The sequence below is a fragment of the Mycobacterium sp. PDNC021 genome (assembly GCF_048282635.1).
Taxonomy (GTDB): Bacteria; Actinomycetota; Actinomycetes; order Mycobacteriales; family Mycobacteriaceae; genus Mycobacterium; species Mycobacterium llatzerense.
Genome location: NZ_CP182502.1, coordinates 2,339,724 through 2,395,789, shown reverse-complemented (window position 1 = coordinate 2,395,789; position 56,066 = coordinate 2,339,724). Strand labels below are relative to the sequence as shown.

Here is a 56,066-nt window from a genome sequence, read left to right as displayed (position 1 = left end):
CCACGTCGATGTCGGCGTGGCCCTTGGTCGGCTGGAACATGATGTCGATGACGTCGCCGAGCCGGCACGCGGCGGAGAGCGCCTTGTTCGTCCAGTCCGGCAGCAGCAGCGTGTCCTGACCCCCGTACAGCACCAGCATCGGCGCGGAAGTCGGGTCCTTGGGCAGGCTCCGCTTGGCCAGCAGTTCCTGCAGGGTCGCTTCGGCCTGCGGGCTCGCGGGCCGCAGGTCCTCGGGCGTGATCTTGTCGATCGCCGCGGCCCGGGCGGTGGCGTCCTCGGTGCGGCACGACGCGAGGACGTTCCAGTGCTCGGCGACGTCGCCGCGGCGATAGTCCTGCAGGTTCAGCGACGGATTCTCTTTGGCCAGGGCGGCGAGGATCAGCTGCAGGATGGCACCCTGCTCTTTCGACAGGCTGCCGGCCGCGGCCCCGGCGGCCAGGCCGGTGAGATCAGTGGCCGGCGACAGGCTGACGGTGCCGACGAGCGTCAGTCCGGTGCCGTAGCGGGCGGCGAGTTCGTTTGCGGCCCAGGTGGCTTGGCCGCCCTGGGACACCCCGACGGCCAGCCAGCGGTCCGCCGATTCCGGCACCAGCCGGTGCGCCGCCCGCGCGGAGTCGATGACGTTGTAGCCCACCGTGGTGGCGTCGGCGTACGGATGGCCGGCGGTGCCCGGCCCGAGGCCCTGATAGTCCGGCAGGCTCACCAGGTAGCCGGCCTTGACCAACGCGGTGACCGTCGGCGAGAGACCGAGCAGCGTCGACGACCCGGACGGCCCGCACTCCGGTTGCATGCCGGACGTGGCGTGGCCGAAGACGACGATCGGCCAGCCGCCCGGCGGCGGCGTCCCGTTCGGCACGAACACCGAACCCGACACCTCGGTGTGTTCACCGGTGATGCCCGACGTCGACGTGTAGGCGATGCGGGCCGCCAGCGACACCGCCGATTTCAGCCGCAGGTCCAGCGTGGGGAACGTCGACGCCGATACCAGTGCGCCGGGTACCTGACCGGCGCCCTTGGTGTCCGGTTTGAGATCGATCCCCGGAACCGTAACGGGCCCGGCCTTTTTCGGGGGTGAGTCACTCTGGCAGGCCGGTGCGGTCAGGCACACCGCGGCGAGCAGACCCGCCGAGACCGCGCGCCGCAGCCGCCGCGAGTTCATCCCGGCGTCCCGGCGCTCGCGTCACCGACCACCCGTTCGAGGTGCCGGCGACTCTGTACCCGGTCCAGGATCAGCGCCCGCGCGATCACCGCGATGACACACAGCGCGAAACCGAGCACGGTCCCGGTCATCACGTAGGACCACACCCCGCCCACCCGCTCCGCGGGACTGGCGTCGTCGATGACGACGAGCGTCGCACTGGTACCGGCGACCAGGGCCAGCCGGGTCCCCACCGCGACCATGTCGTTCACGACCTCGTGCGCGATCTGCGTGGTCTGATCGGCGTCACCGCCGGTGACCGTGACGTTCAACATCGCTGTGGCACTGGGCAATATGACGATCCGGGCGGCGAGTTCCTTGTCGGACTCGATCAGGCCCAGCTTCTGGATGATCGGCGCGGTGATCTGCGAGCTGGTGGCCAACTGCCGATAGGTCTCCATCAGGCCGAGCATGTCGGCGTCGCCGTAGTAGGCGTCCAGCGGCGAGGCACTGCCCTCGGTCCTGACGAACACCGATGCGGTCGACTGGTATTCGGGCTTGGCGTTGTCCCAGCCCACCCAGCCCACCAGCGCGCTCGCGATGGTGGTGATCAGCACGAGCACCCAACTGTTCTTGACGAACAGCACGTAGTCGCGGACCCGCGGCACTGCGGCCGGGGTGATCATGTCGCCCCCACGCAGACGTCGGCCAGGCGCTCGCCGTCGAACCGCGCCTGCAGCCAGGCCAGCGCGTTCTGCATCGTCTGGTCGTTGATCTGACCGGTGTCGCCGACGCCGCGCATCACCACGATCTGCTGGCCGCGCGCGCAGGCGGCCGCGGTGGCCGTCAGTACCCCGGCCGGCGGATTGACGGTGTCGGCGGTGCCGAAGGCCACCAACACCGGCGGATCATTCGGTCCCGCCGCGGAACTCGGCAGCGCGACCGCACCCAGACGGCGCTTGAGATCCGCCGCTGCGGCCGCGTCCTTGGCCTGGAAGTCGTTGGGAGTCAACTGATTCAGCGCCAGTTGGGCGGCCGCCACGTCGCGCGGGGCGCAATCGACCAACAGGTCCCACTGGTCCTTGAGTTTCGCCGAGCGGTGCGCGTCGAGGTCGAAGTCGGGCTGCATGGTTTCCAGGCTCTGCAGCATCCGAATCTGCAGCCGATACTGGTCGGCCGTCGCCAGCGCGGCGGTCCGGTCCGGGTCGGCGAGCGGCGCCAGATCGGCGATCGGGTTGACGGCCACCGCGCCCACCATGTTCATGCCCGCGCCGTAGGCCCCGTTGCGTTCTGCCGCGGCCCACGCGGCCAGGCCGCCTTCGCCGGCGCCGAGGGCACCCCAGTTGGTGCTGGTGGACGGTACGGCGCGATGGATCGCGCGGGCGGCGTCGATGATGCTGTTCCCGAGGCTGGCCGTATCCAGGATGGAGTGCTGGCGGGCGCCCGAACCCGGGTCGATGCCCAGCCCCTGATAGTCGGACAGGGCGATGGCGAAGCCGCGCCGCAGATAGACCGACATCCCGGTCGAATAGCCCCAGAACTGCGGGGCGAGGGTCGGCGCGCACTTGGGGAGCAGCCCGGTGGTGTCGTGTCCGAACGAGATGATCGGCCAGCCACCCTTCGGCGCCGGGCCCGCGGGCACCGCGATCAGGGCGCTGACCTGGATGGGACGGCCGTCCACGCCGCTGGTCGAGCGGTAGACGATGCGCGCCGCGGTGGCGCCGGCCTCGTCGAAGCTCCGGTCACCTTTGACGGGCTTCAACTCGACCAGCGAGCCCGGGCCATCGTCGGTCAGGTCAGGAGCCGGGAGGGCCTCGGCACCCGGGAACATCGGCGTCAGTTCCCGGGTGGGGCGCACGTCGTCACCCGATCGGGGCGGCACCGGGCCCGACTGGCCGCACGCAGCCGCGGTGACCAGCACCGCAGCCAGTGCCAGTACGGTGCGCCGCAGCTCAACCCGACGTCGCATCACGGCTTCTGATGCGCCGCCGTCTTGGCCTCGGACTGCGGTGCGGCCTTGGGGGCGGCCTTGGCTGCCGCCTTCTTGCCGCCACCGGATTTCGGGCCGTCGGACCCGCCGATGTTGATCTTGAACTCGACCGGTTCATCGGTGGCCACCGAGCCGATCAGCACCGCATTGGCGGACTTCAGGGTCTGCACGGCACGCGTGAGCGCGCTGCTCGTGGTGTGCCGGATGCGGCCGACCAGCAGCGCACCGTCGGACAGCGCGGCGGCCACGGCACCGTCGTTGTACTTGCCCAGGGGCGGGGTATCGACGACGACGTAGTCGAACTGGGCAGACAGTTCGGCGAACAGGTTCGAGGTGTGGTCGCCCGCCCACAGCTCCCCCGGACGGGTGGTAGCGGGGCCGGCCGGCAACACCGCGATCCGGTGCTGACCGACGGGAACCTCGGGGATCAGGCCTTCGGCGAGAGTGTTCTCGCCGACCAGCACGGTGGTCAGGCCGCGATCGGCTGCGCCTTGACGGGCCGCAGGCGTCAGCTCCAATCGCTGCGCCACTGCCGGGTTGCGCAGGTCACCGTCCACCAGCACGACGCGTTTGCCGGTCTCGGCGAGTACCGCGGCCAGGTCGATCGCCACGGTCGTGCGTCCGTCGGACGGCGACGGGCTGGCCACCGCGATCACCCGAGCGGCTTCATCACGGTTTGCCGGCACGGTGAACCGCAAATTGTTCCGGAGCTCGCGCAGCGCCTCGGGGTAGGCCCCGTCGGCGGTCAGGTCGACCACCGGAGCCTTGCTGCGGGCCGAGTCCGCGGGCAGCGCACCCATGAGCAGCGAACCGCTGACGTCGGCCACCCGCTCGCGTCCGCGCACCCGGCGGTCGATGACACCGAGCACGATCGCCGCCAGGAGACCGAGGACGGTGCCGCCGGCGACGCCCATGCCGATACGGGTGATCATCGAGTATCCGAGGGGCTTGGTCGGATAGCCGGCCTCGTCCACCACGATGGCGCCGGCGGCGGGGCTGCCTCCGCGACGCGAGGTCTCCAGTTCCCCGACCAGTCCGGCGAGCTGGTCGGCTACCGCGCTGGCATAGGTCTGCGCCTGGCCGGGGTCCTTGTCCGTGACCGCGACCTGTAGCAACACCGTTTTCGGCAGCGGGACGGCGGTGACCTTCGCGCGCAGTTCGTTGGCGGAGATGGTGGCCTTGAGCTGATCCACCGCACGGGCCGCCACCTGCTCGCTCATGGCAAGCGTGGCGTAGGAGTTCACGCGGTCCTGGGAGAACAGGTTGTTCTGGTAGGCCTCGGTGACCGACGTGCCGTTCTGGGTCGCCACGAACAGCGTCGCGCTGGACTGGTACTCGCGATCGCCGAACTCCCACCACGACCAGCCCGCGGCACCTCCGACAACCGCCAGCGCCACGATCGCCCACCAGTACCGGCCGAATATCCGCAGGTACTCTTTGATCTCCAAGGTCGTGCCCCTTATTTCAGCAATGCGACAGCTCACAGATTAACGGCTGGGAACCGGACCGACCATTCAGACGCGCCACGGGTCCGGGCAACCTGCTTGAGCTTAGCTGGTCGAGCTGAGAACATAGTCGGCATGAACGCCCGTGTGGGTCAACTTCGCAATCTTAAATCATCGGCCGTGATTCTGGCCGGGATCGTGGGGTTGGTCTGGTTGGCGACGTCTTTCGGCCAGCTCACTTTGTTGGGCATTGTCGCTATTGCCGCGGTGGTTGCCGGCATCTATGTCGGTTTGCGGCATCCCCTGTGGTTCTTGTACGTATTGGCGGTGGTCACGGGCGCGCTGCCATTCGGGTATTTCCCCGGCGTTCACGTCCCCTTATATCTACCGTTCGCATTCGGTGCGGTGGTTGCGCTGTTCGTGCATCCCCGACTGGCCCGCCCCATTCACCCGCTGGAATGGTCGATCATCGCGCTCGTGGTGACGTCCATCGCGTCAGTCGCGGTAACCGGCGTCGGCGTGGGCGACGTCATCCAGATCGTCCGGTGGTCGGTCGTGACCCTCGTCGCGATCGCGCTGAGCAGCCTGTCCGGTGAACATCTGGAGAAATTCGGCCGCATATTCGTCTACTCGACGTTGGCGAACGCCGTATTCGGCTTGTACATCGTGGCTTTCGACCCCAACCAGACCTCATTCAAATATCTGCGGGTCTTCGGCTATGCCGCGGAGTACACCGCCACCCGCTTCGCCTTCGCCGAAGGCGGCGCCGAGCGATCAATGCGACTGGGCGGCACGTCAGTCGACCCCAATGCCGAAGGTATCGCGCTGGTCGTGGCCATCGCGATCGGCATGGTCGTGCTGGCCGGCTGGCAGCGCATCGTGGTCGAGGGCGTTTTCCTCGTCGCGCTGCTGCTGACCCTGAGCCGGGCCGGCATGTTCACCATCGTCGCGGGCGTGCTGTTGGTGCTGACCTTCCACACCATGCGGTCGCGGGACCGCGGGTGGGCCCTCGCCGCGATGGTCGCCGCCGTCGGAACCGCGGCGGCGATACCGGAAGTGCGCACCAGGTTCGCGCATTCGTTCAGCAGTGACGACGTCGGTTCCACCTCCCGAATTGATGCGATCCGCGAATTCCCCGACACCATGGCTGGTTACTGGTTGTTCGGAAAAGGGTGGAACCGCCTCGAATTCCGGGACGGCAACTACGCGTTTGTGCTGAACCACGTCTCCAACGCACCATTGCTGACGATTTACCGTGGCGGCATCTTCACCGGCCTGGCGTTCTTTGCGATCATGCTGATCGGTTGCATCATGAGCTACCGGGCCATCCGCTCCAATTCATTTCCGTGGGCGGTGTATGGCGGCATCTTCATCGGATTCTGCGTTGTCGCGCTCCAACTCGACCACCCGGTGGTCGGTATCCCGCCCGCTACCCTCAAATTCTCGATTTTGCTGGCATTCCTGGTGCATATAGATCGAGAACGCCGAGATCAGAAACGGCTGCGACACGCCCAAGCAGATTCACAGCAAATGCCCATCGCTGCTGCACACTGAGTGCGCGTTTGCTCCCTGCGACGCACTTCATAGGTGAAGGGCGGTTGCATGATGCCCGGGAAGCGCCCCACAGGATCTGCCCGCCGCTTCACCAGCGTGGCATCGACGATCGCCGGCACCATGGTGTGCACCCTCATCGCCCTGACCGGCATCCCGGGCGATGCCCCTGAACGGGTCGCCATCGCCGAGCGGGCCAATGTCGTCTCCCTGCCGACGACGATCGGATTCGCCGACTCCGACATCTACGGCCTGTCGCAGGACGACGTGAATCGAACGTTGACCCTGATGGCCAACAACCGGGTGAACACCATCAGGTTGATGATTCCGTGGGCCGGGGTCGAGCCGCTGCTCGGCCAACTCGACTGGAGCCTGGTCGACAAGACGGTGAACGCCGCTGCCGCCATGAACATGTCGATCATCGCGTTCATCAACGCCACCCCGCCGTGGGCCATGTCGCAGGGCGGTCTGCCGCTGAGCAGCCGGCCCAAGGATCCGGACATGTACGGCGCGTTCGCCGCGAAGGTGGCCACCCGCTACAAGGGGAAGATCTCCGCATACGAGATCTGGAACGAGCCGAACGCGGTGTTCTTCTACAGCCCCGCACCGGATCCCGCCGGCTACACCGATCTGCTGAAGTCGGCCTACCCACGGATCAAGGCCGTCGATCCGGATGCGACGGTGATCGGCGGGGTCGTCGGCGCGGTGGTGGATTTCGGCTCGTGGGCGATCAACCCCGTGCGCTTCATCGCCGGGATGTACGCCGCAGGCGCCAAGGGGAACTTCGACGCGCTGTCGTTTCACCCGTACAACTACAACCTGAAGTTCTCCGACGGCATGCTGATCGCGAATTCGCCTGTCCTGCAATTGGTTCAGATGCGCCAGGTGATGATCGACAACGGCGACGAGGAAAAGCGGATCTGGGCCACCGAGTACGGCGAGCCCACCTCGGTGGTCAACGAAACCACCCAGGCCGCCTACCTGAAGGACATCTACACCAAGTGGCAGGAAATGCCGTACACCGGCCCGCTGATGGTGTACACCACGCGTGACCGGAAGACCGGAAGCAATCAGGCGGACGCCACCGTCGGCCTCTACCGCAGCGACTGGACGCCGAAGCCCGCGGCGGCTGAGCTGGCGGCGACCATCGCCGCCGGCGTGCCGAAATCACCGGAATTCCAGCGCTTTTCGCAGATCACCGATCCCGCACACGGTTCGATCCTCAGCCCGGTGTTCAAAGCCACCAAGACGGTGTGGGCGCAGGTGCGCACGATCAACACCATCTACGAGATGCCGAGCGGCTACGTGTCGTCGCCGCGCCCGGTGGCCGACGTTGCGATGGCGCGCAACTCAGTGCCCGCGAGCCTGTTCGCCAACGGCCAACAGGACTTCTCCGGGGGCAGCCAGTTCCGGGTGTGGTGGTCGCCCGAGACCGGTGCACACTGGGCCTCTAGCGCGTTCGCGCAGGCCTGGAAGCCGCAACTGGGGCTCGCCACCATCGACGAGCGCTACGTCAACGGCACCAACCGCGTCGACTTCCAGCACGGCTACATGGTCTGGGCGCCGTGGGTGGGCGTGAAGGTCTACTACACCTGATTCTCGCCGCGCAGCAGGTCGGCCACCGCCCGGTGCGGCAATCGGTCCTGCCACCGCTGACGATTGATCTCGTACAACTGGTTCCCGAGGTCGACCGCGGCCGGCACCTCGGTGAGCAGGCGGCGGCATTCGGCGATGAACGCGGCGTCGTCGTCCAACGGGCGCAGCCCGAAGATCGGCCCGAGTGATCCGATGGCGGCGGTGGTCGCCACCGCGGGCAGCCCGATCCGGATGGTGTCCAGCAGCTTGACGCGGACTCCCCCGCCGGTGCTGATCGGTGCGACCAGGGCGCGGCAGGTGCCGAGGAACGCCCCGAGGTCGTCGACGAATCCGAGGTCGCGGACCCCGTCGGGGTAGACGGGGTCGGCCGCACCGGGCTTCTTCGCCCCGATGATGCACAGTTCGGCGCCGGCGATGCCCGCCGAAATCCGCGGCCACAGTTCGAGGGCCCGCAGGAACCCCTCCTGGTTGGGTGGCCAGTCGCGGGTGCCCATGAACACCAGCCGGGGCGGGGACGCCGCGACGTCGACCTGCGTGCCCGGCGGCATCGTGATGTCCATGAAGCGGGCGTCGCGGACACCGTTGTCGCGGTAGTACCCGGCTTCCTCGGCGTCGTAGGTGCTGACGCCGTCGGCCGCGCGCGCGACGCGCAGTTCGTCACGGATCAGCCGAGGTTCCTCGATGCGCCCGAGCGCGCCGCGGGAGGCCCGCCAGACCAGCGACTCACTCACGTTGGTGTTGACGACGAGTCGCCTCTTGCCGAAATGCTTGCTGCGGAAGAAGGATTCGGCCATGTAGCTGTGTTCGGCGACGAACACGTCGGCGTCGCTGCGGTCGATGGCGCGGACCAGCTCGTCGGTGTCGAAGCGGACATGCACCAGGCTGCGCCGGCGCCGCAGGGAGTCGATGAGCAGCCGGTGCGGGCGCACGGCCGGCTTGTGCACCCGCTGCAGCGGCAGGCCGCCGGGAATCAGGTCGGCGGTGACGGTGCCGGGTTCGGGCGACAGGGCGATGGCCGACACCTCGAACGAGTCGGCAGCCAGCCGCATGAGCATGCGGGCCAGCGCGACGTCACCGGTGTGTTCGAGCACCGGGTCTTTCGACAGGATGAACGCGGCCTTCGGTGTGGTCATGATTCCCGGGTGTGATCGGACGGCTCGGCGGTCGGTACTGCTTCGCGCGGCCGGTACACCGCCCAGGTGAACCCGGCCAGCATGATCGCGTCGGCGACGGTGGCCGCGATGGCGGCGCCCACCGCGCCGAGCGGCGTCAACGTCGCCAGGGCAGCGACCATACCGAGCTTCACCGGCACCAGTCCGACCGCGATGGTGAGCCGGAAGACGTCGCGACGCTGGGTGTACAGGATCACCTGGAGCACGAAGATGCAGATGCGCAGGGCGGCGAAGCCACCCATGATCATCATGGTCGTGGCCAGCTGGGTCGGCGCCCCGAAGGCGAACAGGCAGGCGCCGATGATCAGCAGCAGCGAACCCCCGAGCGCCGCCATCCGCAGGATGTTGCGCAGCGGTGGGGCCGCGGACAGGTCACCGCCACTCTCGCGCAGCGGCTCGTGGTAGGTCATGCCGAAGGACTGGCCGGCGGCTGCCACGGCGGCCGCCACCACCCACGCCAGCTGGTAATAGCCGGCTGCCTTGGTGTCCACGAGGGTGCCGAGCATCAGCACGTCGCCGCCCAGATACAGGGTGGTGCCGAGCATTTCGCCGGTGAGCGCCGCGATCAACCGAGGCGGGCCGGGCGGTGCCGGCCGGTGACCGATGGCCAACTTGGCCCCGACCAACAGCGCCAGCACATAGGGCGTGCAGTACAGCAGCGACGCGTGGGTGAGCGTCGGGTGCGCCGCCGTGTACAGGTACACCGCGCCGATGCCGGCGCTGGTGAACTGCCGCGCCGTGTCGAGGCGATACACCTTGTCCGGGTGGCCATCTCGCGCAGACTGGCTCTTCACCACGTTCATGGCGATCTCACCGCCGGCGACCATCAGGCCGAAGCCGATGACGTAGTTGAGGTCGAAGGTGGCCGCGCCGGCGGTGACCAGCCCCAGCGCGAGCAGGTAGCGCATGGTGCGTTCGCGAAGGAAGTGCTCTTCGGATTCCCGGATGGCCCGGACCGCGAAGGCGTTGTCGATGGTGTTGCCGACGATGCCGTTGAGGACCGTCGCCATGGCGTACAAACCGTATTCGGAGACGCCGAGGCGCTGGACGATGATCAGCGTCCACAGCAGGCCCACCCCGCGACCGCCGTAGATCCAGATCAGGGAGATGAGCGTCTTCGCCACATTACGGCCGGGCGCTTCGGTGGCAGTCAGGTCACACGCTCACAGATGATCGGGACAGCAGGTCGGTCCACACCCGGCCGAAAGCCTCGGCGGTGCGCGGCCCGGAACAGGCTGCACGGTAGGCCTCGACGTGCCGGCCGAACTCGGCCAGCCGCTGATCGTCGTCGACGAGGGACACGATGGCCTGGGCCAATGAGGCCGCGATCTGCTCGGCGTCCTTGTCGCCGATAGGGACCACCAGGGCACCGGTGCGCTCGTCGAGTTCTGCCAGTGCGCCGTAGTCGGTGCACACCACGGGCGTGCGGTACGCCATCGAGTGGGCCACCGAGCCGGACGCCGGATAGGTCTCGGCGTAGAAGTGCCGCTTGCCGTACGGAATCACCACGGCCCGCACCGAATCGAAGAACGCATCCTCGGCCGCACCGTCGACCGGGCCCACGATCTCCACCCCGGGGCCACCCGGCAACGCCTCGGTCCCCCGGCCCGCCACCCGGATCACGATGTCATCGGGCAACTGCCGGCGAATCCGGGCGATCTGCTCAAAACCCTTGCCCCGATACACATGCCCGAAGAAACCGACCGCCTTCGGCCGCTCGGTCAGCGGACGCAACTGCGGCCGTTCGGAGATGATGTGCGGCACGGCGGCGACGTGGGAATCGGGGTAGGTGGCCTTGATGGAGTCCGCGCCGATCTGACTCAACGCGACCATCGTCCGATCACCGTTGACGACACCCTCGACCATCCGCGACACCGGACGCAACGGGTAGTGCAAGCCGTGCATGACGAGCCGGTGCTCGGCCACGAACCGCGTCCGCGCCGGCCACCAGATGCCCTGCGGCGGATCATGAACCGTCGCCGTCACCGGCACCCCACGCAACCCGGCAATGGACCAGAACGCCGACACCGCACCGGCCGCCAGCTCCGCGTGCACCAACACCCGCCCCGGCTTCCCGCCGGCCACCATTTCGGCGACCGCGCGCCGGTGCCCCCGCACCTGGGCTACCGTCTCGGCGCCGGGTCCCAGGGTGCGACGTTGCATGACCTCGCCGAACAGTGGCTGCACCGCGTTGACGAAATTCTCGGCGTAGTCACCCACCGCCGTCTGGCCTTCGGCCGGCCCTATGTAGACCAACCGGTACTCGCGTAGATCGACCGGCATCAGCAGAACAGCGGCCGGTACTTTGCGCTGTAGCCCAAGGCATCCGGATTTCGCTTGGCGAACACTTTGGCGGGGTTGCCGCCGACCACGTCGAGCGGGGCCACATCTTTGACCACCAGCGCCTGTGCGGCGACGACGGCGCCGCGGCCGATCAGCGCGGGCAGCACCATGGCCCGGCTGGCGATCCAGACGTAGTCCTCGATCACCGTCGGGATCGGGATCGGCAGGAAGTCCGGGTGATTGATGTCGTGACCACCGCCGAGCAGGTGCACGTCGCTCGCGATGGTGACGTTGTCGCCGATCCACAGGCCGGCGCGCGCGTCGAGCAGACACCGGAACCCGATGGTGGTGCCGTTGCCGATCGTCAAGAATTCGATGTCGAGGATGGTGGTACCGCGCATGATGGTCGACCACTCACCGATGGTGGCGCCGAACAGCCGCAGGAAGCCCTGGCGGATGGCGTGCGACGGGATGTGCGTGATGAACATGTTGAACAGCAGTTCACCAATTCGGTTGCGCGCCTTGCGGCGAACGTCCATGGCCTGCATCTTGTAGTAAGTGACGCGACCGTCCTCGCCGAGCTCCCATTCCGGCTCGGGTGGCAATTTCAAAGTAGGCGCGGCCGCTTTCTTGCGTGCCACATCTGCCGGGTCTGCCGTTGCCGGCTCGCCAATCACGTTGTTCGCTCCCGTCGTCCCGGATTCCGAGTTAACCACAGTGTTTCGGCCTCGTCAGTGCAGTCGGCCCTGGCGCGCCAGCATCTCCGACCACTTTGCGGCGTAGGCGGCGGCGACGTTCTCCGGCGAGCGTTCGCGACGGGTCCGGTCGGCGTTCACCTCCAGTTGCTTGAGCCGGATTTCGTCATTGAGCAGCGATTCGATGGCCGCGGAGAAGCCGGCCGGCAGCGCCTTCGGGTCGTCGGAGTCCATGGGCACGACGACCGCGCCGGTCTCGGTGCCGAATTCGGCCAGCGAGCCGTAGTCGGTGCACACCACCGGTGTGCGGTAGGCCATGGCGTGCGCCGCGACAGAGGACGCGGGGTAGGTCTCGGCGTAGAAATGCCGCTTGCCGTACGGAATCACCACGGCCCGCACCGAATCGAAGAACGCATCCTCGGCCGCACCGTCCACCGCGCCCACGATCTCCACCCCGGGCCCGCTCGGCAACGCCTCGGTCCCCCGGCCCGCCACCCGGATCACGATGTCATCGGGCAATTCCCGGCGAATCCGGGCGATCTGCTCGAAACCCTTGCCCCGGTACACATGCCCGAAGAAACCCACCGCCTTCGGCCGCTCGATCACCGGGCGGACCTTGGGCCGCTCGCAGACGAGATAGGGGACGTACGCCACGTCGGTGTTCGGATAGGTGTCGCGAATGGACTGTGCGCCGATCTGGCTCAGCGCGAACAACGTCCGATCGCCGTTGACCATACCCTCGAGCATCCGCGACACCGGACGCAACGGGTAGTGCAACCCATGCATCACCAGCTTGTGCCGTGCCACGAACTTCGTGCGACCCGGCCACCAGATGCCCTGCGGCGGATCATGAACCGTCGCCGTCACCGGCACCCCACGCAACCCCGCGATCGACCAGAACGCCGACACCGCACCGGCCGCCAGCTCCGCGTGTACCAGCACCCGCCCCGGCTTGCCGGCCGCAACCAGGCCCGCCACCGCGCGCCGGTGCTCCAGGACTTCCCGCGCGCTGTCCGACCCCGGACCCAAGGTGCGGTGCTCGACCAACTCGCCGACATGTGGCCGCAGCGCGCGGGTCAGGTTCTCCGCGTAGTCGCCGACCGCCGTTTCGTGGTCCGCCGGCCCGATGTACACCAGGCGGTAGTCCTTCAGCGTGGCGACCGGGGTCGCGTCTGGTGCCATCAGTACCCGGCCAGCTTGTCGACGGCTTCGTGCAGTCGAGCGCTGAACGTGTCCTCGGTGAACTGGGAGACGTGGTGCTTGATCTTCTCCTGGTCCCACGTCGCCGACTCGAATCGGTCCAGCGCCTCGCGAACCGAATCCGGTTGCGGTTCATCGAAATACAGGCCCGTGACGCCCTCGTCGATGGTGTCGAGGAAGCCGCCGAAGCGCAGGGCGACGCTCGGCCGGCCCCACACCCCCGCCTCGATCGGGGTCAGGCCGTAGTCCTCGAAACTCGACGACATCAGCGCCCGGCAGTTCTTGTAGAGCCAGGCCATCTGACCGTCGGTGAGGTTGTGGAGCATGGTGACGTTGTCGGTCTTCATCGACCGCAGGCGCTCGGCCTCCGGCCCGTTGCCGACGACCACCAGCTGCCGGTCGCTGCCCGCGAACGCCCGCACGATGACGTCGACGTTCTTGTACGGCAGCAGTCGGCACACCACCAGGTAGAAGCTGCCGTCCGGATCGCTCAGATCGACCTTGTCCTCGAGCTCTTCGACGGGCTCGACGGCGTACGACCTCGACATCGCCACCGGAGCGAACATCACCTCGGCATCGATGTCGTAGGCCTTCTTGACGTACCCGCTGATCATGGTCGAGATCGCGAGGTACTTGTCGGCGGCGAGCGCCTGCCGGCGGTCCCAGTCCAGCAACCGCTTCTTGGTGAGTTTGAGGCCGAGACTCTTGATCGGGTTCGCGTGGTCCCCGAGGTAGGCCTCGGTCTGGTACAGCCAGCGCGCCGGGTTGTAGCAGTAGACGAGCTTCTTGCCGTTGGTGCGGAAACCGTGCGACCAGCCGCTGCAGCTCGCCAGCACGACGTCGGCGTCGATGTACATCGACTCGGCGACTCGCGGGTAGATCGGCAGGGCCGCCCGGTGGTATTTGCGGGCCAGACCCACCTTGTTCAGCGCGGAAACCCGGATATCCAGATCGGCAAACTCCGGATAGGTCAGCTCGGGGTCGTACAGCATCGTGTACAGCGGGGCGTCCGGGAACGCCTTGGTCATCGACAGGACAACTTTCTCCGCACCGCCGAACTGGGTCAGATAGTCGTGGGCGAGCGCAACCTTCGGCCCGTCCACTCCGTCGTACTTGCGCGTCGAATGCACTGTTGAATATCCCCTTGCGCCGATCGGGCGGATCATTTCGCGGTCGTGAAGTCAGCTACCCGAAAACAGCGGGCACGCATATCGAACCGCAAACTTACGCAAATGACAAGCTAAATGCATCGGACCTGCACAGGACCCACCCCAGACGTCGCGCACCTGCCGCCTCAGCTAAGCGTCAGCCGGTACCGCGGGTCCGCCCGTGACGGCCGGACGCCGCGGCCGGAATGCCCAGACACGGCGGACCCGACCAGGCATTACCCCGCGCCGGCCCGGCGCGCGCACCCGGCCGCGCCGAGGACCCGCTCAGCAAATGCCACAGCCTGAACGGTGTTCAACTCAAGCCACGGGCGGGACACGCGCGCGGAGTGTATATTGACCTACCAGCAAACTGCTGACGCAGGACGCGCCAGCCACGGGGGCGGAACAATCTATGAACGGTGCGCAGATGAGCGGTACACACGTGGACGTCGACTACAAGGACCTGGACACCCTGTGGCAGGGCTACGACGAGTCCGTCCGCACGCTGGCCGAGCGCGAAGGCGTCAAGGCCGTCGCCGAACTCGGTGGCGGGGCCAACCCGATCATCGGCGGCGACGACTGGAACTTCGCCGACGAGCGCGTCGTCATCGACATCTCGGCCACCGAGCTGGCCAAGGCCAACAGCCGCGTGCACACCCGCGTCGCCGATCTCTGCAAACCGATCGACAACGAGTTGAATGCATACGACCTGGTGTTCTCCAAGATGCTCTGCGAGCACCTGCCCGATGCCCGGACGTTCCATGAGAACTGCTTCAAACTCCTTCGCCCAGGCGGACTTTCGGTGCATTTCTTCCCGACGCTGTTCGCGTTCCCGTTCGTGGTCAACCTGCTGATCCCGGAGCAGGCGGCACGCACGGTCATCAGCAAGCTGCAGCCGGGGCGCCTGCAGAACCCGCACCACGAGAAGTTCCCGGCCTACTACCGCTGGACCACCGGCCCCACCCAGAAGGCCATCAAGCGCTACGAAAGCGTGGGCTTCGAGGTCGAATCCTGGTCCGGCGCCTACGGCCACGGCTACTACCGCGTGCTCCCGCCGCTCGACGCCCTCGAGCGCGCGAAGAGCCGTTTCCTTCTTAAGCACCCGGTCCCGGCGCTCACCAGTTTCGCAGCAGTGGTCCTGCGCAAACCGGCGTGACCCGCCGAGTGAGCACCCCAACTTCACAACTTTCTTAGAGAACCGTTAACATCGTCGCCATGACGAGCGTGACCGAGCCAACGGTGGACAAGGCGATCGACATCCACACCACCGCAGGCAAGCTGGAAGACCTGCGTAGGCGTACCGAAGAGACCCTGCATCCCGTCGGCGAGGCCGCCGTGGAGAAGGTCCACCAGAAGGGCAAGCTCACCGCCCGCGAGCGCATCCTGGCGCTGCTGGACGAGGGTTCGTTCGTCGAACTCGACGCGCTGGCCAAGCACCGGAGCACCAACTTCGGCCTGGGTGACAAGCACCCGCTCGGCGACGGCGTGGTGACCGGCTACGGCACCATCGACGGCCGCGAGGTCTGCATCTTCAGCCAGGACGCCACCGTCTTCGGCGGCAGCCTCGGCGAGGTCTACGGCGAGAAGATCGTCAAGGTCCAGGAGCTGGCCATCAAGACCGGCCGCCCGCTGATCGGCATCAACGACGGCGCCGGCGCCCGCATCCAGGAGGGTGTGGTCTCGCTCGGCCTGTACAGCCGCATCTTCCGCAACAACATCCTCGCCTCGGGTGTCATCCCCCAGATTTCGCTCATCATGGGTGCCGCGGCCGGTGGCCACGTCTACTCCCCCGCGCTCACCGACTTCATCATCATGGTCGACCAGACCAGCCAGATGTTCATCACCGGACCGGACGTCATCAAGACCGTCACCGGCGAAGAGGTCACCATGGAGGAGCTGGGCGGCGCCCACACCCATGAGGCCAAGTCCGGCACCGTGCACTACGTCGCCTCCGGCGAGCAGGACGCCCTGGACTACGTCCGTGACCTGCTGAGCTACCTGCCGCCGAACAACTACGCCGAGCCGCCGCGCTTCCCCGCGCCGCCGCACCCGGGCGCCATCGAGGACAACCTCACCGACGAGGACCTCGAGCTCGACACGCTGATCCCGGATTCGCCGAACCAGCCGTACGACATGCACGAGGTCATCTCGCGCATCCTCGACGACGACGAGTTCCTCGAGATCCAGCAGGGCTACGCGCAGAACATTGTCATCGGCTTCGGCCGCATCGACGGCCGCCCCGTCGGCATCGTGGCCAACCAGCCGACGCAGTTCGCCGGCTGCCTGGACATCAACGCCTCGGAGAAGGCCGCGCGGTTCATCCGCACCTGCGATGCCTTCAACATCCCGATCATCATGCTGGTGGACGTCCCGGGCTTCCTACCGGGCACCGAGCAGGAGTTCAACGGCATCATCCGCCGCGGCGCCAAGCTGCTGTACGCCTACGGTGAGGCCACCGTCGCCAAGATCACCGTCATCACCCGCAAGGCCTACGGCGGCGCGTACTGCGTCATGGGCTCCAAGGACATGGGTTGCGACGTCAACCTGGCGTGGCCGACGGCCCAGATCGCCGTCATGGGTGCCTCGGGTGCGGTCGGCTTCGTCTACCGCTCCGAGCTCAAGGCCGCCGCGGCCAACGGCGACGACGTCGACGCCCTCCGCCTCCAGCTGCAGCAGGAGTACGAAGACACCCTGGTGAACCCGTACGTCGCCGCCGAGCGTGGCTACGTCGACGCGGTCATCCCGCCGTCGCACACCCGCGGCTACATCGCCAACTCGCTGCGGCTGCTGGAGCGCAAGATCGTCCAGACGCCGCCGAAGAAGCACGGGAACATTCCGCTGTGAGCGGGGCGAACGATTTGGCAGACGTGGGCGCCGACAGCGTGTCCGAAACCGATGCCACCGCAGAAGCGCCCGTGGCCCCGCTGTTCCAGGTGGTCAAGGGCAACCCGTCCGACGAGGAGCTCGCTGCTCTGGTGACGGTGCTGGCCTCGGCCTCCGGCGGCGGCGCCGCCGAGGCAGGCGACCGCAACGACTGGGGTCACCCGGTCTCCAAGCTGCGGTACGCGTACACCAGCTGGCAGCTGGTGACCCTGGTGGAGCGCACCTTCATCCGTCGCTGATGAGCGCTTGCGCGAAGAAGATTCGGCACTGATGCGGCTCGTGCTCGGCTCGGCCTCGTCCGGCCGGCTCAGCGTGCTGCGCAAGGCCGGTGTCGAACCGGTCGTGCTGGTGTCCGATGTCGACGAGGACGCGATCATCGCGTCTCTCGGCGACGCCGGCCCCGGCGACGTCGTGCGTGCCCTGGCGACAGCCAAGGCACAGCGGGTCGCCGAATCACTCTACCCGGATCTGTTGTCGGATTGCGTTGTGATCGGCTGCGATTCGATGCTCGAGTTCGACGGCCGACTGACCGGCAAGCCGGGCTCCCCCGATGTGGCACGGCAGCAATGGAATTCGATGGCCGGACGCAGCGCTGTCCTGCATACCGGGCACTGCGTGCTGCGCCTGCACGACGGCAACGTCACCGCCGCGGTCAGTGAACTCGGTTCCACCACAGTGCATTTCGGCGAGCCGAGCCCCGCCGATCTGGAGGCCTACATCGGCACCGGTGAACCCCTGTGGGTGGCGGGCGCGTTCACTCTCGACGGCCTCGGCAGCTGGTTCATCGACGGGATCGACGGCGACCCCTCCAACGTCATCGGGCTGAGCCTGCCGCTGCTGCGCCGGATGCTGGCACAGCTCGGGGTGTCCGTCGCCGAATTGTGGGCCGCGAACAGTCCCGGACCGTCCGAATAGATTTTTCCCGAAATCCACCTATCCGCACTGCAGCCCGCTCCGAATTCCTGGTGACCAACCAGGAGGGACGGCACAGTGCGGCGGATTGCAGTGATCGGGAGCGGCATATCGGGGCTCACCGCGGCCTGGGTGCTCGCGCGAGACGCGGAAGTCACACTGTTCGAAGCACAACCACGATGCGGCGGCCACGCACACACCCATGAATTGGCCGCTCGTCACGGCAGCAGCGGCACCGTCGGCGTCGACTCCGGCTTCATCGTGCACAACGACCGGACCTACCCGACCCTGCTTCGACTCTTCTCCGAACTCGGCGTCCGCACCCAGGAGTCCGACATGTCGATGTCGGTCTGCTGCGAAGGATGCGGCCTGGAGTACGCCGGGGCAAAAGGGCTGACCGGTCTCTTCGCCGCGCCGGGCTCGCTGTTCACCCCGCGCTATCTGCGCATGCTGGCGGAGGTGACGCGCTTCCACCGCCTCGCGCGCGCCGAACTCGCGCTCGGGGTGGCCGCCAGCCAGACCCTCGGTGAATTCCTCACGGCAGCAGGGTTTTCCAGCTATTTCATCGCGCATTTCATGGTGCCGTTGGTCGCCGCGGTCTGGTCGTGCCCACCGGACGTCGCACTCGACTATCCGGTCGGCTACCTGCTGGCGTTTCTCGACCACCACGGGATGTTGACGGTGTTCGGTTCGCCGACCTGGCGGACGGTCACCGGAGGGTCGGCGCGCTACGTCGAGGCGATCACCGCCAGGCTACCGTCGGTGCGCTCCGGGGTGCCCGTGCGCACCGTCACCCGCACCGCGAACGGAGTGACTGTGCGTGACGACACGGACCGAGTCGAGCAATTCGACGCGGCAGTGATCGCGACGCATCCGAATCAGGCCCTCTCGATCCTGGATCAGCCGGCGCCGGACGAGATCGAGATTCTCGGCGCCTTGCGGTACTCGATCAATCACACTGTGCTGCACACTGATACGTCACTGCTACCGCGCCGCATCGGGGCCCGCGCGTCGTGGAACTACCGGATGCCGTCCTGCGATGTGACCGCAGACCAGGTCCTGGTCAGCTACGACCTGACCCGCCTGCAGCGACTCGACGGGATCGCCGATCGCCGCTTCGTGGTGACGCTGGGCGGCGGCAGTCGGGTCGACCCGAGCCAGGTCATCGCCACCATGCTGTACGACCACCCGCAGTACTCCCCCGAGTTCCGCGCGGCGCAACAGCGCCTGCACACGCTCGGCGATCACCGGTTGGCATTCGCCGGCGCCTATCACGGCTGGGGTTTTCACGAGGACGGCGCGGTGTCCGGCGTCGTCGCGGCGGAGCGACTCGGCGGCAGGTGGAGCGGTCCGGTGCCGCCGCTGCTCCGTCCGGCGGGGAGCGTGGCATGAACCCACCACAGATCGTGCGGACCAGCATCCACCACGCTCGCACCGTCCCCGTGCGCCACGCGTTCACCTATCGCAGCTACAGCTGGCTGGTCGATCTCGACGCCGTGCCCCAACTCCCCCGGCTGCTGCGGCCGCTCGCCGGGTTTCATGCCGCCGACCACGTCGGCGATCCGCACCGGACGCTGCGCGAGAACGTCGATTCCTATCTGGACGCACACGGGATCGAACTCGGCGGTGGTCGTGTCCGAATGCTGGCCAACGCCAGGGTCTTCGGCTTCGTGTTCAATCCGCTGACCCTCTACTGGTGCCACGATGCCGCCGGCGCGCTGGTCTGTGTCGTCGCCGAGGTCCACAACACGTACGGCGGGCGGCACCGGTACCTGCTACGCGTCGATCATCGCGGCGAGGCGAGCGTGCCAAAGGCGTTCTACGTCTCGCCGTTCAACCCGGCGGGTGGCCGGTACGTGCTCCGGGTGCCTGCGCCTTCGCATGACCGGCTCAGCGTCGCGATCACGCTGCGCGACGCGTCCGGCGCGGTCGTCCTCACCGCCAGCTGGGCAGGGTCGATCCACCCCGCCCGCCCAGCAACCGTTTTGACCACCGCACTGGCAGCGCCGCTGGCGCCGCTGCTGGTCGCAGCACGCATCCGCTGGCAAGGCCTGCGCCTCTGGGCGCGCGGCCTGCCCCTGTATCCCCGCCCCCAGGAGGCCGCCCTATGACGAATCAGCTCCACGACGGTGCCGCGTACGATCCGTTCCTGCCGGCCAGGTGGACCGAAATCGCCCAGGTGCCAAGCGGTCTGCGCACCAGGCTGGGTGCCCCCGTCGCTCGCGCGTTGTTCAGGGGCGCCGTACGGGACCTGCCAGTGCGGGTGGAGTACCCGGATGGCACCGTACAGGGTGCAGCGGGAGCGGCAGACCCGGCTGCACCGCGAATGTTGTTGCACCGCCCCGATGATTTCTTCGGCCGGATCGCGAACAGTGGTCTGATCGGCTTCGGCGAGGCGTACATGGTCGGCGACTGGTCGGCGCCCGAGCTCACCGCCGTACTGACCGCGCTGGCGTCGCGCATCGACACGGTCGTACCAGCCATGTTCCAGGGACTGCGTACCGTTCTGCTGCCCCGGACACCCCGCAACCACCGCGGGGCGCGCGCGGACACCCGCGCGAACATCGCGCATCATTACGACCTGTCCAACGAGTTCTTCAGCATGTTCCTCGATCCGACGCTGACCTACTCGTGCGCGCTGTTCGGCACGCTCGACCCACCGCCGGCCTGGCGCGATCTGAACTGCGCACAGCAACGCAAGATCGACCGACTGCTCGATGCCACCGGCGTCGGGTTCGGCACGCGCCTGCTCGAAATCGGCACCGGCTGGGGCGAATTGGCGATCCGCGCCGCGCGGCGTGGAGCACACGTGCATACCGTGACACTGTCGCGCGAGCAGCAACTGCTGGCCCGGGAGCGCATCGCCGCCGCAGGGCTGTCGGACCGGATCACCGTCGAGATGTGCGATTACCGCGACATCACCGGCACCTATGACGCGATCATCTCCATCGAGATGATCGAGGCTGTCGGGTATCGCTACCTACCCGCCTACCTGCGCACGCTCGACAGCCTCCTCGATGTCGACGGACGCATCGGCCTACAGCTGATCACCATGCCGCACAAGCGCATGCTGGCTTCCCGCGACACCTACACCTGGGTGCACAAGTACATTTTCCCGGGCGGGTTCCTGCCGTCGGTGAAGCTCATCGAACGCTCGATCGCGGCGCACACCGAACTCCGGATCACCGACCGCCATTCGTTCGGGCCGCATTACGCCCACACCCTGAGACTGTGGCTGCAGCGATTCACGGCCAACAGCGCCGGCGCCGACGCACTGGGGTTCGACCGGGTTTTCCGGCGGATGTGGCGCTTCTACCTCGCCTACTCCGAAGCCGGCTTCGCTTCCGGTTACCTGGACCTGCACCAGCTGGTGCTGCAGCCGGAGGCACGCTCGTGAGCACGCCGTCCGGATCCGACGGGTTGTGCAGGACCGACACGGTTCCCGCCCGGCTGTGCGACGATTCCCGAATGGAGGCCGAGCCGGACCGCGCCGCACTCCTGGCCGCGATCGCCGACGGCGACGGCACAGCTTTCACCGAGTTCTACGACCTGACCTCCGCGCGGGTGTACGGCCTGGCCTACCGCGTCGTACGCAACCAGGTGCTGGCCGAGGACGTGGCACAGGAGGTGTTCCTCCAGGTGTGGACGTCGGCCGCGCGGCAATACGACCCGGCGCTGGCCAGCCCGATGGGCTGGCTGATGACACTGACCCATCGGCGAAGTGTCGATCGGGTTCGCTCCGAACAGTCGGCCGCGGACCGCAACCATGCCTACGGTGCATCGCAGCTCGGCAGAGAGCGCGACACCGTCGCCGACGAGGTGGGACAGCGACTCGACGAGCAAGAGGTCACCGACTGCCTCGGCGGCTTGACCCCCGTCCAGCGTGAGGCCATCGGCCTGGCGTACTACAGCGGCCACACCTACCGGGAAGTCGCCGAACACCTCGACGTCGCGCTCCCCACGATCAAGGCCCGCATCCGCGACGGACTGATCCGCCTGAAGAACTGCTTGGGGGTGGGCACCGATGCCTGACAGCTACACCGAAGACGAACAGCAACTGCTCGAGCTGGCGTACGTGTACGCGCTCGATGCCGTGTCCGAGGCCGAACGATCGGACATCGCCGGTCGCCTCGGCGTCTCCGCGCCGCACACCGCGCAGGAATTCGCCCGGATCGTCGGCGACGCTCAGGAGACCATGGCATTGGTCACCGCCGGCGACGCCCTGCCGCCATCCCCCGAGCTGCGCACGCGCATCCTGCAGGCAATCGGTATCCAGTCGGCAGACGACGGTTCAGATGAACTGGCGCTCAGGCGCGTTCGACAACGGCGGCTGATCCTCCGGGTGGTGGCAGCCGCCGCTGCGGTCTGCGCGATCGTCATCGGCACGACGGTGGTCGCCGAGCGATTCACGAATCACCCGGCGCAGCAGACGGTTTCGCAGGTGCTGGCCAACCCCGACATCCGCACGTTCTCTGCTGCGGTCGCCGGCGGCACCATCACGCTCAGCGCCTCACAACAGGCGAACGCCGTCGTTGTGGCCATGTCCAATGTGCCTGCGCCACCGGCAGGCCACGTCTATCAGATGTGGTTCATCCCGGCGTCCGGAGCACCGCGGTCCGCCGGCACCATGAGCGCGGACACCATGCCGCCGCCCGGCGGCGAGGTGATACCGGCGCTGAACTCGGCCGCCAAGGTGGCCGTGACCGTCGAGCCCGGAACCGGATCGAGCCAACCGACGAGCACACCGGTGGTCGTCGTCTCGCTGACCTGATCATGACTGCCGATGGATTGTTCGACCAGCTGCTGGACCGTACCGTGGTGCTCGGGTATTCGCGTGTGGGTTTGGCCCTGCGGCAACGGTTCTGGCCGGCGTCCGGCCTGCCGTCAGACGCACTCTCCGGCCGCACGGTGATGGTCACCGGCGCGAATTCGGGCATCGGCAAAGCCATTGCCACCCAACTCGCGGGGCTCGGCGCAACAGTGTTGATGACGGTGCGCGACCGGGCCCGCGGGGAGGCAGCGCGACGCGACGTGCTCGCCGCTGTGCCGGACGCCGACATCGTGGTCGAGGTGTGCGACGTATCGCACCTGGCCGCGGTCCGCACGTTCGCCGGCGACCTGTTACGCCGGCGTCCACGCCTGGACACGGTGATCCACAACGCCGGGGTGATGCCCCAACACCGGACCGAAAGCGCTGAAGGGCATGAGCTTTCGTTGGCCACCCAGGTGCTGGGTCCGATGTTGCTGACCGAGCTCCTGCTGCCCGCGCTGGCCGCGGCGCCAGACCCACGCGCCGTGCTCATGTCCTCCGGCGGCATGTACACCCAGCCGCTTCCGGTCGACGACATCGAATACCGGCAGGGGCACTACCGCGGCGCGACGGCCTATGCCCGCAGTAAGCGCATCCAGGTCGCGTTGACTCCACTGTTGGCGCAGCGCTGGTCCGGCGTGATGGTGGCCGCCATGCATCCCGGCTGGGCGGACACACCCGGCGTGGCTCAGTCGCTGCCCGGATTCCGTCGGCTGACGCGGCCGATCCTGCGTACCGCCGAGCAGGCCGCCGACACCGCGGTCTGGTTGACCGCGACCAAACCCACTCCAGTTTCCGGACAGTTCTGGCACGACCGCCGGATCCGTCCCACGCACTATCTGCCCACCACGCACTACGCCGATGCGGATCTGGATGAGGTATGGCGGTACTGCACCGCCGCCGTGGGCTTGTGACGACTTCGGTATCGCGGAATCAGATTCACGCCAATTCGCGGCGAAGGCCACGCGCCCCGTCGTCGAGTAGGTGCGCCACCGCCAGTTGGAGCAGCGGTTCGAGCCACCGCAGCCAACCCTGAAAGGCGAATCTGACCCGGTAGGTGATGCGGGTCCCGTCGGCGTGTGGACGCACCGTGATGGTGTCGCGAGCGATCAGATGTTGGTTGACCCCGCGCAGTTCGATCGACTGTCCGGGCGTCACGCTGGTCACTTCGTAGGTGATCTCCGATGTGCGGCCGGCGAATCGGGACGTGTTGAGGTAGCGGGTGCCCACGCCGCCGTCACCGCCGATGCATTCGGTGCGCACAGTGCCGGGGTCCCACTGCGTCGTGGTGGTGAAGTCCGCGAGGTAGGCGAACACGACATCCGCCGGCGCGTCGACCACCACTTGCCGCTGGGCGTCGATCATCGGACAGCCTTCCCCAGCTGGTGGCGCAGGCACTGTTCCAGGTCCGGTCGCCGGAATCGGTGCCCCGCCTCGATGAGCCGGCCGGGCACCACCCGCTGGCTCGCCATGGCCAGTTCGCGAGCGCCCTGCCGGCCGAGCAGCAATGCCGGGCCGGCTGCGGGCACCGGGACCACGGCCGGACGGTGCAGTACTCCGGCCAGGGACCGCGTGTAGTCGGCGTTGCGGACCGGTTGTGGTGCAACCGCATTGACCGGACCGGACAGCTCCGTGTCGACCAGAGCGCGGTGATACACATCGATCAGATCGTTGATGTCGATCCAGGACAACCATTGCCGCCCGCTACCCAGGGGGCCGCCCAGGCCGGCGGCGAACAGCGGCCGCATCAGCTGCAACGTGCCGCCACGCGGAGTCTGCACGATCCCGGTGCGTACGTTGACCACTCGCAGTCCGGCGGCGGCTGCCGGTGCGGTTGCCGCTTCCCACTCGGCGACGACCTCGGCCAGGAACCCGTCGCCCGGTCGCGCCGATTCGTCGAGACGCTCGTCGGCCCGGTCATCCCCGTACCAGCCGATCGCCGACGCGCTGACGAAGACTGCCGGCCCGTCCGTCGCGCGGGCGGCACACTCGGCCAGCCGCCGGGTCGGCTCAATTCTGCTGTCGCGCAACTTGTTCTTGTGCGCATCGGTGAACCGCCCGGCGATCGAGGCGCCCGCGAGGTGCACCACGGCATCGATGCCGTCGAGCAGACCTTCGGCGGGCGATTCGGGATTCCAGCGACGTTCGGTGTCGTCGCGCGGTTCGTGGCGCACCAGCCTGACCACCTGGTGGCCACCGGTGGACAGGAAGGCGGTCAGTGCGCTGCCGATCAGTCCCGACGCCCCGGTCACCGCCACCGACCCGGGCAGCTCACCGTGCTCACGCGCCCATCGGTGGGCGGCCAGATCGTCACCGAGCTGGCGATGCCGGTACCGGAACGTCGGCCGCAGCAGCGCACCGGGCACCGGTGTATCGACGCGGTCGGTGACTCGGGTACGCCCGTCGTCGACCGCGTCGAAACAGTGCTCGTGCCGCCAATGGCCGATCAGACCGGTTGGTAGCGAACGCAATCCACCCTGGCCGAGTTCGTCGACGAATCTGGCCGGCGGAGCGTAGCGATCAGGATTGTGTTGCGCACTCCAGCGCAACCCTCCGGGCAGCCCGAGTACCGCGCGCCCGTCAGCCAGCGATGTCGCTTCCGCGACCACACTCATCGGCTGCCACGGCGGCAGCAGCCGGTGGATGGCCCCCGGCCGCGCATGCCAGGCGAACACCTCTTCGCGCGGCGCGTCGACAACACTGCTGTACTCGATCCCCATGAAACCTCCGAGTCGATTCGGCCTCAGGTGAGATTCGGAGCCACCCGACCGGCGGATGGGTCCGTAGTACCCACGAGGAGGTTTCAGAAACGGTGAATCAGCTCACCGGCCTATAGCTGAACGACACCTTGCCGTCCGCGACGTCGGTGACCTTGAGGGTGTAGTCGCGGCTCTGCCCGCCGACGACCGCAGTGCACTTTTGGGTCGCCCCGACCTTGCTGTCCACATCTCCGGCGCACTTGACCGTGCTCGGGCTCTGGCCCAGTTGCGCCGCGAGGGAACTCTCCGCCACCGACTTCTCGAGCACCGGCGTCAGGCCGTAATTCATTGCAAGTCCTGACACTTCGCTCACGATGGCGGTGCGCCGGCTGGTGAAACCGTCATCGGTGATGTCGCACAAGGCCACCGCCCCCTGCTTGCCCTCGAGCCCCGACAGACACACCACGGAATCGGGTGCGGACTTGCGCGCCCGGGTCACCATGTCGGCCACAGCCGCCTCCAACTGGGGCTTGGAGACGGCAGGGGTCATCGAATAACTGACCTTGCCGCCGTCGACCCCCGACACCGTGATGGTCGGCTGAATACCGTAGGCCGGCGACATCGTGACATCGCAGCGTGTGCTCTGCCCGACCCGGGCGATGAGGCCGCGCTCGCAGATCACCGCCTGCGGCGGCTGGCTGGTGAAGGCGTCGTGGATCGCCCGCTCCAGTGCTGCCTTGTCCACCATCGGCAGCTGCGCCGACGGCTTGGCCTGGGTGGCTTCCTGGTCCGGGCGGGTCAGGCTGTAGACCAGCGCCGCCAGCCCGGTGAGGAGCAGCCCAGCGATGACGACCAGTGCCAAGATGCGCGCCCTCATGCCGCCATTCTGCCTGGGCTACATCAAGTCATTTGCGGGCACGTCATTTCGGTGCTCGCGGTACCACGCCACCGTGCGGGCCAGACCGTCGTCCAGCGCCACCTGCGGCGACCAGCCCAGCGCCCGCATCTTCGAGATGTCCGGGCACCGGCGCGGCGTGCCACCGGCCTGCAATTCGCCGGGCTTGATCTCGAGCTCGACCCCGACGGCCCGGCCGATCCGCGTCGCCAGCTCCCGGACGCTGAGTTCCTCGTCGCTGCCGATGTGGTAAACCTCGCGGTGCCCGCCCTTTTCGTACATCGTCAAGATGCCCTGCACGATGTCGTCGACGTAGCAGAACGAGCGTGTCTCGCTGCCGTCGCCCTGGATCGGGAAGACCGGGTCGCCGGCTTCCTGGCAGCCCAGCGCCCGCAGGATGAACTGCGGCTCGACGTGCTTCCACCCCATGTTGGGCCCAAACACGTTGTGCGGCCGGAAGACTTGCACCTGCCGGTAGTGGTCCTGCCCGTAGTTGAAGGCGATCAGCTCGCTGACGATCTTGCCGCCGCCGTAAGAGTACCGGGGATTGAGGCTGTCGGGCAGCATCAGCGGGATGGTCTCGGGCGTCGGGATGATCGCGGGTGTCTGGTAGACCTCGGCGGTCGAGGCGACGATGAGGTCCGGCACCCCCGCGGCGCGGCCGGCGTTGGTCACCGCGAGCGCGCCGCGCAGGCCGACGTCGAGCACCAGTTCCGGTTGCTTGTAGAAGTTCTCGGTGCCGTTGATGGCGGCCAGGTGCATGACGACCTCGGCGCCGGCGAACGCCTTCTCCAGCGCGTCCTGATCGCGGACGTCGCACGTGAAAAGCTCGACGTCCGAGGCGACTTCGGCGAATCGGCTCGCATCGCCGCGGACCATGGAGTCCACCACCGCGACCTGCCAACCGTCCCGGACCAGTCGCTTGACCAGGTAGGCACCGATGAATCCGCCACCACCGGTGACCACGACCCGCTTAGACACGCTCGACGACCTTTCCGCTGCGGCCCACGGCGAAGTAGCTGTCGCCCAGTTCGGTGGACGGTAGGTGGCTGTAGTGGTTCCAGTAGTCGAAGACGAAACCGTCGGGGCTGATGAACTCGCTGATGGTGCGCGGCGAGATGGTGCCCAGCGACGGGTGGTTGTTACCGAGGACGACGACGTCCGCGCCGCTCACCGCGTCACCGAACCGCTTGTAGATCGTGTGCCCCGGGAACGCTTCGGCCAGCACGTCATTCGGCGTGACAGGGTCGTAGACCCCGATCTCGGCATCCGGGTGCGCAGCCTTCAACTCGCTCAGCACCTTGATGGACATCGACCCGCGCAGGTCGCTGGTCTCGGGCTGGCCCTTGAACGCCATGCCCAGCAGGTTGATCTTCAGCGGCCCTTCGGCGCCCAGCTTCCGGCGCGCGATCTCGCTGCTGATGAAGCGCACCGTCTCGGCGGGCTGGCGCTCGTTGACCAGGCGGCCGGCGGCGGTGATGTCCAGCGTGACGCCGCGTTCGCGCACGCTCTCCATCAGGATGTGCGGGTCCTTCTCCAGGCACGGCCCGCCGACCAGACCCGGCAACGGGATGTTGGTGCGGTTGTATCCGAGCTTGCCCGCCGAGATCACCTCATAGGCGCTGACGCCGAATGCATCGCAGATCCGGGCGACTTCGTTGGCGAACGCGAACTGCACATCGCGGAACGTGTTGCTCACCAGCTTGATGATCTCGGCGGTCTCGATATCGGAGACCAACACGATCGAGCTGGTGAGCTTGCGGAACACCGCGGCGGCACGGTCGGCGACCGCCGGGTCGTCGGCGCCGACGATCTGCGGCAGCTCACGCAATTCCTGCAGCGCCTTGCCCTCCAGGGTGCGCTCGGGGCACATCGCGATGTCGAAGCTCTTGCCGCTGGCGGCCAGCTGCGGTGCCACCACGTCGCGGGTGGTGCCGACCTTGACCGTCGAACGCAGGATGACCAGCGCGCCGTCCTGCATGTTGCCGGCGATGTCGCGGGCCGCCGCCTCGATCATGTCGACGCGGGCCACGCCGTCCGCCGACAACGGGGTGCCGACGGTGATGATGTACGTGTCGCACGAGAAGCTGTCGTCAAATGCGGTGACGGCCTTCAGTTTCCCGAATCGGGTGACGCCCTCGAGGGCGTCGGGCAGGCCGGTCTCGGTGAAATGCGGCAAACCCTGATTGGTCATATCGACCAATTCCTGACGGGTCTCGATTCCGATTACGGAGTTTCCGGCTTCCGCGAGCACGGTGGCCAGCGTCAGCCCCACATATCCCAGGCCGATGATTCCGACGTCGTATTTCTCTGGCAAATCCTCAATCCCTCCAGTCAGCCCTGTGGGAGACGGCTGTTTTCATACCGCAGCGGCTCTCGCGCAAACAAGTTTCGACCTTACGGGTCTGCGGCGCATTTCGGGCCTAGGTACGCTCACAGTGTGCCGCTGCCCGCAGACCCGCATCCCGCTTTCTCCACCTATGCGCATCCCGATCGCCTGGTGACCGCCGACTGGCTGTCAGGCAACATCGGACGCCCCGGTTTGGTCATCGTCGAATCCGACGAAGACGTTCTGCTTTACGACACCGGCCACATCCCCGGTGCGGTGAAGATCGACTGGCATACCGACCTCAATGACCCGCATGTCCGCGATTACATCGACGGCGCCCAGTTCGCCGCGCTGATGGATCGCAAGGGCATCAGCCGGGACGACACTGTGGTGATCTACGGCGACAAGAGCAACTGGTGGGCGGCCTACGCGCTGTGGGTGTTCACCCTCTTCGGGCACCCCGATGTCCGCCTGCTCGACGGTGGCCGCGATCTGTGGATCACCAACGGCCGGGACACCACCTTGGACGTCCCGAGCAAGCCGACCACGGGCTACCCGGTGGTCGAGCGCAACGACGCTCCGATCCGCGCGTTCAAGAATGACGTCCTCGCCATCCTCGGCAAAGAGCCGCTGATCGACGTGCGCTCGCCGCAGGAGTACACCGGCGAGCGCACGCACATGCCCGACTATCCGGAGGAGGGTGCGCTGCGCGGCGGCCACATCCCCACCGCGCGGTCCATCCCGTGGGCAAAGGCCGTCGACGACAGTGGCCGCTTCCGCAGCCGCGCCGAACTCGACGAGCTGTACGGCTTCATCTCCCCCGACGACAAGGCCGTCGCCTACTGCCGCATCGGCGAGCGCTCCAGCCACACCTGGTTCGTCCTGACACATCTGATCGGCCTGCCTGCCGTCCGCAACTACGACGGTTCGTGGACCGAATGGGGCAACGCAGTGCGGGTGCCGGTGGCTGTTGGTGAGGAACCGGGGCCGGCGCCGGGCCCGGCATGACCGTGCCCGCGGCCCTGGCCGAGGTGGTGTCGGATTTCGCCGACGTCCAGGGGCAGGACAAACTGGCGCTGCTGCTGGAGTTCGCCGGTGAGTTGCCGGCACTCCCGGCGTTCCTCGAAGAAGCCGCGATGGAGCCGGTGCCGGAGTGCCAGTCGCCGTTGTTCCTGCATGTCGATGCGCAGGACCCCGAGCACGTGCGGCTGTACTTCAGCGCGCCGGCCGAAGCACCGACGACGCGGGGTTTCGCGGCCATCCTCGCAGCCGGTCTGGACGGCCTGCCGGCGTCCGACATCTTGGCGGTGCCCGACGATTTCTACGCGGACCTGGGGCTGGCCAAGCTGATCAGCCCGCTGCGCCTGCGGGGTATGTCAGCGATGCTGACGCGCATCAAGCGCCGCCTGCGCGACGCCTGACCCGGGTACGGCTCAGAAGAACGGCAGCTTGAACTTGCCGCTGTAGTGCAGCGCGTCCGGGTTGCGCTGCCCGATGATCTTGCCGGGCACGCCGCCGACGATGCCGAACGGCGGCACCTCCTTGTTCACCACGGTGTGTGCGGCGACGACGGCGCCGCGACCGAGCAGGCACGGCAGGATCATGGCGCGGGTCGCGATCCACACGTGGTCGTCGATCACGATGGGGTCCGGCGGGTTGGGTGCCGGCACGAAGTTCGGGTGATTGATGTCGTGCCCGCCGGCGATGATGTGCGTGTCGCTGGCGATGACGACGTCGTTGCCGATCGCGATGCCCGCGCGTGCGTCCAGCAGGCAGCGGAAGCCGATCGAGACCCGGTCGCCGATCACCAGGTAGGGAATGGACCAGACGCTGGTGCCGCGGTTGATCGCGGTGTCCTTGCCGATCTTGGCCCCGAACAGCCGGAGATAGCCCAGCCGGATGAAGTGGAACGGGATGTGGGTGACGACCGAGCTGTAGAACAGGGCGGCGTAGGTGTCCCGGATGCGGTGCCACAGGGTCTCCCCGGGCAGCTCGTGCTTGAGGATGTTGCCGTCCTCGTCGGTCACCCACTGCATCTTCGGTGGGATGCGGACGTTCGGGTTGACCGCCCTTTTACGTGCGATCAATTCCGGGTCTGATGCCTGCGGCTCGACGAACAACGGTGTCCCCTTACTCGCGGCTCCCTGGCGGGACCGGTGCCGCATCAGTATTGCTCAAGCCGTCGGACGCGGCAGAAAGTGCCGGTGAAACCGGTCGATTCGGCGATTTCTAAGAAAATCTCCTAACGACCCGCTACCCGAATCGGGGATCCACCTGCATTGGCCTTACACTGCACCCGATACATTCTTAAAGACATTTCTTAGAGAACCGCCGTCAGGAGGCACTGTGGCCAACCACGCCAGTTCCAAGATCTCCAAGGTGCTAGTCGCCAACCGTGGAGAGATTGCCGTCCGGGTCATCCGGGCTGCCAAGGACGCCGGACTGGCCAGCGTCGCCGTTTACGCGGAGCCGGATGCCGATGCGCCGCACGTGCGGCTCGCCGACGAGGCCTTCGCGCTGGGCGGCCAGACCTCGGCCGAGTCGTACCTGGTCTTCGACAAGATTCTGGATGCCGCTGCCAAGTCGGGCGCCAACGCGATCCACCCGGGTTACGGCTTCCTTTCCGAGAACGCCGAGTTCGCCCAGGCCGTCCTCGACGCCGGCCTGATCTGGATCGGGCCCAGCCCGCAGTCGATCCGCGACCTCGGTGACAAGGTCACCGCGCGCCACATCGCCGCCAAGGCCAACGCTCCGCTGGTCCCCGGTACCGCGGATCCGGTCAAGGACGCCGACGAGATCCTGGCCTTCGCCAAGGAACACGGCCTGCCGATCGCCATCAAGGCCGCCTTCGGCGGTGGTGGCCGCGGTATGAAGGTCGCCCGCACCATCGAAGAAATCCCCGAGCTGTTCGACTCGGCCACCCGTGAGGCCGTCGCCGCCTTCGGCCGTGGCGAGTGCTTCGTCGAGCGTTACCTGGACAAGCCGCGCCACGTCGAGGCTCAGGTCATCGCCGACACGCACGGCAACGTCGTCGTCGCCGGTACCCGCGACTGCTCGCTGCAGCGCCGCTTCCAGAAGCTGGTCGAGGAGGCCCCCGCGCCGTTCCTGACCGACGCGCAGCGCAAGGAAATCCACGAGTCCGCCAAGCGCATCTGCAAGGAAGCCGGCTACTACGGCGCGGGCACCGTCGAGTACCTGGTCGGCCAGGACGGCCTGATCAGCTTCCTCGAGGTCAACACCCGTCTGCAGGTGGAACACCCGGTCACCGAGGAGACCGCAGGCGTCGACCTCGTGCTGCAGCAGTTCAAGATCGCCAACGGCGAGGCCCTGGACATCACCGAGGACCCGACCCCGCGCGGCCACTCGTTCGAGTTCCGGATCAACGGTGAGGACGCCGGTCGCGGCTTCCTGCCGGCCCCCGGCCCCGTCTCGAAGTTCGAGGCCCCGACCGGCCCCGGCGTCCGCATGGACTCGGGTGTCGAGACCGGTTCGGTCATCGGCGGTCAGTTCGACTCGATGCTGGCCAAGCTGATCGTCACCGGTGCCACCCGCGACGAGGCCCTGGCCCGCTCGCGTCGTGCGCTGGCGGAGTTCAACGTCGAGGGTCTGGCCACGGTCATCCCGTTCCACCGCGCCGTGGTCTCCGACCCGGCCTTCATCGGTGACGGCGAGAAGTTCGACGTGCACACCCGCTGGATCGAGACCGAGTGGGACAACACGGTCGAGCCGTTCACCGGTGGCGAGCCGCTGGACGACGAGGACGCCACCCCGCGCCAGAAGGTCGTCGTCGAGGTCGGTGGCCGTCGCGTCGAGGTGTCGCTGCCCGGTGACCTGGCCATCGGTGGTGGCGGCGGTGGCGCAGCCACCGGCGCGATCAAGAAGAAGCCGAAGCCGCGCAAGCGTGGCGCCGCCGGTGGCAAGGCCGCCTCGGGTGACTCCGTCACCGCGCCGATGCAGGGCACCGTCGTGAAGGTCGCCGTCGAGGAGGGCCAGCAGGTCTCCGCGGGTGACCTGATCGTGGTGCTGGAGGCCATGAAGATGGAGAACCCGGTGACGGCCCACAAGGACGGCACCGTGACCGGCCTGTCGGTCGAGGCCGGCGCCGCCATCACGCAGGGCACCGTCATCGCTGAGCTGAAGGACTAGTTCTTTCTTTCCGCCGAGCGGCCAGTTATCGCACGCATTTCCCTGAAATCCGTGCGATAGCTGGCCACTCGGCGGACTTTTTTCTTATGGAAGCCATCGAGATCAATGCCGGCGCCTGGTATCTGCGCGCCCTGCGCGCCGACGACCGGATGGACGACCGGCCGTCCCTGGCGGATTTGGGCGAGCACTCCCCCGATCACGTGGAAACCCGCGCGGCGCAATGGGAATCCGACACGTTGTACTCGTGGGCGGTGTGCGAGCCGACGACCGGCGAGCTGCTCGCCGAGATCACTCTGGACCCCGCCACGCGGGAGATTTCCGTCCGCACCCGCGCCGGGTTCGATGAAGCCGCCGCCACGGGGGTCGAGTCCGTGCGCCGCTTCGCCGCCGCGATGCTTGGCTAGGAAGTCGCGCCGAACAACCTCAAGCGAACAGCAGCACCGGCAGGCTCATCGTCAACACGATGGACATCAGCAGCAACAGGAACCATCCGGCGCCCTGCCAGGCCCACCAGACCTGATTGTCGCGCCAGGCCCGATAGGTTCGGACGAAGGCCCACACGCCGCTGCCGAACAGGACCAGCGGACCGGCCAGTGCCAGCACGGTTCGGTACGGCTTTGAATACACCCAGGTGCATGCCGTCGTATCAATCCCGTGGCAGTGCCGGACCCAGACGGCGGCCAGCACCATGAACCCGACCCCGAGGCTCCCCATCACCAGACCGAATCGCGCGGCCTCATGCACGCTGGGATCGTCGTCGCGGAACTGGTCAGTTGTCGGACTGAGCATCGATATCACCGCCAACCCCAGTATGCGCTCGCCCGACGCTAGGGCGCCAGCGGCCCCTCGGCAATCCGCTTGATCGCGGCCAGTCGCCGATCCCATTGCCTGCCAATGGTTTCCAGCTCGTTGCCCAGCGCGCTGAGCTTGGCACCCAGCGCCCGGTAGCGAATCTCCCTGCCCACTTTGACGGGCTCGACCAACCCCGCGTCGGCCAGCACCGTCAAATGCTTGGCGATGGCCTGCCGACTCACCGGCAACCGGCCCGCCAGTGCGCTCGCGGACAGGTCATCGGCCCCCAACTCGGTCAGGATCCGCCACCGGGTCTCGTCGGCGAGCACCGCCAACACCGCCGGCATGTGGGTGTCGGTCACACCGACACTCGCAGGTATTCCACCAGGTCGTCGAGTTCGGCCGCCCAGCCACCGGTGTTCTCGGCCTGCGCGGTCTGCGGGTCGGCCAGGTTCTCAAAGCCCGTCTCGCACAGGTCAAGTCGAGTGCCGCCCTCGATCTCGGTCAGCTCGAAGCGCACGACGGTGGAGTTCTCGGGAGTCGGATCGGCATCTGCCTCGCGGTGCGCCCACCGATAGACCAGGGTGTGTGGCGCGTCGGCGCTTTCGACCACGACCCGGAACTTGCCGTGGGCGTTCCAACCGAAGAACCCGGTGCCACCCGGGATCGCCTCGAGTTCCGCTTCGTCGCCGAACCATTGCGCGATGAGCTCGGCTTTCGTCAGCGCATCCCAGACGCGCTGGATCGGAGCGTTGATGTCGACGGTGCGGGTGATGTCAAGCGTGTCCATGATTCCCCTTCGAGCGATGTTGTGTGCAACTCAAGAGTTGCACAACCCTGCTCGTACTGCAACCCTCAGATTGCAGTTTGCGCAGCGCCGCGTTCGCGCAGCAGTATCAGCCCGACGGTGCCGAAAACCAGGTTGGCGGCGATCTCCAGGATCGCGGTCACCCACGAGAACGTCGTCACCCGCGCCCACGGCGGGGCATTGATGAAGCTGTCGCTAAAGAATTCCCCATTTCGGCAGCAGGTGTGCCGCAGTGAATCCCACCGCGCCGGCATAGCCGATCCCGACGGCAGCGAGCGGTGCCCACCTATTCCGCTTGAACACCAATGCGATCGTCACGGCCGCGAGGATCAGCTGCAATGTGCCGCCCACCATCACCGCCGGCGGAATGACGTCCATCCCCCGCCTCAGGTGATCGGCGCCGTGCAGCACCAGCGCGACCGCCAAAAAGCCTGCGGCCCAATCGAAATTACGTTGCCAATTCCTGGAATCACCAGTCATCCGGATCACCTCTACTACGGAGAGTAGTAGCCATGTCGAGTCGTGTAAAGACCTGATTGGTCTCCGCCCCGGACCGACGGCGTCTACACTCAGCAGTTGTCGAGGTACAACACAGCAAACACTCAAATCTGCGCCATCCACCCCCAGGAGTCCGCCATGACTTCCCCAGCGCGCATCATCGTTTCAATCCCAGCCGCCATCGCCTGCATTGCCGTGGCCGGTGCACCAATTGCCTCCGCTGATCGGAACGGCTACCTGGCCTGCATGAAAGAGGGAGTCAAGAGCTTCACCAGCTGCTGCATCGACAACGGTGGTGGCTATGCCTGGGACCCGGCGCACGAGCCGTATCCGCACTGCAGCTGGACGGCCAGCGTGTCACCGAATCAGGGCGACACCCCGCCGCCGACCAAGGCCCCGGTCACGGTGCCGCAGGCACCGGCGCCAGGCCGGTCCAGCTGACCTGCTTGCCCACCGGCACAGAGCATTTCGCCCGAAATCCGCGGGCTACGATTCTGGCGTGCGGATGAAACTCTTGGGCGCGGCAGGGCTGTTCGCCGGCGGCGCGGCGTATCTGCACGGCTGGACGTGGCCACCGGCGCTGGCCGTGGCCGTCGGCGTCCCGTTACTGCTCGCCGCCGTCCCGCACGTCGTCGCCGGAATGCGCACCCCGAGCCGCCGCGAGGACCCCGTGCACGACATGTCCGGCACCGAATTCGAGGACTACATCGCACGTATCGCCCGGTCCTGCGGCGTGCCCGTCATCATGACCGAGCTGTCCGGGGACTGGGGCGTCGATCTGATCGTCGGGACACGGCCCAATCGCCTTGCCATTCAATGCAAGAGATTGTCCCGGCCCGTGGGCCCCGGTGCCGTCCAGGAGGTGGTCGCCGGCGCTCCCATGCAGGACTGCGCGCACACCATGGTGGTCACCAACAACGATTTCACCGCAGCCGCACGGAAATTGGCCGAACTGCACGACTGCACCCTGGTCAGCGGCACCGAGCTGACTCGGCTCCGCGGGTTGATCCGGCAGCAGGTCCTAGAGCGTCCGTAGCACTTCCCGCACCGCCTGGACAGCTTCGTCGATCTCGACCCGCGACACTGTCAGCGCCGGGCGGAACCGCACCGAGTCGACGCCACTGGCCAGCAGGATGACATGTCGCTCCCAGAGCCGCCGGATCGCCTCATCACGCTGCACGGCCGACGGCATGCTGAACGCGCACATCAGCCCGCGCCCGCGCGGGTCGAGTACCAGATCAGGAAATTCGCTTGCCAGACAACGCAGCTGGCCGACCAGGTACCACCCCATCCGCACGGCGTTCCCGATCAGCCCGTCGGCTTCGATGACCTCGAGGATGCGGCGGGCCCGCACCATGTCGGTGAGGTTGCCACCCCAGGTGGAGTTGATCCGCGAGCTGACCCGGAAGACGTTGTCGGCGATGTCGTCCACGCGGCCGCCCGCCATCACGCCGCACACCTGAGCCTTCTTGCCGAAGGCCACCACGTCGGGCGTGACGCCCAATTGCTGGTAGGCCCAGGGGGTTCCGGTCATCCCGACGCCCGTCTGCACCTCGTCGAAGATCAACAGCGCGTCGTACTCGACGCACAAATCCCGCATTGCGGCGAAGAACTCGGCCCGCAGGTGCCGGTCACCACCTTCGCCCTGGATGGGCTCGGCGATGAAGCAGGCGATGTCGTGCGGGTACGCCTCGAAAGCCGCCCGGGCCTGCCGCAGCGATTCCCTTTCCAGTGCAACGATATCCACGCCCGGGGCCACCACCGGCGCATCGATACGCGGCCAGTCGAACTTCGGGAAGCGGGCCACCTTGTTGGGGTCGGTGTTGGTCAGCGACATGGTGTAACCGCTGCGGCCGTGGAAGGCGCCGCGCAGGTGCAGCACCCGAGTGCCCAGCGCCGGGTCGATCCCGCGCGATTCGTTGAGCCGGCTCTTCCAGTCGAATGCGACCTTGAGCGCGTTCTCCACCGCCAGCGCACCGCCGTCGACGAAGAACAGGTGCGGCAGCGCCGGGTCACCCAGCACGCGCGCGAACGTCTGCACGAAGCGCGCCATCGGCACGGAGTACACATCCGAGTTGCTCGGCTTGTTCACCGCCGCCTGCGCCAGTTCGGCACGGAAGGCCGAGTCGGTCAGCGCCGGATGGTTCATCCCCAGCGCCGACGACGCGAAGAACGTGAACATGTCGAGGTACCGGCTGCCGTCACGCGCGTCGACGAGATAAGAGCCACCGGACCGGTCGAGATCGAGGACGAGGTCCAAACCGTCGGTCAGGATGCTGCGCCCCAGTACGTCACGGACGTCACGCGCGCTGCCGGCCGACAGCCCGTCAGAAGAAGTCAGAACAGCGGTCATGCCGCCATCCTAACGCAATATTTACAGTTTGCGCGACCCTAAACAGGAACTATTCCGGTAGCGACACTTGATCATCGTAAAAAGTCTGTAAGATGATGGTGCTTCGCGTGCGAACGTTGGCGACGGTCCGGATCCGCTGCAGCAGGCCTTCCAGCGCCCGCGCCGAGGCAACACGCACCACCAGCACGTAGCTCTCCTCACCGGCCACCGAATGGCAGGACTCGATTTCGGGGAAGTGCTGCAGCCGCGCCGGGGCATCATCGGGTTGGGAAGGATCGAGTGGGGTGATCGCAACGAACGCAGACAGCATGTGGCCGACGGCCTCGGGGTTGATCCGCGCGGTGTACCCGATGATCACGCCGCGAGATTCCAGCCTGCGCACCCGTGACTGCACCGCCGACACCGACAGGCCCGCCGCCGTCGCCAGGTGCGCCAGCGTCGTCCGGCCGTCGGCTATCAGCTCCCGCACCAGGATTCGATCGACGTCGTCAAGCTCCGCTTCGGCCATGGCCGGAGATTACCCCCAGGCGCAGCCATGACGGTTCAGACGTGGGAGCTGCGCGCCGCGTTCGCCGCTGCGCTGTCGCGGATGTACGGCGCCGAAGTACCGGCCTACACCACCCTCGTGGACGTCAGCACGGCCGTGAACCGGGACTGCGTCACCGACGGCCGGCTCGGTTCTCTCGACCGGGTCACTGCGGAACGGCACGGCGCGATCCGGGTCGGCAGCCGGGCCGAACTCGCCGACGTCGCAGACCTTTTCGCGGCTTTCGGCATGTACCCGGTCGGCTTCTACGACCTGCGCGAGGCCGCCTCGCCCGTGCCAGTGGTCTCCACCGCGTTCCGCCCCATCGAGGCAGACGAGCTGGACCGCAACCCGTTTCGGGTCTTCACCTCGATGCTGGCCACCGAGGACGCCCGCTTCTTCGCCCACGACCTGCGGACGCGCGTACAACGGTTCGTCGGGCAGCGTCAGCTGTTCGACCCGGCATTGATCGCGCAGGCCCGCCGCATCGCCGTCGACGGCTGCCCGACGGCCGATGCCGGCGAGTTCGTCCGCCGCTGCGCCGCGGCGTTCTCGTTGTCCCACACACCGATCGACCAGGCCTGGTACGACGAGCTCAGCGACATCTCCGCCGTCGCCGCAGACATCGCCGGTGTCAGCACCACCCACATCAATCACCTGACGCCGCGCGTGCTCGACATCGATGAGCTGTACCGCCGGATGACGGCCCTCGGTATCACCATGATCGATGCGATCCAGGGGCCGCCCCGCACCGACGGACCGCCGGTCCTGTTGCGGCAGACGTCGTTTCGGGCCCTGGCCGAGCCGCGTACGTTCCGTGCCCCGGACGGCACCGTGTTCGACGGGAGTCTGCGGGTGCGCTTCGGCGAGGTCGAGGCACGCGGGGTGGCGCTGACCCGCGCGGGCCGGGAGCGCTACGACGCCGCCATGGCCGACCGCGAACACTGGGACCGGTACTTCCCGGCCACCGACGCCGAGATGGCGGCTCAGGGCCTGGCCTACTACCGCGCCGGCGATCCCGCGAAACCCGTTGTCTACGAGGACTTCCTACCGGCGTCCGCGGCAGGCATCTTCCGCTCGAATCTCGACAGCGAGACGCGAGCCAGCGACGCGGTCGCCGACCCCGCCCACTACAGCCTCGACTGGATGGCCGGCGCCATCGGCCATCACATCCATGACCCTTACGACCTCTACGAGAAAGCGGCATCATGACTCCCCTTCAGCCCCAAGTGCAGACTCTCCTACCCACCGCCGATCAGCTCCGGGACCGCGTGCGAACCGCGCTACAGGCCGTGGGAGCGCACGTCGCCCTGGGCGAACCCGGCGCCCAGGGCTTGCACGCCAGCACGCCCATCACCGGTGAGGTCCTGTTCACCATCACGGAGAGCACGCGCGACGAGACGGATGCCGCGATCGCCGAAGCGGCACAGGCCTTCTCCACGTGGCGCACCACCCCGGCACCGGTGCGCGGCGCGCTCGTGGCCCGCCTGGGCGAGCTGCTCATCGAGCACAAGGCCGATCTGGGCACCCTGGTGACCATCGAGGCCGGCAAGATCACCTCTGAAGCCCTCGGCGAGGTGCAGGAGATGATCGACGTCTGCCAGTTCGCGGTCGGCCTGTCCCGACAGCTCTACGGCAAGACGATCGCCTCCGAACGCCCCGGGCACCGGCTCATGGAGAACTGGCATCCGCTCGGGGTCGTCGGCGTCATCACCGCGTTCAACTTCCCCGTTGCCGTGTGGGCCTGGAACACCGCCATCGCATTGGTGTGCGGCGACACCGTGGTGTGGAAGCCCTCCGAGCTGACCCCGCTGACCGCCATCGCCTGTCAGGCGCTGCTGGAGCGCGCCGCGGCCGATGTCGGGGCGCCCGACGCGGTGTCGCGGTTGGTATTGGGCGGCCGCGAGATCGGCGAGCAGTTGGTCGACGATCCCCGCGTCGCGCTGCTGAGTGCGACGGGCTCGGTGCGGATGGGTCAGCAGATCGGCCCGCGCGTGGCCCAGCGATTCGGGAAGGTGCTGTTGGAGCTCGGCGGCAACAACGCGACCATCGTCACGCCGTCGGCTGACCTGGACCTGGCGGTGCGGGGCATCGTGTTCGCCGCGGCCGGCACCGCCGGCCAGCGGTGCACCACGCTGCGCAGGGTCATCGCCCACCGCAGCGTGGCCGACACGTTGGTGCAGCGCATCGTCACCGCGTACCAGAGCCTTCCGGTGGGCGACCCTTCCGCCGACCGCACGCTGATCGGGCCGCTGATCCATGAGCGGTCCTACCGCGACATGGTGGGCGCGCTGGAGCAGGCCCGCGCCGAAGGCGGCGAGGTCACCGGTGGCGAGCGGGTGCAACTGCACCCCAGCTCCTACTACGTCACACCGGCGGTGGTCAGGATGCCCGGGCAGACGGCCATCGTGCACCAGGAGACGTTCGCGCCCATCCTGTACGTGCTGACCTACGACACCCTCGAAGAAGCCATCGCCCTCAACAATGCGGTGCCGCAGGGCCTTTCGTCGGCGATCTTCACGACCGACATCCGGGAGGCCGAGCGGTTCATGGCCGCCGACGGGTCCGATTGCGGCATCGCCAACGTCAACATCGGTACCTCGGGCGCGGAGATCGGCGGGGCGTTCGGCGGCGAGAAGCAGACAGGCGGCGGTCGCGAATCCGGCTCGGATTCCTGGCAGGCCTACATGCGCCGGGCCACCAACACCGTCAACTACTCGTCCGATCTGCCCCTGGCTCAAGGAGTTCAGTTCGGCTGAGCCCACGATGCGGTAGACATGAGCCCGTGAAGATCGAAGGTGCGGTGGCCGTGGTCACCGGGGCAGGCTCGGGCATCGGCAGGTCCATCGCGACGGCGCTGGCCGCCGCGGGTGCATCCGTGGTGGCCGGCGATATCAACGCCGAAGCCGCCGCCGATACGGCCGCGGGCTTCGGGGGTGTCGGCGTCGGCGCCGACGCGTCGTCGGTGGCTGGCATCGCCGCGCTGCTCGACGCGGCCCGCGAGGCGTACGGGCCGGTGGACATCTACGTCGCCAACGCCGGTATCACCGGGGAACCGGGACTGGGCGACGACGAAGCCGCCTGGGACCGCATCATCGACATCAACCTGCGCGCGCACATCCGCGCCGCCAAAGCTGTTGTGCCCGAATGGGTTGAGCGCGGCACCGGACATTTCGTCGCCGTGGCTTCGGCCGCCGGCCTGCTCACCCAACTCGGCGCGGCCGGGTACAGCGTGACCAAGCACGCCGCGGTCGGCTTCGCGGAGTGGCTGACCATCACGTACGGCGACCAGGGCATCGGCGTGAGCTGCGTCTGCCCGATGGGCGTGGACACCCCGCTGCTGCGCGGGATGACCGACTCCCCCGACGCCGCGATTCGGGTCGCCGGCAACGCCGTCACCCACGCCGGCAACGTCGTCGGGCCCGATGACGTTGCCGCGCTGGTGGTCCAGGCGATCGAGGACGGCACGTTCCTGGTCCTGCCGCACCCCGAGGTGCTGGAGATGTACCGGCACAAGGGCGCCGATTGCGACCGCTGGATCGCCGGCATGCGCCGATATCAGCGCACCCTGAACCAGTGATTCAGGCGGACGGCGCAACGTGTCGTACCCACCAGGCAGTATGGAGCCGTGGCACCCATCGACCCGATGGCCCGGTTCAGTGACCTGACCCGGGAGTGGTTCTCGGCTGCCTTCAGCACGCCCACCCCGGCTCAGGCGCAGGCCTGGCAAGCCATTGCCGACGGGCACAACACACTGGTCATCGCCCCCACCGGGTCCGGCAAGACGCTGGCGGCGTTCCTCTGGGCGATCGACCAGCTGGCGCAGGAGCCCGACGGCAAGGGCACCCGCGTGCTGTACGTCTCGCCGTTGAAGGCCCTCGCGGTCGACGTCGAACGCAACCTGTCCACGCCGCTCACCGGCATCACACGGGTGGCCGAGCGCCTGGGCACGCCGGCGCCCAAGATCACCGTGGGTGTGCGGTCGGGCGACACCTCCCCGGCGCAGCGCCGCCAGCTGATCGCCAAACCGCCGGACATCCTGATCACCACACCCGAGTCGCTGTTCCTCATGTTGACGTCGGCGGCCCGCGAGACGCTGGCGACGGTGCGTACCGTCATCGTCGACGAGGTGCACGCGGTCGCGGCCACCAAACGTGGTGCACACCTGGCGCTTTCGCTGGAGCGGCTGGACCAGCTGACCGCGGCGCCGGCGCAGCGGATCGGCCTGTCCGCCACCGTCAAACCACCCGAGGAGGTGGCCCGTTTCCTGTCGGGCGCAGCCCCCACCACCATCGTCAAACCACCGGCCGCCAAGACCTTCGACCTCACCGTCGAGGTTCCGGTGCCCGACATGGCCAACCTCGACGGCGGCACCATCTGGCCCGATGTCGAGGAACGCATCGTCGACCTCATCGAGTCGCACAATTCATCCCTGGTGTTCACCAACTCCCGGCGGCTGGCCGAACGGCTCACCGCGCGGCTCAACGAGATTCACGCCGCCCGCTCCGGCATCGAGCTGCCCAACGAACGCAACCCGCAGATCGGTGGCGGCGCGCCCGCCACCATCATGGCCAGCGGCCAGACCTTCGGCGCACCGAGTCTGCTCGCCAAGGCTCACCACGGATCGGTCAGCAAGGAGGCCCGCGCCCAGGTCGAAGACGACCTCAAGAGCGGCCGACTCAAAGCCGTGGTGGCCACCTCGAGCCTCGAACTCGGCATCGACATGGGTGCGGTCGATCTGGTCATCCAGGTCGAAGCGCCACCGTCGGTGGCCAGCGGCCTGCAGCGCATCGGCCGCGCCGGTCACCAGGTCGGCGAGATCTCCGAGGGCGTGCTGCTGCCCAAGCACCGGATCGACCTGATCAACTGCGCGGTCACCGTGCAGCGGATGCGCGCCGGCGAGATCGAAACCCTGCAGGTACCCACCAATCCCCTCGACGTGCTGGCCCAGCACACCGTCGCGGCAGCCGCTCTCGAGCCGCTCGACGCCGACCGGTGGTTCGACGCCGTCCGCCGCAGCGCGCCGTTCGCCGCGTTGCCGCGCAGCGCCTTCGAAGCGACAATGGATCTGCTGGCCGGCAAGTACCCGTCCACCGAGTTCGCGGAGCTACGGCCGCGGCTGGTCTACGACCGCGACACCGGAACCCTGACCGCTCGCCCCGGCGCGCAGCGACTGGCCGTCACCTCCGGCGGCGCGATCCCGGACCGCGGCATGTTCACCGTCTACCTGGCCACCGGCGACGAAAAGCCCTCGCGGGTAGGCGAACTCGATGAGGAGATGGTCTACGAGTCGCGCCCTGGCGACGTCATCTCCCTGGGTGCCACCAGCTGGCGGATCACCGAGATCACCCATGACCGGGTACTGGTCCTGCCCGCACCCGGCCAGCCCGCGCGGTTGCCGTTCTGGCGCGGCGACGCCGTCGGCCGTCCCGCCGAGCTGGGTGCCGCTATCGGTGCCTTCACCGGGAAACTGGCCGGACTGTCGCGCGCCGACTTCGACGAGTACTGCAGCACAATGGGTTTCAACGGCTACGCCACAGACAATCTGTGGCAACTGCTGGACGAGCAGCGACAGGCCACCGGCACCGTACCGACCGACACCACCTTCGTGGTGGAACGGTTCCGCGATGAGCTCGGCGATTGGCGGATCGTCCTGCATTCCCCCTACGGGCTGCGGGTACACGGGCCGCTGGCGCTGGCCGTCGGCCGCCGGATCATGGAGCGGTACGGCATCGACGAGAAGCCCACCGCATCCGACGACGGCATCGTGCTGCGGCTGCCCGACACCGGGGAAACCCCGCCCGGCGCAGACATTTTCGTGTTCGACGCCGACGAGATCGAGTCCATCGTCACGGCCGAGGTCGGCGGGTCGGCGCTGTTCGCCTCCCGCTTCCGCGAGTGTGCCGCACGGGCGCTGCTGCTGCCGCGGCGTCATCCCGGCAAGCGGTCGCCGCTGTGGCATCAGCGGCAGCGGGCCGCCCAGCTGCTGGACATCGCGCGCAAATACCCGGATTTCCCGATCGTGCTGGAGACCGTGCGGGAATGCCTGCAGGACGTCTACGACGTCCCGATGCTCACCGAGTTGATGCGACGCGTCGCGCAGCGCCAGATCCGGATGCTCGACGTGCAGACCGCCACCCCGTCACCGTTCGCCGCGTCGTTGTTGTTCGGCTACGTCGGCGCGTTCATGTACGAAGGCGACAGCCCGCTCGCCGAACGCCGCGCTGCCGCACTGTCTTTGGATGCCACCCTGCTGGCCGAGCTGCTGGGCCGGGTGGAACTGCGCGAGCTGCTCGAACCCGACGTGGTGGCAGCCACCATCAGGCAGCTACAGCACCTGGCCGAGGACCGGGCGGCCCGCGACGCCGAGGGCATCGCCGACCTCCTGCGGCTGCTCGGACCGCTGAGCACCGAGGAACTCCGGCAGCGTTGCACCGCAAGTGATGTCGAGGCCTGGTGCGCCACCCTGCAAGCCGCCAAACGCGCGATCGCGGTGACCTTCGCCGGGCAGAGCTGGTGGGCCGCGGTCGAAGACATGGGACTGCTGCGCGACGGCCTCGGGGTCGCGGTGCCGGTCGGCGTGCCGGCCAGTTTCACCGCTGCCGTGTCCGATCCGCTCGGCGAACTGCTCGGCCGCTACGCCCGGACCAACGGGCCGTTCACCACGACTCAGGCGGCCGCCAGGTTCGGCCTGGGCCACCGGGTGACGGCCGATGCCCTGAGCCGGATGGTGTTGGACGGCAAGCTCATTCGTGGTGAGTTCACCGACATTCCGGACAGCGTCGATCAACAGTGGTGTGACACCACGGTGCTGAAGATTCTGCGGCGCCGGTCGCTGGCCGCGCTGCGGGCCCAGATCGAACCGGTCAGCACGGCCGCATACGCGCGGTTCCTGCCCGCCTGGCAGCAGTTCGGCGACGCCCGCGGCATCGACGGCCTGGCATCGGTCATCGAACAGCTTGCCGGCGTGCCGATTCCGGCGTCGGCGGTCGAGCCGCTCGTGTTCGGTCAGCGCGTGTCGGACTACCAACCGGCGATGCTCGACGAACTGCTGGCCTCCGGTGAGGTCACCTGGTCGGGGGCGGGACAGATCGCCGGCAGCGACGGGTGGGTCGTCTTCCATCGGGCCGACACCGCGCCGCTGTCCCTGGCGCCCGGTACGGAGATCGAATTCACCGACACGCATCGCGAGCTGCTCGACACCCTGGGTAACGGTGGCGCGTACTTCTTCCGGCAACTGGCGCCCGAAGACAGCACCGACGCGAAACAGGCGCTGTGGGAACTGATCTGGGCCGGCTGGATCACCGGCGACACCTTCGCCCCAATACGTGCGCTCCTGGGCAACGCGGGGCGCAAACCCGGCGGCGCGCATCGCCAGCGGCAGCAGCGCCCGCCACGGCTCAGTCGCTACAGCGTCGCCCGGCCGCAGGCCCGCACCGTCGACCCGACCGTCGCCGGCCGGTGGTCGGCACTGCCACCCGCCGAACCGGAATCCACCATGCGGGCACACTTTCAGGCCGAGCTGCTGCTGAACCGCTACGGCGTCGTCACTCGCGGCGCCGCCGACGGCCTGTCCGGCGGCTTCGCCTCGTTGTACAAAGTGCTCACCGCCTTCGAGGAAGCGGGTCGCTGCCAGCGCGGGTATTTCATCGAATCGCTTGGCGGCGCGCAGTTCGCCGTGGCCTCGACCGTGGACCGGCTGCGTAACTATCTCGACAACGTCGACCAGAGCAGCCCTGACTACACCGCCATCGTGCTGGCCGCCACCGATCCCGCAAACCCCTACGGCGTCGCGCTCCCGTGGCCCGAGGTGGCCGGGCATCGGCCAGGTCGCAAGGCGGGCGCGCTGGTGGCATTGGTCGACGGCGAGTTGGTGTGGTTCCTGGAACGCGGCGGAAAGTCGTTGTTGTCGTTCGACGCGACCCCGGATCAACAACGTGCGGCGGCCGGCGCGCTGGCGGACCTGGTGAGTGCGGGGCGCTTGCAGTCGCTGCTGATCGAAAAGGTCAACGGGGAGCCGGTATTGGCCCCTACCCCCGACGCCGAGCAGGCGCAGGTGCACGCGGCGCTCGCGGGCGCCGGTTTCTCCCGCACTCCGCGTGGGCTGCGGCTGCGCTAGGCCTCCGGCTTCACGTTCGGCAGTATCGAGGCCATGGATAACGGGTTGGCAGACGCCGCCATCGCCGCGATGACACCGGCTCAGCGGCACGACCTGATCATGCGATTGCAGCGTCCGCTGGATGAAGTGTTTCCGCCTGCCATGGCCAGAAAAATGCGGCGCATCCGTCTGACGTTGATGACCGGCAGCTGCATCGTGCTGATCCCGTGGGTCATCTACCTCGGATTCACGCTTCCGGACAGCTATACGGCGCACAACTGGCCGGCCACCTGGATCGGGTTCGACGGTCTGCTCGTCGCCTTCATGGCCACGACCGCCGTGCTGGGCTGGTTGCGTCGTCAACTGGTGCTGCTCACCGCGTTCACCACCGGGGTGCTGTTGGTGTGCGACGCCTGGTTCGACGTCATGACATCGGATTTCGGCGACGATTCGGCGGTGCCATTGGTGACCGCGGTGCTGATCGAACTGCCACTGGCGGTACTCATGATGACCGGAGCGCTCCGGATTCTGCGCCTGACCGCGACGCGGCTGTGGTTCCTCGAACCTGGCGCACCACTGTGGCGGCTGCCGCTGCTCCCGTGACCTGAAGCCACCGGATGCCGTACCGGCGGTCGTGAATTCTCTTGATGACCAGCGCTTTTCCGCACCTCGGCGGGACCGGGGTGGTCCGTCTAGTTGGTTGACGGTGTTGGTGGTGGCTCGAATGGTTGGTACCACCACCATTGGGCGCGTTCCCCGGTCGGGCCGGGGCACGGCCGCACATCAGGCGGCGGTGTGGTCGGTGGCCGGGCCAGCGATCGGTTGCTCAAGGGCCGTCCTGCCGCGTCGGTCACCACCAGCCGGTCGGCAGGTCCGGTGATGGTGATGCCACCGCGGTGATGCAACCGGTGGTGATAGGGGCACACCAGCACCAGGTTGTGGAGTTCGGTGACGCCGCCGTCCTCCCAATGGACGACATGGTGGGCATGCAAACCCCGGGTGGCCCCGCACCCGGGGACCACGCAGCAGCGGTCGCGGTACTCCAGCGCCCGGCGCAGCCGGCGGCTGATGGTCCGGGTGCTGCGTCCCGCGCCGATCAGCTGGCCATGCCGCTGCAGCCACACCTCGCAGGTCGCATCGCACAACAACAGCCGACGTTCCTCATCGGTGAGCACCGACCCCACATGCACTGCGGCAGAGTCCTGGTCGAGGTCCAGGTGCACCACGACAGTGGTGTGCTGCCCGTGCGGCCGGCGTTGCACGTCACTGTCCCACCCGGCCTCGACCAGGCTCATGAACCCGTCCACCTGATTCGGCAACGGCGGCGCCGCCTCCGACACACGCTCGTCGTTCTCGTGGTCGCGTTTCCAGTCCGCGACCAACGCATCCTGGTGCGAGGCCAGCGCGGCATCGACCTTCGCCGCCTCCAGCTTCGGCAACCGGATCGTGTACGTCGTCGACCCGTCATCGTGCGTGGTCTTCTTGATCGACCGCTCAGGTCCCGGCTTCGACTCCAGCTCGGGCTCGGGCTCCGGGCGCGGCTCGAGCTTCACGGCCTTGCGCAGCTGGGTGACGGTCGCGCTTTCTGCGAACTGGGCATAGTGCTCATCAGAACCGTCCGCGGCGTGTTCGGCGACCACCCCGACCTGATCCAACGACAACCGACCCTCACGCATCGCCTCAGCGCACCGCGGGAACTCCTCCAGACGGCGCGCGACCGCCACCATCACCTCCGCATTACGCGGCGACACACCCGTTTTCCACGCCACCAACGACGTGAGCGACCGGGCACCGGTCGCACCCCACAACCCATCGCGATCGATCTCGGCCGCAATCTCCACCAGCCGCGCGTCGATCGCGTTGCGCTGACCGGTCAGCTCACCGATCTCATCGAAAAACGCATCCATACGCTCACACGGCGACGCCTCAACATCGAAAGCCGTTGTGGTGCTGGACATGACACCATCAAAGCAGAAGGGTACGACAAATTTTGGCCGCTCCGAGTGGCGAATGAGAAACTGTACTGCTCAAGCAGCAGAAGGGTTTTCGATCACGATCGCAACGCCCTGACCTGAGCCGACGCAGACGCCGATGGCTCCGTAGCGGGCATTGCGCTCGCGCAGTTCGGTGGCCAGGGTCAGGACGTACCGCGCACCAGTGGCGCCGAACGGATGGCCGATCGCCACGGCACCTCCGTTGGGCGTGAGCTTCTCGTCGGGAACGACGAACCCATCGAGCTGGTTCGGCAGTTCCCGCAGCACTCCGAGAGCCTGCGCACTGAACGCTTCATGGACTTCCCAGACGTCGATCTGCTCGGGGGTCAACCCTGCACGTTTGATCGCCAGGGGCAGCGCCCACGCCGGCGCGAGACCCATGAACAGCGGATCGATCCCGTACACCGCCGAGGACACCACCCGCGCCAACGGCTCGATGCCGAGTTCCGCCGCCCGCTCCCCCGACGCCAGGACCAGGGCGCTGGCGCCATCGGTCAGCGGCGTCGAGTTGGCAGCGGTCATCTGAGTGGTGCCCGGTTGCGGGCGCAGGGCCGCCAGTTGCTCGGCCGTGGTTTCGTCGCGGATGAATTCGTCGTGTTCGAACAGCCTAGCCGGGGATCTCTTCGTCGCGGCGATCTCGACCGGCATGATCTCCTTGGCCAGTCGGCCAGAATCACGTGCCGCCTTGGCATTTCGCTGAGTCCGCAGCGCGAACGCGTCGATCTCCTCGCGTGTCAGTCCGTAGCGATCGGCCACCTTTTGCGCGGTCTCGATCATGCTGATGTAGGCGTTGCGGGCCAGCAGCGCCGGGTTGGGTGGGCCGCCGGCGCCGGCCCACATGGTGTCGAGCAGGATGACCGGTCCCCGCGGCGCGAACGGCGCGTCGCCTTTCATATAGGCCCAGCCGGACCGTGACATCGATTCGACACCGCACGCGATGCCGACGCCGAGGTCGCCGGCCTTGATGGCATGCGCAACGTTGATCGTGGCACTCAGCGACGACCCGCAGAACCGGTTGATGGTCGTGCCGGCCACCGTGTCGGGGAATCCCGCGGCGAGCGCCGCCCAGCGAGCGATGTCGCCCATGCCCTCGTGGGCGGGATTCACACAGCCCGCGACGACGTCCTCGATGGCTCCGAGCTCGACACCGACGCGTTCGCACGCGCCCTTCATCGTCATGCCGAGGAGGTCGTCGGTGCGGATGTGCGACAGCGAACTGCCGTAGCGCGCGAATGGAGTGCGGACACCACCAAGCACAAATGCTTCTGTCATCAACCGTCTCCCGCTCGACGTCAAAGCGAGCGTAACCAGTCGAGCACCTGCTGCGCGTGGGTATTCGGCGGGAAGATCGGATAGAAGACGTGCTCGATCCGGCCGTCTCGGATCACCATCGTCAGCCGGGTGTAGAGCCGTGGGTGCCCGGCCGCGGCGAAGGTCGGGAGCCCCAACTCTGCTGCCAGCGCGAAGGTCTCGTCCGACAGCATGTGGAACGGCAGCCGCAGACGCCGCACCACTTCCGCCTGATACTCGACGTCCTGGCTGGACAGACCCCAGACCTCCGCTACGCCAGCGTCTTTCAGCTCGGCGAAGTGGTCACGGAAATCGCATGCCTCGGTCGAGCAGCCGCGCGCTCCTGGAATTGCGTCCCACCCCTCCGGGAGGTCGGCGCCGGGACGACCGGTGAGCGGGTACAGATACAGAATCATCCGTCCCGTCGGCAGGCTCCCCAGCCGAACGGAGCCACCACCACTCGACTTCAGCGTGATATCGGGGAACCGCAGTCCCGTCAGATGGTCTGCTGCGCCGTCGTTTTCGGGGACAGGAAGGCCCGCGGGAAGAGTCGTGTAGTCCGTCACCTGCTCATACTCCTTATCGAATTCGCGGCACGCGGCAGCATTGAGCCGCGCCGTGAGGACCTGTCGCCGCTGTGTCAGCGACGCAATGGTCTCGTCGAGGACCGCGATACTGTCCCGATATGCCGCAAGCGACTCGGGGCACTCGTCACTGTGTTCATGGCCGTGGCGAAGGCAGTCTATGAACGGGCCGACCTTCGACGGGGCGATGCCGACGGCGGCCAGCGCACGCACCTCGCTCACGATCTGCACGTCTTCCTCGGAATAGTCCCGGTACCCATTGCCCAGGCGCGACGGATCGAGAAGGCCGAGCTGCTCGTAATACCGCACGGCCTTGGTCGACGCGCCCGTTCGCCGGGCCAGCTCAGAAATCTGCATGTTCAGTCCTCGACACCGAGGGTAAACATTGCCACCAGGGGCAAGGTCAAACCCGAGTCATAGAGTGAAGCCATGGCGCTGCACACCCCGCTGACGGAACTGTTCGGCATCGCCCATCCGATCGTCCTGGCCCCGATGGGCGACGTATCCGGTGGCCGGCTGGCTGCCGCGGTGTCCGAAGGGGGCGGACTGGGCCTGATCGGCGGCGGTCGTGGTGACCTCACCATGCTCGCCACCGAATGTCGGTTGGCCACGCAGGACACCGAAAAGCCCTGGGGTATAGGCCTACTCACGTGGGCTGTCAATCAGGAGATCGTCGATTGGGTCATCGCCCAACGACCCGCCGCCATCATGCTGTCGTTCGGTGACCCGGCCCCATTTGCCAAGGCCATCCAGGACGCGAACATCCCGCTGATGTCCCAGGTGCACACCCTCGACGAAGCCAGACAGGCCCTCGACGCGGGAGTCCAGGTGCTGGTGGCGCAGGGTAGAGAGGCCGGCGGCCACCACGGCGGCCGGTCGACGCTGCCGTTCGTTCCCGCTGTGGTCGACCTGGCGCACGGCACCCCGGTGCTGGCGGCGGGCGGCATCGGCGACGGTCGCGGTCTGGCTGCGGCGCTGACTCTCGGTGCCGCGGGCGCCATGATCGGCACCCGGTTCGAAGCCACCCACGAGTCGCTGCTCAGCGCCGCCGAATCGAAGGTCATGCTGAAGGCGACGGCCGAAGACACCACCACCGGCCGCGCCATCGACATCGCCGCCCGCCCCCTCGAAACGCGGTGGCCGGCTACGTATCCGGCGCGGACACTGCGCAGCGTCTTCACCGACCAGTGGCAGGACCGGGACGCCGAACTGGACGCGGATCCCAAGGCGCAAAAGGAGTTCCGCGACCGGGCAGCCAAGATGGATCTGGACTACGTCCCCATCTGGGCCGGCGAAGCCCTCGACCTGATCGACGAGCTCGAACTGGCCGCTCCCCTGGTGCACAAGATCGCCCATGATGCCGAACAAGCTCTGACCCGAGCCCACACCTACATCCGCTGATGCCCGAAGGCGACACCGTCTGGCATACCGCAGTAGTCCTCCGCGAGGCACTGCAGGGAAAGAAGCTGACGCGCTGCGACATTCGCGTCCCGAAGTTCGCCACCGTCGACCTCAGCGGACAACAGGTCGACGAAGTGCTCAGCCGCGGCAAGCACCTGTTCATCCGCACCACCGGGGCCAGCATCCACTCGCACCTCAAGATGGAGGGCAAGTGGCAGGTCAACACCAGGCCCAGAAGGCCCGACCACAAGACCAGAATCATTCTGGAAACCAATGACATTCAAGCGGTGGGCACCGAGCTCGGCACCTTGGAGATTCTCGAAAGAGACCACGACCAAGACGTCGTCAAACACCTCGGACCGGATCTCCTTGGCCCGGACTGGGATCCGCACACAGCAGCCCAGAACCTCATCCAGGACCCGCAGCGTCCGCTCCACGAAGCGCTGCTCGACCAACGCAACCTGGCCGGCGTCGGCAACGTCTATGCCAATGAGCTGTGTTTCATCGTCGGCCGCCGCCCCACGGCCTTGGTCAGCACAGTGAAAGACCCGCTGCGTCTGGCGCAGCGGGCCCGGGACATGTTGTGGTTGAACAGAAACCGGTGGAACCGGACTACAACGGGCGATACCCGACCCGGCCGTCAACTCTGGGTGTACGGCCGGGCCGGGCAAGCGTGTCGCAGGTGCGGGACGCTGATCGAATCAGGCGACCGAGACCGGCTCGCGAACCTCGGGAACCTCGCTGACCGGATCACCTTCTGGTGCCCGCTTTGTCAGCCATGAGTCCGGCAGTGCCAGGCGGCAGATCTTCTTGATGACCGAGTAGAACTGCTTGTGGATCGGGCCGGTGTTGTACTGCAGGCCGTACTGCTCGCACAGCGCCTTGACCTCCGGCGAGATTTCCGCGTAACGGTGCGCGGGCAGGTCCGGGAACAGGTGGTGCTCGATCTGGAAGGACAAGTTGCCGCTCATGATGTGGAACCAGGGTCCGCCGGAGATGTTCGCCGACCCCAGCAGCTGCCGGTAGTACCACTGGCCGCGAGTCTCGCTCTTGGTCTCCTCGATGGAGAACTCGTGGGTGCCCGCCGGGAAGTGGCCGCAGAAGATGATGGTGTACGACCACACGTTGCGGATCAGGTTCGCGGCCATATTGCCGGTGAACACGAAGGGCGCGAACGGCCCGGCCAGCAGCGGGAAGGCGACGTAGTCCTTGACGGTCTGCTTCTTGACCTTGGCCCAGATCTCCTTGAGCGTGTCCTTCTTGTCCCGCAGGGTGATTTCGCGGGCGAGGATGCGCTCGGTCTCCAACTCGTGCAGCGCGACGCCGTACTGGAAGAACACCATCAGCAGGAAGGCGTAGACCGGGTTGCCCAGGAAGTACGGGCGCCACTTCTGGTCTTCGCTCATCCGCAGTATGCCGTAGCCGACATCGCGGTCCATGTCGACGATGTTGGTGTAGGTGTGGTGCATGTAGTTGTGCGAGTGCCGCCACTGGTCCGACGGGCAGGCAGAATCCCATTCGAATTCCTGGCCGCGCAGCCCGGGATCACCCATCCAGTCGTACTGACCGTGCATGACGTTGTGGCCGATCTCCATGTTGTCCAGGATTTTGGACGCACCGAGCATCGCCACGGCCACCGGCCAGGCCGGCGGCAGGAACATCAGGGCGCGGCCGGCGACCTCGAGGCTGCGCTGCTTCTTGATGATGTCGCGGATGTAGTCGGCGTCGCGCTCGCCCAGGTCGGCGAGCACACGCTCGCGGATGGCGTCGAGTTCGCGACCGAAGGTGTCGAACTGCTCGGGGGTCATCGGAGTCTTAGCCATGATGAATTCCTTTGCCTGGTAGGTATTTTGAAGGTTCTAGAGATCGATCTGGACGTCGCCGCACGGGGCGGTCACGCAGATTTCGATGATTTCGTCGGGGGCGGTCGAGACCGCACCGGTGATCAGGTTCTTCACGGGGCCGCTGATCTTCGTGCGGGTGCAGGTGTGGCAGATGCCCATCCGGCAGCCGCTGGTCGGGTTGAGCCCGGCGGCCTCGGCCTGCTCGAGGATGGAGCGACCGTCGTCGACGATGTCGACCTTGCTCTCGGTGAAGGCGATGTTGCCACCCGACGCCTCTGTCGGGACGGCGATGACCGGGGGCACGAAGCTCTCGGACTGGGCACCCGGCAGCAGGTCCTTGACCGCGTCGACCAGGGCCGGCGGGCCGCAGACGAACACCGCGTCGGGGTTGGGCATCGCGGCGGCCAGGTGGTCCGGGCCGAAGTGACCGCTCAGGTCACCGCGGTTCGACCGGGTGAAGCTGTGCAGCACCTTCACGCCCGGGGTGGCCGCCAGCTCGGTGGCGTAGGCAGCCTCTTCGGGGTTGCGGGCGTAGTGGACGAACGCGACCTCGCCGTCGTAGTTCTCCTCGCGCAGGGTGCGCAGCATGGACAGCACCGGCGTGATGCCGCTACCGCCGGAAATCAGCAGGATGCGGCGGGGGCGCTGCTCCGGCATGACGAAGTCGCCGCCGACGGAGTCGAGGTGGACGACCATGCCGGGCTCGGCGTGCTCGAACAGGTGGGTGGAGACCAGGCCGCCGTCGTGCAGGCCGACGGTCAGCTCGATGACCGGGCTGCCCTCGGAGTTGGCCGGCGAGTAGCACCGGGTGCGGCGGCGGCCGTCGATCTCGACGGTCAGGTTGATGTGCTGGCCGGCCTTGAAGCCCTGCCAGGCGTCGTTGGGCTGCAGCGTCAGGGTGACGCTGCGCGGCGTCTGCCGACGGACCGCGACCACCTTGGCGCGGGCATCGTTGACAGTCCAGGTGCGGTCGAAAACCTCGGTGTACCGGTCCACGCCGTGCGGGCCGGTGAGGATGCCAACCAGGGCGGAGCGCCGAACTCGGCGGCTCAAAGTTTCGGTGAACATGTGTACACAGTGGCCGATTCCAAGCGTTCGCGTCAAGACTTAAAGCCCAGGTTGTTGCTGGGATCACACAGTGAACATCCGTATGCTTGCGCCATACACAAACGTTTCAATCTGCGGTATCGCCGCGCTGTGTAAACTTTGTTCGGTGAACAGTCGTACCCCTGGTTCACGCGACCGGAGGTCGAGCCGCTCATCAAGCTCTCGCGTCCAGGACAACCTGTCGCGCGAAGAGCGCAAGGAAGCCACCCGCCGCGCAATCATCACGGCTGCCCTCACGCTGCTCGAAGAGGACAGTTTCAGCGCGCTCAGCCTGCGTGAGGTCACCCGCGAGGCCGGCATCGTGCCCGCTGCCTTCTACCGGCACTTCGAGACCATGGATGCGCTCGGTCTGGTGCTGATCGACGAGTCCTTCCGCGCCCTCCGTGAGATGCTGCGCGGTGGCCGCGCCGGCCAGCTCGACCCGAAACGCTTCATCGAGTCCTCCGTCGACATCCTGTTCAACAGCGTCGCCGAACGGCCGGAGCATTGGCGCTTCATCAGCCGCGAGCGCAACAGCGGCGTCACCGCGCTGCGCTACGCGATCCGCACGGAAATCCGGTTGATCACCTCGGAGCTCGCGATCGACCTGAGCCGGCTGCCGGGGCTCACCACCTGGAGCGCCGAGGACCTGAACATCGTGGCCGGACTGTTCGTCAACACGATGATGACCACCGCCGAATCCATCGACGACGCCAACGACGCGAAGGCGCTGGACGACGTCAAGCGGACCGCGCGCAAACAGCTGCGAATGATCGCCGTAGGCGTGGCCGGGTGGCACAGCGGCTAACGTCAGTCGCATGCCGCCGCTGTCACTGTCCTACCCGCGCCCCGACATCGCTGTCCTGACCCTGGACCGCCCGGAGAAACTCAACGCGCTGAACTTCGAACTCGTCGAAGCCCTGCACAGCACCCTCGAGGACATCCACCGAAACAACGAGTGTCGCGTCGTCGTGCTCACCGGCGCCGGCCGCGGATTCTGTTCGGGCCTGGACCTCTCCGACCCCAACCCGGCGGAAGCCGGTGGCGGACTGGAATTTCCGCGGTCGGGCATGCGCTGGCAGGAACGTATCGCCGAGCTGACCACGCGTATCCAGAATCTGCGCCAGCCGGTGATCGCCGCGGTCAACGGGCCCGCGTACGGCGGCGGCTTCGCCATCGCATTGGCCGCCGACATCCGGATCGCCGGGCCTGGTGCACGGTTCTGCACCCAGTTCATCAAGCTGGGCATCGGCGGCTGCGACATCGGGGTGAGCTACACGCTCCCCCGGATCGTCGGTGCCGGGCAGGCGTTCGATCTGATCCTGACCGCCCGGACGGTGGCGGCCGACGAAGCACTGCGCCTGGGGCTGGTCTCGCGGCTGTCCGCGGACGACGTCGTCGCCGATGCCCTGGCCATCGCCGAAACCCTGTGCGGCTACGGCAAGTTCGGCGTCGAGTCGACCAAGCAGGTGTTGTGGGCCAACCTCGAAGCCTCCAGTTTGCAGGCCGCGCTGCACGTGGAGAACCGCAGCCAGATTCTCGCCGCCTCAGCCCAGATCGATTTGGCGGCAAAGGCGTTCGGCAACCGGTAGGCGGCTACGCCACCAGCGCGGGATTCGCGGGCACGCGCTTCTTCAGTCGCGCCACCCGGTGCAGCTGACCGAAGATGTTCAGCGAGGTCAGCATCGGGATGCCCCCGATGAAGGTACGAAACGAGGGATGGCCGCCGTGCACCTGGAGTTCGTAGAGGCACCCGACGACGTAGAAGGAGCCCATGGTGAAAAGGACTGCGGGTATCGCGTAGGCCAGCGGTGAGGCGGCGTCAGACACCAGTTCGTTCGCATAGTCGATCTCGTCCTGCGACATCGGTTGACCTTTACGCACTTTGGCCAGGACGGCT

Annotated in this window: 55 protein-coding genes (2 of these 55 cut by a window edge); 27 read left to right on the top strand and 28 right to left on the bottom strand. The window is 67.3% G+C overall.

Going from position 1 to position 56,066, the window contains the following annotated elements; genetic code table 11:
• The 4 genes in view from ACNO8X_RS11260 to ACNO8X_RS11245 are tightly spaced (each overlapping or abutting the next) and all read right to left on the bottom strand, a layout consistent with a single transcriptional unit that may run on beyond the window.
• Positions 1–1,159 carry the 5' portion of a lipase family protein gene (locus ACNO8X_RS11260; RefSeq protein WP_418005351.1) on the bottom strand. Its footprint begins 95 nt before the window's first position, so 1,159 of the gene's 1,254 nt are visible here — the first part of the coding sequence; the start codon lies at positions 1,157–1,159; its stop codon lies beyond the left edge, outside the window.
• Positions 1,156–1,824, bottom strand: a complete 669-nt coding sequence (locus ACNO8X_RS11255; RefSeq protein WP_071285867.1) for a YveK family protein — start codon at positions 1,822–1,824, stop codon at positions 1,156–1,158. The genes ACNO8X_RS11260 and ACNO8X_RS11255 overlap by 4 nt, the downstream gene beginning before the upstream one ends.
• Positions 1,821–3,107, bottom strand: a complete 1,287-nt coding sequence (locus ACNO8X_RS11250; RefSeq protein ID WP_418005350.1) for a lipase family protein — start codon at positions 3,105–3,107, stop codon at positions 1,821–1,823. The genes ACNO8X_RS11255 and ACNO8X_RS11250 overlap by 4 nt, the downstream gene beginning before the upstream one ends.
• Positions 3,107–4,576, bottom strand: coding sequence for an AAA family ATPase (locus ACNO8X_RS11245; RefSeq protein WP_418005349.1), 1,470 nt, complete (start codon positions 4,574–4,576; stop codon positions 3,107–3,109). The genes ACNO8X_RS11250 and ACNO8X_RS11245 overlap by 1 nt, the downstream gene beginning before the upstream one ends.
• Positions 4,577–4,708: 132 nt before the next feature.
• Here ACNO8X_RS11245 and ACNO8X_RS11240 point away from each other — a divergent pair, with 132 nt between their 5' ends.
• Positions 4,709–6,127 (top strand): O-antigen ligase family protein, encoded by a 1,419-nt coding sequence (locus tag ACNO8X_RS11240; RefSeq protein WP_418005348.1) that lies wholly within the window; start codon positions 4,709–4,711, stop codon positions 6,125–6,127.
• 48 nt (positions 6,128–6,175) lie between these two features.
• A complete protein-coding gene (locus ACNO8X_RS11235) occupies positions 6,176–7,720 on the top strand; it encodes a beta-galactosidase (protein ID WP_418005347.1) in 1,545 nt (514 codons plus the stop codon).
• On the opposite strand, the gene ACNO8X_RS11230 is transcribed toward ACNO8X_RS11235, so the two are convergent.
• From ACNO8X_RS11230 to ACNO8X_RS11205, 6 genes are read right to left on the bottom strand one after another with little or no spacing between them, the layout of a single operon-like run.
• Complete coding sequence (locus ACNO8X_RS11230) at positions 7,711–8,853, bottom strand: glycosyltransferase (protein ID WP_418005346.1); 1,143 nt, start codon at positions 8,851–8,853, stop codon at positions 7,711–7,713. The two genes, ACNO8X_RS11235 and ACNO8X_RS11230, sit on opposite strands and share 10 nt — an antisense overlap.
• Complete coding sequence (locus tag ACNO8X_RS11225) at positions 8,850–10,016, bottom strand: hypothetical protein (protein ID WP_418005345.1); 1,167 nt, start codon at positions 10,014–10,016, stop codon at positions 8,850–8,852. The genes ACNO8X_RS11230 and ACNO8X_RS11225 overlap by 4 nt, the downstream gene beginning before the upstream one ends.
• Before the next feature lie 31 nt (positions 10,017–10,047).
• On the bottom strand, positions 10,048–11,175 hold the full coding sequence (locus tag ACNO8X_RS11220; protein WP_418005344.1) for a glycosyltransferase family 4 protein: 1,128 nt from the start codon (positions 11,173–11,175) through the stop codon (positions 10,048–10,050).
• The gene (locus ACNO8X_RS11215; RefSeq protein WP_231575508.1) at positions 11,175–11,852 is read right to left on the bottom strand and encodes an acyltransferase; all 678 of its coding nucleotides are present in this window, start codon (positions 11,850–11,852) and stop codon (positions 11,175–11,177) included. The genes ACNO8X_RS11220 and ACNO8X_RS11215 overlap by 1 nt, the downstream gene beginning before the upstream one ends.
• 54 nt (positions 11,853–11,906) lie before the next feature.
• Complete coding sequence (locus tag ACNO8X_RS11210; protein ID WP_418005343.1) at positions 11,907–13,052, bottom strand: glycosyltransferase; 1,146 nt, start codon at positions 13,050–13,052, stop codon at positions 11,907–11,909.
• A complete protein-coding gene (locus tag ACNO8X_RS11205; protein ID WP_418005342.1) occupies positions 13,052–14,236 on the bottom strand; it encodes a glycosyltransferase in 1,185 nt (394 codons plus the stop codon). The genes ACNO8X_RS11210 and ACNO8X_RS11205 overlap by 1 nt, the downstream gene beginning before the upstream one ends.
• Positions 14,237–14,645: 409 nt before the next feature.
• Between ACNO8X_RS11205 and ACNO8X_RS11200 the strand changes: the two genes are divergently transcribed.
• The 10 genes from ACNO8X_RS11200 (at position 14,646) to ACNO8X_RS11155 (ending at position 23,737) form a co-directional block, all read left to right on the top strand.
• Entirely contained in the window at positions 14,646–15,374 is a 729-nt protein-coding gene (locus ACNO8X_RS11200) for a class I SAM-dependent methyltransferase (RefSeq protein WP_231575506.1), read from the top strand.
• A 59-nt stretch (positions 15,375–15,433) separates the two neighbouring features.
• A complete protein-coding gene (locus ACNO8X_RS11195; protein WP_418005341.1) occupies positions 15,434–17,062 on the top strand; it encodes an acyl-CoA carboxylase subunit beta in 1,629 nt (542 codons plus the stop codon).
• A 23-nt stretch (positions 17,063–17,085) separates the two neighbouring features.
• The gene (locus ACNO8X_RS11190; protein WP_418005858.1) at positions 17,086–17,340 is read left to right on the top strand and encodes an acyl-CoA carboxylase subunit epsilon; all 255 of its coding nucleotides are present in this window, start codon (positions 17,086–17,088) and stop codon (positions 17,338–17,340) included.
• Positions 17,341–17,371: 31 nt separating this feature from the next.
• Entirely contained in the window at positions 17,372–18,016 is a 645-nt protein-coding gene (locus tag ACNO8X_RS11185) for a Maf family protein (protein WP_418005340.1), read from the top strand.
• 84 nt (positions 18,017–18,100) lie between these two features.
• Positions 18,101–19,405, top strand: a complete 1,305-nt coding sequence (locus tag ACNO8X_RS11180) for an NAD(P)/FAD-dependent oxidoreductase (RefSeq protein ID WP_418005857.1) — start codon at positions 18,101–18,103, stop codon at positions 19,403–19,405.
• Positions 19,402–20,124: a DUF1365 domain-containing protein gene (locus tag ACNO8X_RS11175; protein WP_418005339.1), complete on the top strand. Its 723-nt coding sequence runs from the start codon at positions 19,402–19,404 to the stop codon at positions 20,122–20,124. The genes ACNO8X_RS11180 and ACNO8X_RS11175 overlap by 4 nt, the downstream gene beginning before the upstream one ends.
• Positions 20,121–21,410, top strand: a complete 1,290-nt coding sequence (locus tag ACNO8X_RS11170) for a class I SAM-dependent methyltransferase (RefSeq protein ID WP_418005338.1) — start codon at positions 20,121–20,123, stop codon at positions 21,408–21,410. Before ACNO8X_RS11175 ends, ACNO8X_RS11170 begins: the two co-directional genes overlap by 4 nt.
• A gap of 71 nt (positions 21,411–21,481) precedes the next feature.
• Positions 21,482–22,045 carry an ECF RNA polymerase sigma factor SigK gene (gene sigK / locus ACNO8X_RS11165; RefSeq protein ID WP_418005337.1) on the top strand — a complete coding sequence of 188 codons (564 nt, stop codon included), beginning with the start codon at positions 21,482–21,484 and terminating at the stop codon, positions 22,043–22,045.
• The gene (locus tag ACNO8X_RS11160; RefSeq protein WP_418005336.1) at positions 22,038–22,784 is read left to right on the top strand and encodes an anti-sigma factor domain-containing protein; all 747 of its coding nucleotides are present in this window, start codon (positions 22,038–22,040) and stop codon (positions 22,782–22,784) included. The genes sigK and ACNO8X_RS11160 overlap by 8 nt, the downstream gene beginning before the upstream one ends.
• A 2-nt stretch (positions 22,785–22,786) precedes the next feature.
• Positions 22,787–23,737: an SDR family NAD(P)-dependent oxidoreductase gene (locus ACNO8X_RS11155; protein ID WP_418005335.1), complete on the top strand. Its 951-nt coding sequence runs from the start codon at positions 22,787–22,789 to the stop codon at positions 23,735–23,737.
• 25 nt (positions 23,738–23,762) lie between these two features.
• Here the strand turns inward: ACNO8X_RS11155 and ACNO8X_RS11150 are convergent, their stop codons facing one another.
• The 5 genes from ACNO8X_RS11150 to ACNO8X_RS11130 form a co-directional block, all read right to left on the bottom strand.
• A complete protein-coding gene (locus tag ACNO8X_RS11150) occupies positions 23,763–24,188 on the bottom strand; it encodes an SRPBCC family protein (RefSeq protein ID WP_418005334.1) in 426 nt (141 codons plus the stop codon).
• Entirely contained in the window at positions 24,185–25,543 is a 1,359-nt protein-coding gene (locus ACNO8X_RS11145) for a TIGR01777 family oxidoreductase (protein WP_418005333.1), read from the bottom strand. Before ACNO8X_RS11145 ends, ACNO8X_RS11150 begins: the two co-directional genes overlap by 4 nt.
• Positions 25,544–25,640: 97 nt before the next feature.
• Positions 25,641–26,399, bottom strand: coding sequence for a DUF4333 domain-containing protein (locus tag ACNO8X_RS11140; protein WP_418005332.1), 759 nt, complete (start codon positions 26,397–26,399; stop codon positions 25,641–25,643).
• A gap of 18 nt (positions 26,400–26,417) precedes the next feature.
• The gene (locus ACNO8X_RS11135) at positions 26,418–27,398 is read right to left on the bottom strand and encodes an NAD-dependent epimerase/dehydratase family protein (protein WP_418005331.1); all 981 of its coding nucleotides are present in this window, start codon (positions 27,396–27,398) and stop codon (positions 26,418–26,420) included.
• On the bottom strand, positions 27,391–28,734 hold the full coding sequence (locus ACNO8X_RS11130; RefSeq protein WP_418005330.1) for a nucleotide sugar dehydrogenase: 1,344 nt from the start codon (positions 28,732–28,734) through the stop codon (positions 27,391–27,393). Before ACNO8X_RS11130 ends, ACNO8X_RS11135 begins: the two co-directional genes overlap by 8 nt.
• A 123-nt stretch (positions 28,735–28,857) precedes the next feature.
• On the opposite strand from ACNO8X_RS11130, the gene ACNO8X_RS11125 reads away from it, so the two are divergent.
• Both ACNO8X_RS11125 and ACNO8X_RS11120 read left to right on the top strand, forming a co-directional pair.
• Positions 28,858–29,754, top strand: coding sequence for a sulfurtransferase (locus tag ACNO8X_RS11125; protein WP_418005329.1), 897 nt, complete (start codon positions 28,858–28,860; stop codon positions 29,752–29,754).
• Positions 29,751–30,167, top strand: coding sequence for a SufE family protein (locus ACNO8X_RS11120; RefSeq protein WP_418005328.1), 417 nt, complete (start codon positions 29,751–29,753; stop codon positions 30,165–30,167). Before ACNO8X_RS11125 ends, ACNO8X_RS11120 begins: the two co-directional genes overlap by 4 nt.
• A gap of 12 nt (positions 30,168–30,179) precedes the next feature.
• On the opposite strand, the gene ACNO8X_RS11115 is transcribed toward ACNO8X_RS11120, so the two are convergent.
• A complete protein-coding gene (locus ACNO8X_RS11115; RefSeq protein WP_418005856.1) occupies positions 30,180–30,782 on the bottom strand; it encodes an acyltransferase in 603 nt (200 codons plus the stop codon).
• 310 nt (positions 30,783–31,092) lie between these two features.
• On the opposite strand from ACNO8X_RS11115, the gene ACNO8X_RS11110 reads away from it, so the two are divergent.
• Positions 31,093–32,892 carry an acetyl/propionyl/methylcrotonyl-CoA carboxylase subunit alpha gene (locus ACNO8X_RS11110; protein ID WP_418005327.1) on the top strand — a complete coding sequence of 600 codons (1,800 nt, stop codon included), beginning with the start codon at positions 31,093–31,095 and terminating at the stop codon, positions 32,890–32,892.
• Between the two features lie 86 nt (positions 32,893–32,978).
• Complete coding sequence (locus ACNO8X_RS11105; RefSeq protein WP_226519216.1) at positions 32,979–33,296, top strand: hypothetical protein; 318 nt, start codon at positions 32,979–32,981, stop codon at positions 33,294–33,296.
• 19 nt (positions 33,297–33,315) lie between these two features.
• Here ACNO8X_RS11105 and ACNO8X_RS11100 read toward each other — a convergent pair whose 3' ends face one another.
• From ACNO8X_RS11100 to ACNO8X_RS11085, 4 genes are all read right to left on the bottom strand, one after another.
• The gene (locus tag ACNO8X_RS11100; RefSeq protein ID WP_418005326.1) at positions 33,316–33,681 is read right to left on the bottom strand and encodes a hypothetical protein; all 366 of its coding nucleotides are present in this window, start codon (positions 33,679–33,681) and stop codon (positions 33,316–33,318) included.
• A gap of 38 nt (positions 33,682–33,719) precedes the next feature.
• Positions 33,720–34,031 carry an ArsR/SmtB family transcription factor gene (locus tag ACNO8X_RS11095; RefSeq protein ID WP_043392868.1) on the bottom strand — a complete coding sequence of 104 codons (312 nt, stop codon included), beginning with the start codon at positions 34,029–34,031 and terminating at the stop codon, positions 33,720–33,722.
• Between the two features lie 11 nt (positions 34,032–34,042).
• Positions 34,043–34,474, bottom strand: coding sequence for an SRPBCC domain-containing protein (locus ACNO8X_RS11090; RefSeq protein WP_418005325.1), 432 nt, complete (start codon positions 34,472–34,474; stop codon positions 34,043–34,045).
• A gap of 213 nt (positions 34,475–34,687) precedes the next feature.
• Positions 34,688–34,972, bottom strand: a complete 285-nt coding sequence (locus ACNO8X_RS11085; RefSeq protein ID WP_418005324.1) for a hypothetical protein — start codon at positions 34,970–34,972, stop codon at positions 34,688–34,690.
• Positions 34,973–35,128: 156 nt separating this feature from the next.
• Between ACNO8X_RS11085 and ACNO8X_RS11080 the strand changes: the two genes are divergently transcribed.
• A complete protein-coding gene (locus ACNO8X_RS11080) occupies positions 35,129–35,431 on the top strand; it encodes a hypothetical protein (RefSeq protein WP_418005323.1) in 303 nt (100 codons plus the stop codon).
• A 64-nt stretch (positions 35,432–35,495) separates the two neighbouring features.
• On the top strand, positions 35,496–36,026 hold the full coding sequence (locus ACNO8X_RS11075; RefSeq protein WP_418005855.1) for a restriction endonuclease: 531 nt from the start codon (positions 35,496–35,498) through the stop codon (positions 36,024–36,026).
• Here the strand turns inward: ACNO8X_RS11075 and lat are convergent.
• A complete protein-coding gene (lat, locus tag ACNO8X_RS11070) occupies positions 36,012–37,343 on the bottom strand; it encodes an L-lysine 6-transaminase (RefSeq protein ID WP_418005322.1) in 1,332 nt (443 codons plus the stop codon). The genes ACNO8X_RS11075 and lat overlap by 15 nt on opposite strands.
• Positions 37,344–37,392: 49 nt before the next feature.
• Entirely contained in the window at positions 37,393–37,851 is a 459-nt protein-coding gene (locus ACNO8X_RS11065) for an Lrp/AsnC family transcriptional regulator (RefSeq protein ID WP_418005321.1), read from the bottom strand.
• Positions 37,852–37,878: 27 nt separating this feature from the next.
• Between ACNO8X_RS11065 and ACNO8X_RS11060 the strand changes: the two genes are divergently transcribed.
• The 5 genes from ACNO8X_RS11060 (at position 37,879) to ACNO8X_RS11040 (ending at position 46,570) form a co-directional block, all read left to right on the top strand.
• Positions 37,879–39,081, top strand: a complete 1,203-nt coding sequence (locus tag ACNO8X_RS11060; protein ID WP_418005320.1) for a 2-oxoadipate dioxygenase/decarboxylase family protein — start codon at positions 37,879–37,881, stop codon at positions 39,079–39,081.
• Positions 39,078–40,628, top strand: coding sequence for an aldehyde dehydrogenase family protein (locus ACNO8X_RS11055; RefSeq protein ID WP_418005319.1), 1,551 nt, complete (start codon positions 39,078–39,080; stop codon positions 40,626–40,628). Before ACNO8X_RS11060 ends, ACNO8X_RS11055 begins: the two co-directional genes overlap by 4 nt.
• 26 nt (positions 40,629–40,654) lie before the next feature.
• Complete coding sequence (locus ACNO8X_RS11050; RefSeq protein ID WP_418005318.1) at positions 40,655–41,449, top strand: SDR family oxidoreductase; 795 nt, start codon at positions 40,655–40,657, stop codon at positions 41,447–41,449.
• 66 nt (positions 41,450–41,515) lie between these two features.
• On the top strand, positions 41,516–45,988 hold the full coding sequence (locus ACNO8X_RS11045) for an ATP-dependent helicase (RefSeq protein WP_418005854.1): 4,473 nt from the start codon (positions 41,516–41,518) through the stop codon (positions 45,986–45,988).
• A gap of 33 nt (positions 45,989–46,021) precedes the next feature.
• Complete coding sequence (locus ACNO8X_RS11040) at positions 46,022–46,570, top strand: hypothetical protein (protein ID WP_418005317.1); 549 nt, start codon at positions 46,022–46,024, stop codon at positions 46,568–46,570.
• A gap of 89 nt (positions 46,571–46,659) precedes the next feature.
• On the opposite strand, the gene ACNO8X_RS11035 is transcribed toward ACNO8X_RS11040, so the two are convergent.
• The 3 genes from ACNO8X_RS11035 to ACNO8X_RS11025 form a co-directional block, all read right to left on the bottom strand.
• Positions 46,660–47,925 (bottom strand): DUF222 domain-containing protein, encoded by a 1,266-nt coding sequence (locus tag ACNO8X_RS11035; RefSeq protein ID WP_418005316.1) that lies wholly within the window; start codon positions 47,923–47,925, stop codon positions 46,660–46,662.
• Positions 47,926–47,994: 69 nt separating this feature from the next.
• Positions 47,995–49,233, bottom strand: coding sequence for a thiolase family protein (locus ACNO8X_RS11030; RefSeq protein ID WP_418005315.1), 1,239 nt, complete (start codon positions 49,231–49,233; stop codon positions 47,995–47,997).
• A 20-nt stretch (positions 49,234–49,253) separates the two neighbouring features.
• Positions 49,254–50,192 (bottom strand): redoxin family protein, encoded by a 939-nt coding sequence (locus ACNO8X_RS11025; protein WP_418005314.1) that lies wholly within the window; start codon positions 50,190–50,192, stop codon positions 49,254–49,256.
• 72 nt (positions 50,193–50,264) lie between these two features.
• Here ACNO8X_RS11025 and ACNO8X_RS11020 point away from each other — a divergent pair, with 72 nt between their 5' ends.
• Positions 50,265–51,236 (top strand): NAD(P)H-dependent flavin oxidoreductase, encoded by a 972-nt coding sequence (locus ACNO8X_RS11020; RefSeq protein WP_418005313.1) that lies wholly within the window; start codon positions 50,265–50,267, stop codon positions 51,234–51,236.
• Positions 51,236–52,018: an endonuclease VIII Nei2 gene (gene nei2, locus ACNO8X_RS11015; RefSeq protein ID WP_418005312.1), complete on the top strand. Its 783-nt coding sequence runs from the start codon at positions 51,236–51,238 to the stop codon at positions 52,016–52,018. The genes ACNO8X_RS11020 and nei2 overlap by 1 nt, the downstream gene beginning before the upstream one ends.
• On the opposite strand, the gene ACNO8X_RS11010 is transcribed toward nei2, so the two are convergent.
• Complete coding sequence (locus tag ACNO8X_RS11010) at positions 51,938–53,059, bottom strand: fatty acid desaturase family protein (protein ID WP_418005311.1); 1,122 nt, start codon at positions 53,057–53,059, stop codon at positions 51,938–51,940. The genes nei2 and ACNO8X_RS11010 overlap by 81 nt on opposite strands.
• Positions 53,060–53,095: 36 nt before the next feature.
• Entirely contained in the window at positions 53,096–54,148 is a 1,053-nt protein-coding gene (locus tag ACNO8X_RS11005) for a ferredoxin reductase (protein WP_418005310.1), read from the bottom strand.
• Positions 54,149–54,293: 145 nt separating this feature from the next.
• On the opposite strand from ACNO8X_RS11005, the gene ACNO8X_RS11000 reads away from it, so the two are divergent.
• Positions 54,294–54,974, top strand: a complete 681-nt coding sequence (locus ACNO8X_RS11000) for a TetR family transcriptional regulator (protein ID WP_043397516.1) — start codon at positions 54,294–54,296, stop codon at positions 54,972–54,974.
• Positions 54,975–54,984: 10 nt separating this feature from the next.
• Positions 54,985–55,758 (top strand): enoyl-CoA hydratase/isomerase family protein, encoded by a 774-nt coding sequence (locus tag ACNO8X_RS10995; RefSeq protein ID WP_418005309.1) that lies wholly within the window; start codon positions 54,985–54,987, stop codon positions 55,756–55,758.
• 4 nt (positions 55,759–55,762) lie between these two features.
• Here ACNO8X_RS10995 and ACNO8X_RS10990 read toward each other — a convergent pair whose 3' ends face one another.
• On the bottom strand, positions 55,763–56,066 hold the 3' portion of the coding sequence (locus ACNO8X_RS10990) for a hypothetical protein (RefSeq protein WP_418005308.1). It continues 143 nt past the right edge of the window; the window shows 304 of its 447 coding nt (coding positions 144–447); its start codon lies beyond the right edge, outside the window; it ends in the stop codon at positions 55,763–55,765.

What these genes read in the sequence shown, in the direction of transcription:
- ACNO8X_RS11035 (WP_418005316.1), bottom strand. Translation starts at nt 47,925, where the DNA reads ATGTCCAGCACCACAACGGCTTTCGATGTTGAGGCGTCGCCGTGTGAG.
- ACNO8X_RS11140 (WP_418005332.1), bottom strand. Translation starts at nt 26,399, where the DNA reads ATGAGGGCGCGCATCTTGGCACTGGTCGTCATCGCTGGGCTGCTCCTC.
- ACNO8X_RS11185 (WP_418005340.1), top strand. Translation starts at nt 17,372, where the DNA reads ATGCGGCTCGTGCTCGGCTCGGCCTCGTCCGGCCGGCTCAGCGTGCTG.
- ACNO8X_RS11240 (WP_418005348.1), top strand. Translation starts at nt 4,709, where the DNA reads ATGAACGCCCGTGTGGGTCAACTTCGCAATCTTAAATCATCGGCCGTG.
- ACNO8X_RS11100 (WP_418005326.1), bottom strand. Translation starts at nt 33,681, where the DNA reads ATGCTCAGTCCGACAACTGACCAGTTCCGCGACGACGATCCCAGCGTG.
- ACNO8X_RS11010 (WP_418005311.1), bottom strand. Translation starts at nt 53,059, where the DNA reads ATGGCTAAGACTCCGATGACCCCCGAGCAGTTCGACACCTTCGGTCGC.
- ACNO8X_RS11020 (WP_418005313.1), top strand. Translation starts at nt 50,265, where the DNA reads ATGGCGCTGCACACCCCGCTGACGGAACTGTTCGGCATCGCCCATCCG.
- ACNO8X_RS11170 (WP_418005338.1), top strand. Translation starts at nt 20,121, where the DNA reads ATGACGAATCAGCTCCACGACGGTGCCGCGTACGATCCGTTCCTGCCG.
- ACNO8X_RS11105 (WP_226519216.1), top strand. Translation starts at nt 32,979, where the DNA reads ATGGAAGCCATCGAGATCAATGCCGGCGCCTGGTATCTGCGCGCCCTG.
- ACNO8X_RS11040 (WP_418005317.1), top strand. Translation starts at nt 46,022, where the DNA reads ATGGATAACGGGTTGGCAGACGCCGCCATCGCCGCGATGACACCGGCT.
- ACNO8X_RS11045 (WP_418005854.1), top strand. Translation starts at nt 41,516, where the DNA reads ATGGCCCGGTTCAGTGACCTGACCCGGGAGTGGTTCTCGGCTGCCTTC.
- ACNO8X_RS11065 (WP_418005321.1), bottom strand. Translation starts at nt 37,851, where the DNA reads ATGGCCGAAGCGGAGCTTGACGACGTCGATCGAATCCTGGTGCGGGAG.
- ACNO8X_RS11210 (WP_418005343.1), bottom strand. Translation starts at nt 13,052, where the DNA reads ATGGCACCAGACGCGACCCCGGTCGCCACGCTGAAGGACTACCGCCTG.
- ACNO8X_RS11095 (WP_043392868.1), bottom strand. Translation starts at nt 34,031, where the DNA reads ATGCCGGCGGTGTTGGCGGTGCTCGCCGACGAGACCCGGTGGCGGATC.
- ACNO8X_RS11155 (WP_418005335.1), top strand. Translation starts at nt 22,787, where the DNA reads ATGACTGCCGATGGATTGTTCGACCAGCTGCTGGACCGTACCGTGGTG.
- ACNO8X_RS11080 (WP_418005323.1), top strand. Translation starts at nt 35,129, where the DNA reads ATGACTTCCCCAGCGCGCATCATCGTTTCAATCCCAGCCGCCATCGCC.
- ACNO8X_RS11090 (WP_418005325.1), bottom strand. Translation starts at nt 34,474, where the DNA reads ATGGACACGCTTGACATCACCCGCACCGTCGACATCAACGCTCCGATC.
- ACNO8X_RS11255 (WP_071285867.1), bottom strand. Translation starts at nt 1,824, where the DNA reads ATGATCACCCCGGCCGCAGTGCCGCGGGTCCGCGACTACGTGCTGTTC.
- nei2 (WP_418005312.1), top strand. Translation starts at nt 51,236, where the DNA reads ATGCCCGAAGGCGACACCGTCTGGCATACCGCAGTAGTCCTCCGCGAG.
- ACNO8X_RS11195 (WP_418005341.1), top strand. Translation starts at nt 15,434, where the DNA reads ATGACGAGCGTGACCGAGCCAACGGTGGACAAGGCGATCGACATCCAC.
- ACNO8X_RS11030 (WP_418005315.1), bottom strand. Translation starts at nt 49,233, where the DNA reads ATGACAGAAGCATTTGTGCTTGGTGGTGTCCGCACTCCATTCGCGCGC.
- ACNO8X_RS11160 (WP_418005336.1), top strand. Translation starts at nt 22,038, where the DNA reads ATGCCTGACAGCTACACCGAAGACGAACAGCAACTGCTCGAGCTGGCG.
- ACNO8X_RS11150 (WP_418005334.1), bottom strand. Translation starts at nt 24,188, where the DNA reads ATGATCGACGCCCAGCGGCAAGTGGTGGTCGACGCGCCGGCGGATGTC.
- ACNO8X_RS11220 (WP_418005344.1), bottom strand. Translation starts at nt 11,175, where the DNA reads ATGCCGGTCGATCTACGCGAGTACCGGTTGGTCTACATAGGGCCGGCC.
- ACNO8X_RS11175 (WP_418005339.1), top strand. Translation starts at nt 19,402, where the DNA reads ATGAACCCACCACAGATCGTGCGGACCAGCATCCACCACGCTCGCACC.
- ACNO8X_RS11145 (WP_418005333.1), bottom strand. Translation starts at nt 25,543, where the DNA reads ATGGGGATCGAGTACAGCAGTGTTGTCGACGCGCCGCGCGAAGAGGTG.
- ACNO8X_RS11235 (WP_418005347.1), top strand. Translation starts at nt 6,176, where the DNA reads ATGATGCCCGGGAAGCGCCCCACAGGATCTGCCCGCCGCTTCACCAGC.
- ACNO8X_RS11060 (WP_418005320.1), top strand. Translation starts at nt 37,879, where the DNA reads ATGACGGTTCAGACGTGGGAGCTGCGCGCCGCGTTCGCCGCTGCGCTG.
- ACNO8X_RS11115 (WP_418005856.1), bottom strand. Translation starts at nt 30,782, where the DNA reads ATGCAGTGGGTGACCGACGAGGACGGCAACATCCTCAAGCACGAGCTG.
- ACNO8X_RS11200 (WP_231575506.1), top strand. Translation starts at nt 14,646, where the DNA reads ATGAGCGGTACACACGTGGACGTCGACTACAAGGACCTGGACACCCTG.
- lat (WP_418005322.1), bottom strand. Translation starts at nt 37,343, where the DNA reads ATGACCGCTGTTCTGACTTCTTCTGACGGGCTGTCGGCCGGCAGCGCG.
- sigK (WP_418005337.1), top strand. Translation starts at nt 21,482, where the DNA reads ATGGAGGCCGAGCCGGACCGCGCCGCACTCCTGGCCGCGATCGCCGAC.
- ACNO8X_RS11005 (WP_418005310.1), bottom strand. Translation starts at nt 54,148, where the DNA reads ATGTTCACCGAAACTTTGAGCCGCCGAGTTCGGCGCTCCGCCCTGGTT.
- ACNO8X_RS11120 (WP_418005328.1), top strand. Translation starts at nt 29,751, where the DNA reads ATGACCGTGCCCGCGGCCCTGGCCGAGGTGGTGTCGGATTTCGCCGAC.
- ACNO8X_RS11085 (WP_418005324.1), bottom strand. Translation starts at nt 34,972, where the DNA reads ATGACTGGTGATTCCAGGAATTGGCAACGTAATTTCGATTGGGCCGCA.
- ACNO8X_RS11250 (WP_418005350.1), bottom strand. Translation starts at nt 3,107, where the DNA reads ATGCGACGTCGGGTTGAGCTGCGGCGCACCGTACTGGCACTGGCTGCG.
- ACNO8X_RS11025 (WP_418005314.1), bottom strand. Translation starts at nt 50,192, where the DNA reads ATGCAGATTTCTGAGCTGGCCCGGCGAACGGGCGCGTCGACCAAGGCC.
- ACNO8X_RS11055 (WP_418005319.1), top strand. Translation starts at nt 39,078, where the DNA reads ATGACTCCCCTTCAGCCCCAAGTGCAGACTCTCCTACCCACCGCCGAT.
- ACNO8X_RS11205 (WP_418005342.1), bottom strand. Translation starts at nt 14,236, where the DNA reads ATGATCCGCCCGATCGGCGCAAGGGGATATTCAACAGTGCATTCGACG.
- ACNO8X_RS11230 (WP_418005346.1), bottom strand. Translation starts at nt 8,853, where the DNA reads ATGACCACACCGAAGGCCGCGTTCATCCTGTCGAAAGACCCGGTGCTC.
- ACNO8X_RS10995 (WP_418005309.1), top strand. Translation starts at nt 54,985, where the DNA reads ATGCCGCCGCTGTCACTGTCCTACCCGCGCCCCGACATCGCTGTCCTG.
- ACNO8X_RS11075 (WP_418005855.1), top strand. Translation starts at nt 35,496, where the DNA reads ATGAAACTCTTGGGCGCGGCAGGGCTGTTCGCCGGCGGCGCGGCGTAT.